Genomic DNA, 54,551 nt, shown 5'->3' on the forward strand with positions numbered 1-54,551 from the left:
GTTTCGGGCGCATTCAGGCGTTCAAAATCGACCACGCATTCGCGCAATCGACCGGGTGCTGCCTGCCCCGCTGTCAAGGCCGCGCGCCGCCGTACAAACGCCGTGACGCTGCCCGCCCAGGGCTGCGCAACCAGACGACGCACCACCGCGCGGCCCACCAGCCCGTTGGCGCCGGCCACCAGAACGGCCGGTCCGCTGGGTTGCTCCGGCGATTCGCCGCCGGCCGCGAAGCCTTGTCCGACAGGCATTTGCGAACTCGACATGATGTTCTCCATGAAGTTTGCACGGGCCCAGAAACACAGTGTACGGCGTCTGCCGAACCGGTTTTCGGCAGCGCCGCCTGCGCGCTTTCGGTGCGTTTTCGGCAAGAAGGACGCTTGCGGAAATGCAAACAAACCCCGTCGATATCAGGTGTTTCCCGGATACCCGCCCGCAAACCCAGGCGGGACAAGTGTCGGCTGCAAGCAACGGCCCGCAAACCCTTGCAGTTAGGGGATGTGCAACCCTTCGCAACGGTGATATAAAACGGGTCGCAGTACAACGCTGTCCAACAAACCTGAAGTGGGGAACTGACATGACGACCAAATCCGAACTCGTAGCCGCCATTGCGAAAGACGCTGAACTGAGCAACGCCGCCGCCGAGCGCGCGCTGAACTCCGCGCTGGAAAACATCAAGAAGACCGTCGCCAAGGGCGGCACCATCACGCTGGTTGGCTTCGGTTCGTTCTCGTCGGGCAAGCGTGCAGCACGCACGGGCCGCAACCCGCGCACCGGCGAAGCCATCAAGATCCCGGCAACCAAGACCGTGAAGTTCACGGCTGGCAAGGGCTTCAAGGACGCCGTGAACAAGAAGAAGTAAGAGTCTTCTGCCGAGCCCGGCATGCGTGCCGGGCCGGGAGACTTGCAAGGGACCCTACGGGGTCCCTTTTCTTTTGGTGCGTTTGATCTGGCGCAACGTCATGCGACCGGCCACACACCCACCAGATAACCGACCGAACCGACACGCGCGACAACCGTGCACGGATCGCCCTCGGCATCGAGCCATGCAGCCGCGCCCTGTGGTACATCGCCCGCGCCGATCGACAGCACGCCGTGCACGCAATACACCAGCCATTGCATGCCCGGATGCAATCGCGGCAGCGAACGGCGCTCGCCGGCTGCCAGGGTAATCGCCTCGGCGTGATGCGCCCAGGCGTCGCGCCGCGTCATCACGTTGAAATCCGACAGCGGCGCATCGAGCGTGGCATGCACGTCCGCTTCCCCGGGAAAGCGCACCGGCGCTTCACCAGGGGCCAGCATCACGGCTTCGAAGTCGGCACGATGCATCGTCAGACGGCCGCCCGCAATCACCGCAAGCGATCGGTCAATACCGGCAAAGCGCGAGAACGGCCCGGCCGCGTCCACCTGCGCGGTGCTCACGCGCCAGTCGAAATTGTCGAGCGTCGCTCCAGCCGGCGCGATGGCGATTTCAGTCGTGACGCCGCCGCCGTTCTTCCACGGCATGCGGCGCATTGCATCTGCAGGAATCAGCTTCATGAGCGACGCAACAGGTGATAGGCCAGACGCGCCGCCACGCGCACGGTGCGACGGTCCTGGTCGTATTCGGGATTGGTCTCGGCGATGTCCGCCACGCGCACCTTGCCGGTGGCGCAGACATGCTGCACGAGGGCTTCGAGCACCGGCAGCGTGATTCCGTAGGCCGCAGGTGCGGACACGCCCGGCGCAACGGCGGCCGCCAGCACATCCATGTCGATGGTCAGGTAGACGTGATCGGCATCGGCCAGCCATGCATCGAGGTCGGCCATGCGGGCATCGAGGTGCCGCTCCTGCACGTCGGTGTCTTCTACGTAGTGCGCGTGCAGTGCATCGGCGCGCTCGAACAGCGCGGGCGTGTTCGACAAGCGGCTCACACCGAGGCAGCAATACGTGAGGTCGACGCTGTGTGCGGCGCAGTCTTCTGCGATCTGGTCGAACGGCGTGCCGGAGTTGCCCGGGCGGCTTGTGCGCAGGTCGAAATGCGCATCGAAATTGACGACCGCGAGACGCCCCCTCCAGCCTTGTTTCTGCCAATGCTGACGCAGGCCCTGGTAGGTGCCGAACGCCACCTCGTGTCCCCCACCGAGCACGACCGGCCGCGCACCGGCATCGAGCAGCTTGCACACGGTGCCGCCAAGCGCGGCTTGCGCGCGTTCCAGATCGCCGTCTTCACACGTGACATCTCCCGCGTCGGCGAGCACCGACAGCCCATGCGCGGGAACATTGGCCAATGCACGGCGGATTTCGCGCGGGCCCTGCGCAGCACCGGCGCGGCCGTGGTTGCGCACCACGCCCGCGTCGCACGCAAACCCGACCAGCGCGGGCACGCCGGACAACGCGGATAACGTTGTCGCATCAGCCGCTTGCACGATCTGGAACAGGCGCGTGACGTCACCGCGTTCGCCGGTGTCGTCACGCCCCTGCCAGATGGAAGCATCGAACGTAGCAGCTTCGGTCATCGTCATGCGCGTGTCAGCACCGCTTGCAGGAACGAACGCGTGCGCGCTTCCTTGGGCTCGCCAAAGATGACCGACGGCGGCCCAGCTTCGACGATGCCGCCGCCGTCCATCACCACCACCACGTCGGCCACTTCGCGTGCGAAGCCCATCTCGTGCGTGACCACGAGCATCGTCATGCCTTCCTTGGCCAGCACCTTCATCACCTGCAGCACTTCGCCAACGAGTTCCGGGTCGAGCGCAGATGTCGGCTCGTCGAACAGCATCACCTTGGGCCGCATCGCCAGCGCACGGGCAATGGCCACGCGCTGCTTCTGTCCGCCTGAGAGGCTGGCAGGCATCGCGTCGGCCTTGTGCGCCAGGCCCACTTTCTGCAGCAGCTCGCGCGCTTCGGTCTCAGCTTCGTGCTTGGACTTGCCACTCAGCATGCGCGGACCAACGGTGACGTTGTGCAGTACCGAAAGATGCGGAAACAGGTTGAACGACTGGAACACCATGCCGACCTGCTGCCGCAGCTGGTTCAACTCGCCATCGGGCAGCAACTTGCCGTTGTCGATCAGGCGCTTGCCGCAGATGTCGATGGTGCCGCCTTCTGCGGTTTCCAGCCCGTTACAGCAACGCAGGAACGTGCTCTTGCCCGAGCCGCTAGGGCCGATGACGACCACCACCTGCGAGGCGTCGACGTCAAAGTCGATGCCCTTGAGCACGGTGTGATCGCCATACGATTTGGTGAGCCCGCGGATCTGGATCATGGGGACATCCAGCGCGGACTTGAGTGTTTGCGGGTTCGCATTCGTCATGTTCATTGCACCATGCCTCCCGCACGGATGTTGCGTTCAAGGCGATGCAGCAGATAGCTGGCGGCGCTCGTCAGCACTAGGTACACCAGCGCAATCGCCAGATACACCTCCAGCGAGCGATACGACACGCTGATGATCTTCTGCCCTTCGTGCATCAGGTCGTGGATCGTGAGCAGCGACACCAGCGCCGAGTTCTTGATCAGCGCGATGAACTCGTTGCCCAGCGGCGGGATCATCCGCACCACGGCCTGCGGCAGGATGATCGCGCGCATCGACTGCGCCGACGACATGCCGATCGAGCGTGCCGCCTCCATCTGCCCACGATCCACCGACTGGATCGCACCGCGCACGATTTCGGACACATAGGCGCCCGAATACACGCCCAGCCCCAGCACGCCGCACACGAATGCCGGCAGCAGGATGTCGAACTGCGGCAGCCCGAAAAACAGCAGGAAGAGCTGCACCAGCAGCGGCGTGCCACGGATGAACGTCACGTACACCGTGCAGATGCCGTAGATGAATCGGCGGCGCGGGTTCAGCCGCCCGATGCCGATCAGCAAGCCAAGCACGCAGCCGAGCACCAGCGCGGCGGCCGTCACCTCAACGGTCACGAGCGCACCGCGCAGAATGTCGTGCCAGCCGGCCCAGACAGGAGAAAAATCCAGTTCCATCAGTGTGTCCGTCGGTCGTTACTTGGCGGCGGCGCCAAACCACTTCTTGACGATCTGGTCATATGTGCCGTCGGCCTTGATCTTCTCCAGCGCGGCGTTCAACGCCTTGGTCAATTCCGGTTGATCGCGGCGCACGGCGATGCCGTATTCCTCCGTGGTCAGCGCGGGCTCAACCAGGCGCAGACCCGGACGCGCCTTCACGTAGTACGCGGCTGCGGGGCGGCCCGTGACAGCAGCATCGGCACGGCCGATCTCGACGAGGTTGAACATCTGCTCGTTCTTCTCGACTTCCACGCGTTCGACCTTCGGGTAGTTCTCGCGCAGGTAGTTGACCGACTTGGTGCCCACCTGCACGCTGACCTTCTTGCCGTTCAGATCCGCCGGCGTCTTGATGGCCGTGTTGCCTTGCTTGACCATCGCGACCAGGCCGCCGTGGTAGTACGGCACCGTGAAGTCGACCACCTTCTTGCGCTCTTCCGTGATGTAGATGCCGGAGATGGCCACGTCAAAGCGGCGCGAGATCAGGCCCGGGACGAGGCCCTTGAAGTCGATGTCGGTCCACTCGACCTGACGGCCCATGGTGCGGGCCAGCGCTTCGATCATGTCTACATCAAAGCCGGTGCGCTTGCCGTTTTCGACAAACTCCATCGGCGCGAAGGTGGCGTCGGTGGCCACGCGCAGTGGCTCGCCAGCAGCGTGCGCAGCAGTTACGAAAGACGCCGCAGCGGACAACGCCACGGCACAAGCCAGCATCGAATGCATGAAGTGACGACGATTCCCCATGAGTGGTCTCCTTGTGTGATGCTTGTGGGGTGAGAAAAAAGAATCGGAAAAATCAAAAATTCAAATGTCCTGCAGCCGCGCAGAAATGGACGCAGCCGCCGCAACGGTCATGTCGATCAGGCGCTGCTCCTTGCCGCGCACGCGCGTTGCCGGCGCCATCAACGTGATGGAGCCGAGTGCGTGGCCGGGCAGCCGGAACACCGGCACGCTCACGCCCCAGACGCCGGGATCGACCTCGCCTTCGGACAGCGCATAGCCCGCGGCGCGAATGTCAGCGAGTTCACTTTGCAGTTGCGCCTGGGTGTCGGTATCGACGGCCAGTAAGTCGGCGAGGATGGCGCGCGCGGCAGCAGGTGGCATGAACGCGAGCAATGACTTGGCAGAGGCGCCGGCCAGGAGGGGCACGCCGCGCCCCTTCTCGAATGAGCAGCGCAGCGATTGCTGGCTCTCGACCATCTCCAGGCAGACGGCCTGGTCCTTCACGGCCACGACCAGCCCCACCGATTCGCCCGACTCGGCCACGAGTTTGGCCATGCCGATGCGCGCTTCCTGCACAAGATGCGAAGCGTGGTCGAAACCGAGTGCGAGTTGCAGGCTGATCGGGCCCGGAGCATAGGTGCCGGCCGATTCCAGGACAAAGCCCCATCGCTTGAGCATCGCCACCTGGCGGTACAGCGTGCTCTGCGGCAGGCCGGTCAGTTCGACCAGCTCGCGCGCTGCAACCGGGCGGCCGTGGCGCGCGATGGTCGCGAGCACCATCAGCACGCGGTCCGAACCGCTCGTGGCGGCAGCGGATTGTGCTGGCGAAGGGGCCAAGCCCGGCTCGGTCATCGCGAAACTCCGTCGAGTGATGTTGCGACGGAGAATGCGACGATTTTCTCAATACATCAACGCAACATTCCCATCCACCGGGAATGAATCACGAATTCGGTGTTAACACCTAGGACGCGTCGGTCACATTCCAGACTTCTTCGTCCAGGCGCGCTTCCAGAAACGCGACAACGGCGTGGGCGGATGCCTCGCTGCGGCATGTCGCGAGCGCGGCGTACAGCGGTGCGGCCAGGCCGTTGAGAAAGTCGGTCGGCGCTTCCGGACCTTCGGCGAGATAGCGCTGCAAGGCCGAGAATGCCCCCGCCTGGCTCAGGCGCCAGTCGGCAATCGAGGCCTGCCGCACGTGGCGCGGTGCAAATGGCTTGGCAGGCGCAGGCTGGAGCGGCGGCTTGAGCATGGACACCGTCTTGATTGGCGCGCGGCTTGCGACATAACCCTCGGCGATCAGGCGCGCGAGGTCTTCGGCACGATCGTCAATGTCGGGGCCGGCACTGCTCAACTGCGCCAGGATGTCCGCCGCGCAGCGTTCGCCATTGACGAGCAGCAGGATCGCCCGCTGCCGATGCGTTAGGTGCCCACTGCGCGCCTGCAGCTCCTGCGTGCCGCGCTCCGTGCGCGACAGGATGTGGCTCAGATCCACCGTCCCCTCCCTTGTTTTTTATGCGTCTGTTCGATGAAGGGCCAGTCTAGAAAAACCCGGCGCGGCGCGGACCATTTGAATGCCGTATGGCGCGCGATACCGACTATCACGTGCGCGGCATTGCGTTCGCGCAGGCGACCGGCATGGCGATCGATCATCAAATCTGGATTGAAACCAGATCGACTCACAGGGCCTTTATCGTCTGCGATTGGAAATCTACAGTGCAGCGCTTCACAACCAACGGAGTCCACCATGCTTATCCGCCCCGCCTTGCTCGCCGCCGCCGTGCTGACGCTGCCCGCCCTCGCAATGGCACCCGCAGCCATTGCGTCAACCTCCGATGCTGATCTCATCCGCGCGAACCACGTCGCTGCGCCTGACACGCCGCAGGCTGCAGCCGCCGTGCTGGCCGCACGTCGCTACGCCACCTTCTGGCATACCGGCGATGCTCGCTATGCCACGCAGGCCCTGTCGCCCGCATTTGTCGACCGCACATTGCCCGCCGGGCGCGTGCAGGGCACGCAAGGCCCGCTCGATGCGTCCAAGGCGTTCCGCACCGCCGTGCCCGACATGCGCGTGGAAATCGAAGACATGGTCGTTGCCGGCGACCGCGTTTCGGTTCACCTGCGCTTTCGCGGACACTTCACCGGAGAGTTCGGCCGCACGCACGGGCAGAACCAGCCGATCGACTTCCAGGCCTTCGACCTGTATCGCATTGCCGACGGCAAGATCGCAGAAAACTGGCACCTGGAAGACAACCAGACGCTGCTGCGGCAGATGGGCCTTCAACCGTAATCCTCACGGCTTCATTAACGCCCATTAACAGCCCTGCTCGCCGCTCCCGCTATGCTTCGGCCCAGCTTGCAGACCGCCCGGCGGCTGCGCAAGCATGAGAAGAATCGAGCCAATCAACACACAAGAACATCTTCGGGAGAAGCACATGGGAAAGGGGTTTCAGGGCGCGTTGCGCACCTGGGCGGGCGCACTCGCCTGCACGGCGGTGCTAGGTGCGATGGGCGCGATGGGCGCTACGTCAGCCCACGCGCAACCGGCCAGCGATCCGCAGCAGGAAATGAAGCAAGCCTGGGCTGCAGCCAAGGCTGCCGCGAAGGTGGGCCCCACCTCGATCGAACTGCGTGACCAGGCCACGCTCAAGATCGGCAAGGATGAGGTCTTCATTCCGCAGCCGGCCGCCGGGCAGCTCATGCATGCCATGGGCAACAGCAACAACCCCGACATGCTGGGCCTCGTCATGCCCACCAGCGACGAAGACGAATGGATGGTCGTCGCCAAGTACGAGGCCTCGGGCTACATCAAGGACGATGACGCCCGGGACTGGAACGTCGACGATCTGTACAAATCGCTCAAGGAAGGCACCGCCGCCGCCAACGAAGAGCGCGAGAAGCGCGGCATCCCCGCACTGGAAATCCAGGGCTGGGTCGAGCGTCCGCACTATGACGCCGCCACGCACCGCCTCATTTGGTCGATGGCCGCGCGCTCCAAGGGCCAGCCGGCAGATGACCCCGGCGCGGTCAACTACAACACCTACGCACTGGGCCGCGACGGCTACATCAGCCTGAACCTGATCACCGGCCGCGACCATGTCGACGCCGATAAACCCGCCGTGCAGAAGCTGCTCGCCGATCTCGATTTCAAAGATGGCAAGCGGTACACCGACTTCAACGCGAAGACCGACAAGGTGGCCGAGTACGGGCTGGCAGCGCTGGTGGGTGGCATCGCCGCCAAGAAGCTGGGCCTGTTTGCCGTGATGGCTGCGTTCCTGGCCAAGTTTGCGAAGGTGGCGATCCTGGCGGTGGCAGGCTTTGGCGCGGCCATCGCGAAGTTCTTCAAGCGCAAGCCGAGCGCATAAGCCGTGGCCAAGCTGCTGATCCTGCTGTTTTCAGGGCTGAAGTTCGGCAAGCTGCTGACCACCGGCGGCACGATGCTGCTGTCGGTGGCCGCCTATGCCTTCGTGTTCGGCTGGCGTTATGCGGTGGGTTTCGTGGTGCTGCTGTTCATCCACGAGATGGGCCACTTCATGGCGGCACGCCAACGCGGGCTGGCCGTGGGGGCGCCCACCTTCATCCCGTTCGTGGGCGCATGGATCGACCTGAAAGAGCAGCCGATGGATGTCGAAACCGAAGCCCATATCGGCTTGGCTGGCCCCGTCGCCGGCACGGTCGGCGCGATGCTTTGCTACGGGCTTGCGCGCTACACCGACAGCCAGTTGCTGCTGGCGCTGGCCTACGCCGGCTGCTTCCTCAACCTGTTCAACCTGATCCCGCTCTCGCCGTTTGACGGTGGACGCATCACGGCGGTGCTGTCGCCGCGCATCTGGTTTCTGGGGGTGCCGGTGCTGGTGGCGCTGTTCGTGTGGCGGCCGAGTCCGATCCTGATCCTGATTGCGGTGCTGGCCGTGCCGCAGTTGATGAAGGCGTGGCGTTACGACCCGCATGCGCCCGAAAACCGCGCGTACTACAGCATCTCGAACGAATCGCGCCTGACCTACACGGTGTATTACATCGGCCTGGTCGTCTTTCTGGCGATGATGAGCCACGAGTTGCACGACATGCTCGGCAGCGTGCGCGCATAAAAAAACCTCCGCTTGTGCGGAGGTTCTTTCTTGGGTCACCGTGAGGCTTGTCTGGGCAAACGGCGCTTTCCGAGATGACGGCTGCGATGTCGAAGCGCTCCGCGCTCATATGGCAAAAACCTACCCAGGGCTTAGAACGTTCGGCGATAGCGCACACAGGAGACTGGTCCTCGCGCAAGGGCTCAATGCCAAAGCCGCCGCAAAAAAAGCAACTGAGGCTGCCAGCGAGATCGACCGTTTGCTTGAATCTGCACGACACGGAGGAATCTTAGGTTGACCACAATGAGCCAACGGAGTGCTCACAGGCACTGCATCTCACACGTTGCCGTTTCCTCGGTGTCGTCTTTGGCGGCACCTTCTACCTGTGTTGGCCTCGTTTTCGACACACAACATCTGGGACGCCTGGGCGGAATCGACGCCCTCTCTTGTTTCCTTGCTAGGTTGGTTGAAAGACAGTGTTCTCGCTACGTTTGCCTGCGCGCATCCGCAGTCCAAACAAGCGCCGTGTAAAGCAACATGATGCACCGGGCAATGCAGTACGCCCGGCAGTTGATGTACGGTACCCCAATAGCGGAATTGTCGGATCGTTGGCCGTTCATGCGCCGCCTTGAGGATAGGAACTTCCCGTCCATCCACCACGCTGACACCGTCACGATAGAAGGCCTCCACCGTTCGGAGGTAAGCCGAGGCAACGGTTTGTCCTGGCCTAAGGAATGTCTCCCAACCAAAACTTAGTTTTTCACGATCGTCCTGGCTGATGATGAAATCGGCGGCATGAGCAACTCCATTGCGCGCAGCGACATCTGGTGCCCCAAGCTTCTTCCGTTGAATGCGTATCCGGCCCCTCGCCCCTGAGTTGTAGTACCTAGGCAGCAACGCATTCATGATGCATGCGCCGGCCCAGTACAGATGCAACAGAGAGGCCACGATCTTTACTCGCACACCAAGTTCTCGGGCGCGCTGCTCGAGCGCGCGATAGTAAAGGCCGCCTTCGAGCAGGGCGAATGTGGTGTATTGGCTCAGTATCGGCGCAAGGATGCTCCATCGCCTATCGCGTACTGAAAGCTGACTGCAGCGCTTCGAAGACGCGTTCTCACGCTCATATCGTGACTGAATTTGATCATCGGAAAGCAGCCATTCGGCTGGAACGTCCCCTTCACCAGTTTCCGCCCCAGACTGCCCCAGAAGAACTTCCATTTCTCGGAGGGAGTAGCGCCGTGGGCGACGATAGTAGGCCAGCGACTTCCCGATTACGTTAGAAAGCGCAATCAGCCATAAGCTGTCTGCTGCCCGATTAACTAATACGACCCGGTAGGAACCAGCAAAGCGGGAGGCAGGAGGGATTCGCAAGACGAGATTTGCCCGAATCTCACGCATTCCGCGCCTCCTGGAAAAGCCGGCGACGCAACGCTCCTCGCAGTCCCCTTCCCCCCAACTCGGCCATCTGAGAGGTCTGTGTGGGGACGGATAGATCGATGTCGACGTCAAGTCGCCAGGCAAGCAGCTTGAATGCGGGCCATGCTAGTTGCCTCTGCATGCTCGAGCCGGCGGTCGCATACTCGACTGCGGCACGGATCGACGTTTGCGAAATTGCCTCGTTCAATAGACTGGCGAAGCGCGAAAATCCGGGCGCCGCGCGTATTTGCTGCTCTACCTGTAACGAGGCACCACAGTCTTCGAGGTTCGACAGAAGCGTGGGGGATAACGCAAGCTCGTGAGCCACGTGATACGTCGCCGAAATCGCAGCACAGTAGCGACGCTCAAGCTCAAGCCGCTGCATCATCCTCGAAGTGAACGACGCGCTTTCAAGGTCCCCTCGGCCCTTGCAGGAAAAGACTACGATTCGTGGGGCCGCTTCCCCGGCTAGAGTCACGACAACATCGAGAGTTGCAACATAGGGAACATCGCTGCCCGGAAATACCCCATGGGCAATTCCAGCCTCCTCAGCAAGTGTCAGCAATCCCGGAGCAGTGATCTTGCCGAATGAGCCGCCGCCCTCGGTGCCGGCCAGCGGATGCGGGTGCGCGAAAGGCCAAGCCGGGAACTGCTCTCGAACGTCGAGCGCACCAAGCCAATAGCAAAGCACACCGATCTGTCGCTCAACGCGAGTCAAGGCATGGAAAGGCCTGGTAGTGCCCGGAAGTGGGCCTACGGATTGATTTCCCCTTGGACTCGCGTTTTTTCGCCTCACTTCTATGAACGGCCGGTAAGCCTCCCCGTGTCCCTGCCCCATTCCCAACGCGATCATTTTCCGTAACTTCGCCCACGTCATAACCTTGCTCATGGCCTGAGTTCTCCAAAAGTCATTCGCAACGAACCGGCTCTCTTCAGTTAGTGGTAGGCGAGCGCCGTCCATGACAAATGAGCACGTGCCCATAAGGCAACGCGCCACTCGCAACTGCTGCGTTTTGAGAAAATCTCGGCAAAAAAAGGGCTTGACTTGGCTGAGGCCGGAGACAATACTGCGGATGTCCAGTCTCGCAGTAACGCCCTGCTCAAGAGCCAAGAAAGAAAGCCAGTCCTCCGAGATTGGCTTTTTTTTACATCAAAACCTCCTGCATCGAAGTGGAATAGGCAGGCCTTCAACCTGAAATAGGTTTGGAGGCATCCTCGGCGATTCGCCCAGCAACGCAAAAGAGCAAATCGGCTGCCGTAGCAGCCTACAGCCGCTGGGGCCGACGTGGCGGGCTGCCCAGGATTTCTTACGTTGGAAAAGCGAGTCTGATCTGGCGAGCCAGCAATTCGTTAAATCACAGCCAACGAAAAACATACTCTTTTGGAATTATTACGTCCAGAATTTGTTTGATTTCCTGTACTGGCTTATGACAATGATTTTTTTATATTATTTTTCATATTTAAGCAGCACCCCAATCAGCCGGCTTAGGTGAGACAATAAACTTAGTAGGCTGTCGATCTTCTCGCTCCAGCCACCTTACTCGAGTGGAAGAATCCGAATCTCACGATCAAAAGAAAAGGCCCTCTGCAAGCAGAGGGCCTTGATCTAATTGCGCTTTCCGGACTTTAGCGCCACAACACGTTCGAATTTTCCAAACTATTACGCCATTTTCCGAACTAATTTGTCACGCTACAGCGATTCGCCTTAGGCGAAGTTCTTGGCAACGAAGTCCCAGTTGACCAGGTTCCAGAACGCCTCGACGTACTTCGGACGGGCGTTGCGGTAGTCGATGTAGTAGGCGTGTTCCCACACGTCGCAGGTCAGCAGCGGCTTGGCGTCGGTCGTCAGCGGCGTGGCGGCGTTCGAGGTCGACACCAGATCCAGCGAGCCGTCGGCCTTCTTCACCAGCCAGGCCCAGCCCGAACCGAAGGTGCCGATGGCCGTCTTCGTGAACTCTTCCTTGAACTTGTCGAAGCTGCCCCACTTGGCGGTGATGGCGTCAGCCAGCGCGCCGGTCGGAGCGCCGCCGCCTTGCGGCTTCAGGCCGTTCCAGTAGAACGTGTGGTTCCAGACCTGTGCGGCGTTGTTGAACACACCGCCCGAGGACTTCTTGACGATGTCTTCGAGGCTCAGGTTCTCGAACTCGGTGCCCTTGATCAGGTTGTTCAGATTCGTGACGTAGGTCTGGTGGTGCTTGCCGTAGTGGAACTCCAGCGTTTCCTTGGAGATGTGCGGCGCCAGAGCGTCTTGGGCGTACGGCAGCGGGGGGAGCGTGTGTTCCATTGTTCTTGCCTTCTGTGGGTTGTACAGGTTGGGAGCGACGATTGTAGGAGACTTGCAAAACCGGCGCAAACCGCATGCCAAATAGTGGGAATACCCGCTAAACGCGTGCGGAATCGCGATCGTTGCCGCGATAAGGTCATGCGCTGGTCACAGTTCGAGCTTCGGTTGCACGCGGGCGATTTCGATGTCGGCCGTACCGTGCGCCAGCCGCGCCTCGATACGTGCCCGGGCATGCAGGGCGTTCGGATCACGGATGGCATGGCCTTTGGCATCGAGCAGCACCGCATAACCGCGCTCCAGCGTGCGCTGCGGCGCCAGCAGTTCCAGCCCGCTGTGCTGACGTGCCAGGCGCTCCTGCGCGCGAGCCAGCCTGTCTCGCATGACGCGTGCCAGCGTCGCTTCGGCTTGCTGCAGGCGCGTGCGCTCTCGCGTGGCGTCGGGGCGGGCTGCGGCCAGGCGCATCGTCAGCAGACGCTGCTGGTGTTCCGCGCGCTGCACGCGGCCTGTCAGGGCGAAGCGCAGGCGGCCTTCGAGATGAGCGAGCTGCGTGCGGCGTTCGCGCATCTGCGCCTGCGGGCTGCGCAGGCGGCGCGCGAGCCAATCGACAGTCTGCGCGCGGCGATCGAGTTGCCGGCGGAACTGTGCGGACAGCGCATCCCAGTCGCGGCCCACATCGCGCAGCATGCGAGCGCGATCGGGGCTGACGAGTTCGGCGGCCGCAGTCGGCGTGGGCGCCCGCACGTCGGCCACAAAGTCGACGATGGTCACATCCGTCTCATGCCCAACGCCCGCCACAATGGGAATTTTCGATGCGGCCACGGCGCGTGCCACCGGCTCTTCGTTGAAGGCCCAAAGATCTTCAATGCTGCCGCCGCCCCGGCACAAGATGACAACGTCGACCTCTGCCCGGGCATTGACCCGTTCCAGCATGGCCGCGATGCGCTCTGACGCCCCGGCGCCCTGCACCGGCACGGGATACACCACCACCTGCACGTGCGGCGCGCGCCGGCGCAGCGTGGTCAGCACGTCGCGCAAGGCCGCCGCCTGCAGCGACGTCACCACGCCAATCGCACGCGGATGCCGCGGCAGGGGCCGTTTGCGGCCGGCATCGAACAAGCCTTGCGCCTCCAGCGCGGCCTTCAGCCGCAGGAAAGCCTCGTACAGATTGCCCAAGCCGGCCCGACGGATGGCTTCGACGCTCAATTGCAGCTCGCCGCGCGCTTCGTACAGCGTGACCAGCGCGCGCACCTCGACGGCCTCGCCTTCGCGCGGGGTGAAATCGGCGTACTGGTTGCGGCCCTTGAACATCACGCAGCGGATCTGCGCGCCTGCGTCCTTGAGCGAAAAATACCAATGGCCGCTGGCCGCGCGCGTGAAGTTCGAAATCTCACCGCGCACCCATCCCAGCGGAAAGTTGCGTTCAAGCAGCCCCGCAATACGGCGGTTGACGTCGCTGACGGTCAGCACATCCTGCGAGCCCCGAGTCGGTGCAGACGCAGCGACTGGTGCGGCCGCCATCTCAGGTGTGGATGCGGGCGTGGGTGCGGTGGCATCCATCCAGAATGGGCGGCGGGAAGACGGCGGAGGGGTCATAAGTGGTGCAGGGAGCGCAAAACGATGAGGCTTCGGGGAGACTTCTACCTTGAATAGGGGAGGCAACCGACGCTGGGTGGGCTACCTGTCCACAGCATAACTTCCTTGTCAAGCTTGACAGCGGGCGGGTGACTCGCTCTCTGCATTTTGACGCAACCTGTTGATTCTTATGAAAAATCCACCCATGTCAAAATTTCAGCAGCGCAAGTAATTTCGTTCTGCGTCAAGCATTTAGCGGCGGCGCCCCAAGGATGTTCACAAAGTTATCCACAGCGGCGCTGGAAAACCACGATGTGACGCCTGGGCAGTGGATAAATCGGCCGTCGATTCTCACACGTTCGCGGCGGGTATCCCCATTTTTTCGCGCGAATGCCCGCTGCACAATTTTTAGGCGCCCCACCGAACGCCCTTTTGAATCAGTCACTTAAGGTGCTTGTCCGGGCAATGTCCACAACCCGTCCACAGGACTGTCCCGCGCCGGTGTGGATTTCCTTGCGCTTTTTCGAGGCACAGCCTCGTTCTTCTCCAAATCCGCGCCAAAACCCTGGCTGCCTCATTTTTAAGCACACCATTGGACTTCCTTTCAGATCAAGCACTTAGCGTGCTTGTTGAGGCAATGTCCACAACCCATCCACACAACTGTCCCGCAGCGATGTGGATTACTCGCCGTTTTACCGGGTCCGTGGGCGTTTGCTCACGGAGTGGCCACCGAATTGCCGCTTGCACATTTTTTAAGCACGACACCGAACTCCCTTTCGCATCAAGCACTTAGTTTGCTTGTTCGGGCAATGTCCACAACCCGTCCACAAGACTGTCCCGCGCGGCTGTGGATTGTGCGGTCAGCATCTTTCGTGACAGCGCGTTGACCATCGTCTGCGCCTGTCGCGATGCTGCGCCATCGTGTTGCCGTGGCAGGTCCGACGCGCTAGAGTGCTGCCTGTTTTTGCCGCAACGGACAGCGTTCGGGGACGCGGACGGCATAAGCAGCAAACCAGAACAGAATCACACTCCTTCTACAACGACAAAACGGGTTGTCCAGTGTTTTCCATCATTCAAGCCGCCGGCTGGCCGATCTGGCCGCTGTTGATCGCCTCGGTGCTCGCGCTCGCGCTCATCATCGAACGCTTCGTCGCCCTGCAACGCAAGAAGATCATTCCGCCCAAGGTGTATGACGAGGCGCTGGCCGTCGCGCATCAGCGCCGTGCCACGCCAGAAGTGGTGAACACGCTGGAACAGGGCTCGCCGCTGGGCCGGCTGCTGGCCGCAGCGCTGCGCCACGTGGTGCTGCATCCGAACACCACGCGCGATGCCGCCAAGGAAGTGGTGGAAGAAGCCGGCCAGAATGTTGCCCACCGCCTGGAGCGCTATCTGAACGCGCTCGGCACGATTGCCTCGGTGGCGCCCCTGATGGGCCTGTTCGGCACGGTGGTCGGCATGATCGAGATCTTCGGCAGCCAGACCGCCGCGGGCACGAACCCGCAGGCGCTGGCGCACGGCATCTCGGTCGCGCTGTACAACACCGCGCTGGGCCTCGTGGTGGCCATCCCGACACTGATCTTCTGGCGCTACTTCCGTGGCGTGGTGGATAACTACGTGGTCGAGCTGGAGCATCTCTCGACCACGTACCTTGACGCGATCCTGCCGCCGCGGCGCGGTTGATCCGGGCAACGCCCTACTGGAAACAGCCATGCGCTTCCGCCCGCGCCGTGCCCGCGAAGAGCCGGAGATCAACCTGATCCCGCTGATCGACGTGCTGCTCGTGATCCTCATTTTCCTGATGATCACGACCACGTATTCCCGCTACACCGAACTCAAGGTCAACCTGCCTACCGCCGAGGCTGAAAAAGCCACCGAGCGCCCGGGCCAGATCGTTGTGTCCGTCACGGCCAACGGCGTCTACTCTGTCGACAAGCAAGTGCTCGACACGCGCGACGTCACCAGCCTGGCCGACGCCCTGCGCAATGCCGCGGGCAAGACCGGGGGCCCGGAGCCCATCGTCATCGTCAACGCCGATGCGCAAGCCGCGCACCAGGCGGTGGTGAATGTCATGGAAGCCGCGCGGGTGGCCGGTCTGTCGCACCTGACCTTCGCCACGCAAACCGGCAACGCCCGCTGAGAGACCGTCTCTAAACCACAATCACACCGCATGCCCGTCGCCCAGCACCGCCTCGCCAGCTTCGTCACCCGCCAATGGCAGCAACGCGGCTGGTTTGCTTGGGTGATGTGGCCGCTGTCTTGGCTGTTTGGTGCGGTGAGCGCGCTGCGCCGGCTGCTGTTTCGCACCGGCGTGCTGCGCTCGGTGCGGCTGCCGATGCCGGTGGTGGTGATCGGCAACGTGACGGTGGGCGGGGCCGGCAAGACGCCCGCCGTGATTGCGTTGGCGTCGGCACTGGCTGAAGCCGGCCTGCGGCCGGGCATCGTCTCGCGCGGCTACGGTGCGCAACTGAAGCATCCGCGCCCTGTGCGCGAACACTCCCGCGCAGAAGACGTCGGCGATGAACCGCTCTTGATCGCGCGTGCCACCGATCTGCCAGTGTGGGTCTTTCCCGATCGCGTGCTGTGCGCGCAGACGCTGCTGGCCTCGCACCCGGGCTGCAACGTGATCGTCTGCGACGACGGCCTGCAGCACTATCGCTTGCGCCGCGATATCGAAATCATCGTGTTCGACACGCGCATGGGCGGCAACGGCTTCCTGCTGCCCGCCGGCCCGCTGCGCGAGCCGATGGCGCGCCGCCGTGACGCCACGCTCATCAACGACCCGAACTACCGCGCCACGCCCGACCGCCCGAACGTCTTTGGCATGCACCTCGAACTGCAGGACGCGTACAACCTGGCCGACCCGGCGCTGCGCCGCCCGCTCGCCCAGTTCGCACGCATCGAAGGCGGACAATTGCTTGCCGCGGCCGGCATCGGCAACCCCGAGCGGTTCTTCGCCTCGCTACGGGCCGCCGGCCTCAAGCCGAGCACGCTGCCGCTGCCCGATCACTACGATTTCGCCGACAGCCCCTTCACCGACAGCCACGCCGAGGTCATCCTGATCACCGAAAAGGATGCCGTAAAATGCGGCCATCTCGACGACCCGCGCATCTGGGTGGTGCCGACCACACCGGTGGTCGACCCGGCGCTGGTCGAACAGGTCTGCCAGCGCGTACGCGCCCTGGCCGATCGCGCAACGCTCAAGGCAAGCGCACAATAACGCCACCCCATCCGCTGTACCGGCGCGCCGCCCTACCGTTTGGGCGGCCGCCACGGAGCCTCTACCGCCATGGACAATCGCCTGCTGGAAATCCTCGTCTGCCCGTTGTGCAAGGGCACGCTGCAACACGACCGCACCAACAACGAACTGATCTGCCACGTCGACAAGCTGGCCTACCCGATCCGCGACGGCATCCCGGTCATGCTGGCCGATGAAGCGCGCCAGACTGTGGAAGGCACGCCGGTCGATCCGGCCTGATACGAGGGTCGCCGCCATGTCGCACGCGCCGTTCATCGCTGTCATTCCCGCGCGGCTGGCGTCCACGCGGCTGCCCAACAAACCGCTGGCCGACATCGACGGCAAGCCGATGGTGGTGCGCGTGGCTGAACGCGCGCATCAGTCGTCTGCCGCGCGCGTGGTGGTCGCCACCGATGCAGCGTCGGTCGCCGATGCCTGCATGCAGCATCACGTGGAAGCCGTGCTCACGCGCGCCGACCACGCCTCTGGCACCGACCGTCTGGCCGAAGTGGCCACCGTGCTGGGCCTGCCCGATGACGCCATCGTCGTCAATGTGCAAGGCGACGAACCGCTGATCGCACCGACGCTGATCGACAACGTGGCTGCGCACCTGCGCGACCACCCCGACTGCGCCATCGCCACCGCTGCCCACCCGATCCATGACCCGGCCGACGTGTTCAATCCGAATGTCGTCAAGGTCGTGCTCGACGCTGCTGAACGCGCACTGTTGTTCTCGCGCGCGCCGCTGCCCTGGGCGCGCGACACCTGGACGCCCGCGGTCATGGCGCGGTCCGTTGCTGAGCGCCCGCTGCCAGCCATGCCCGTGCTGCGCCATATCGGCATCTACGCGTACCGCGCCGGATTCCTGCGCCGCTTCCCGCAATTGGCCGCTGCCCCCATCGAACAAACCGAGCAGTTGGAGCAGCTACGCGCCATGTGGCACGGTGAGCGCATTGCCGTGCTGACCACGAATGACGCCCCCGCGGCCGGTGTCGACACCCCCGAAGACCTCGCCCGAGTGCGCACTGCCTGGGCCGAACTGCTGACCCAGGACGGCCCCTGAAGCCGCGATTTCTCTGAACTTTGCGCGTGGGGCTGCCAAAACCCCGGCCCCGCCATGGCATAATCGCGAGGACGACAAGCCGCATGACGGCGCCCACGCAGGCGCCACAGCGGCGACAGGGAGACAAATCGAGCCATGGGTGCCGCCGTCCGGCGGACGCCTGATTCCCCAGAGTCCGGTAAGGCTGGCGTCAACTTCGCCCGCTAGGCTGCCTGTTTGCGTCGATTGCGTCGCCATGGCTTGATCACCAGGCGTATTGGGAATCCGCCCTCTCGGACCGATTCCCAACGCGCTTCAAACAGCCTGACAGCGCGACAAGATTCGAAAACTTGAGGAACTCGTCACCATGCGGTTGATTCTGTTGGGCGCGCCCGGCGCCGGCAAAGGTACGCAAGCCAAATTCATCTGCGAAAAGTTCGGCATTCCGCAGATTTCCACCGGCGACATGCTGCGCGCGGCCGTCAAGGCCGGTACCCCGCTGGGTATCGAAGCGAAGAAGGTGATGGATGCCGGCGGCCTGGTGTCGGATGACATCATCATCGGCCTCGTAAAAGACCGCCTGCAGCAACCTGACTGCAAGAACGGCTACCTGTTCGACGGCTTCCCGCGCACCATTCCGCAAGCGGAAGCCATGAAAGATGCCGCCGTGGCAATCGACTACGTGCTGGAAATCGACGTACCGTTCGACGCCATCATCGAGCGCATGAGCGGTCGCCGGGTGCACGTGGCATCGGGCCGCACGTACCACATCAAGTACAACCCGCCCAAGACCGAAGGCGTGGACGACGAAACCGGCGAAGCGCTGATCCAGCGCGACGACGACAAGGAAGAGACCGTGCGCAAGCGCCTGGACGTGTACGAGAACCAGACGCGTCCGCTGGTGGACTACTACTCGCAGTGGGCGGCGAACGGCAATGGCGCCGCGAAGGTCGCGCCGCCGAAATACCGCAAGATCAGCGGCGTGGGCAACGTCGACGAGATTACCGCCCGCGTATTCGGCGCCCTGCAAGACTGAGCGCCTTCCCGCCCCGACCCGCTGACGAAAAGCGGCGCCTCCTGACGAGGCGCCTTTTTTTTTGCGCGATCACCAGTGGCTTCGCGATACCATATGACGCTGAACTTGACGCGAACGTAAACGTCAAGTAACTCGCAAACCACAACCAAGGAGACACGGCATGGAGATTCGCGATCAGGTATTCATCGTCACCGGCGGCGCGTCGGGACTGGGCGCAGGTACGGCGCGCACGTTGGCGGAGGCCGGCGGCAAGGTGGTGATTGCAGACCTGAACGAGGCCGCTGGCACCGCGCTGGCGCAGGAGCTGGGCGGCCGTTTCGTGCGCTGCGACGTCACGTCCGAAGCGGACGGACAAGCCGTTGTGGAGGCTGCCACATCGCTGGGCACGCTGCGCGGGCTGGTGAACTGCGCGGGCATTGCCACGGCGTCGCGTACGGTGGGCAAGACGGGGCCGCATCCGCTTGACCAGTTTGCACGCGTGATCAACATCAATCTGATCGGCACGTTCAACATGATCCGCCTGGCCGCAACCGCCATGGCCGGTAACACGCCAAACGCGGGGGGCGAGCGCGGCGTGATCATCAACACGGCATCGGTGGCAGCGTTTGACGGGCAGATTGGCCAAGCGGCCTACGCGGCGTCCAAGGGCGGCGTGGTGGCGATGACGCTGGCGATTGCACGCGACCTGTCGCGCGACGGCATCCGCGTGATGACGATTGCGCCGGGCATCTTCGAAACGCCGATGCTGCTGGGCATGCCGCAGGAAGTGCAGGACGCGCTGGGCAAGATGGTGCCGTTCCCGCCGCGCCTCGGTAAGCCGGCGGAGTATGCGCAGCTCGCTCGCGCGATCGTCGAGAACCCGATGCTCAATGGCGAAACCATCCGCCTGGATGGCGCCATCCGCATGCAGCCGAAATAAGCGCGGCGGTCAGGTCACGAGGTGGCTGGCAGCGCCATCCGGCGAATCATCTGCCACGCCGCCTCGGCCGCCGGCGAGAGCGAGCGATCCTGCCGACGCGCCAGCACAATGGCGCGCGTCTCCTTTGGCGACAGCGGCACCGCCACCAAGGGCGACGAAGACGGCAGCGGCAACGACAGCGACGGCACCACGCCCGCGCCGATACCCGCTTCCACCATGCCAAACACAGCGCTGCTGTGGCCCATCTCCTGCGCAACGTCAGGTTGAACGCCGTGGCGCAGGAAGATGCGGTCGATGAGCGGGCGGCTGCCCGAAGCGTGGTCGAGCAGGACGACCGCCGTGCGATGCAGATCTTTCCAGCGCACGCTGCTGCGTTGCGCGAATGGGTGATCCTTGCGACAGACGAGGCAGAACGGATCGATCAGCAGCGGCTCGGTCCATAGGCCTTCGGTATCGAGCGGTTCTACCACCACACCGAAATCTGCTCCACCTGTGCGGATCAATTGCAGCGTGTCGACCTGCACGGAGTCCCGCACGATCATGCGGATATCCGGATAGCGCACCGCGCACTCGGCCACGTAGACCGGCATCAATCGGGTCGACACCGTGGGGCTGGACGCCACCACCACGCGCCCGCGCCGCTGCTCGCCCACCTGGCGCGCCTGTTGCAACGTGTCGTCCAGGTCGGCGACGAGGCGGTCAAGCGCCGTCGCCAGCGAGCGCCCCACTTCCGTCAGCACGACTTCGCGGGTGGTGCGATCGAGCAGCTTCAGGCCTAGTTCGCCTTCCAGCTCCGAGATCGAGCGACTCACGGCCGGCTGCGTGAGGCCGATGGTGTCGCCCGCGCGACTGAAGCTGTGCGCACGTGCCACCGCAAGAAAGACGCGCAATTGGCGCAGGGTCACATTCATGCTGACTGCGTATGAATTGATTCGATCAATGCATTTGTATTCTAGATAGGGATGTTGTGCAATAGCGCCTATCCCGCCATCCAACCCGCGCCGCCACGTAACGGTGACTGCGCATGCACATGAAGATTCCGCTTTTGTCTCCGTTGTTGTCCCATATCGATGGGTTCATTCGCGCCATGCTGGTGATGGTCGCGCTCGCCCTCTTCTTCCCGGCGCTTGGCGCGAGCGACGGTCCGTTGCGGCTCGACATTGTCACCATCGTCGGCGTATCGCTGGTGTTCTTCCTGCACGGCGCGGCGCTCTCGCGCGAGAAGATCGTCGAAGGCGCGCGCAACTGGCGCCTGCATCTGTTCGTGCAAAGCTGCACATTCATCCTGTTTCCGCTGATCGGCGCGGTCATCCTGTTTGTGTGCAAAGCGTTCATTCCGGCAGAGCTGCTGCTGGGCGTGTTCTATCTGTGCGCGCTGCCGTCCACGGTGTCGTCGTCGGTGGCGATGACGGCCATGGCCAAGGGCAACGTGCCGGCCGCCATCTTCAACGCGACCATCTCGGGCCTGATCGGCATGATCGCCACGCCGCTGCTGATGAGCTTCGTGATCCAGGCCTCGGGCGCGGACCTGTCGGTCGGCAAGGCGCTGCTTGGCGTGGCCGAGCAACTGCTGCTGCCGTTCGTGCTGGGGCAGTTGCTGCGCCCGGTGCTCGGCGGCTTCATCAACAAACACAAGCCGATCATCAACAAGGTCGACCGCGCGGTCATCCTGCTGATCGTGTTCAACTCGTTTGCCGATTCGACGCACGCAGGCGTGTGGTCGAAGTATCCGTGGGAGACCATCGTGGCGGTGGCCGTCATGAGTGGTGCACTGTTGTTCGTCGTGCTGGGTGCGACGACGTGGCTGTCGCGGCGCGCGGGCTTCAACCTGGCCGACGAGATCACCGCCGTGTTCTGCGGCTCGAAGAAGAGCCTGGCGAACGGGGTGCCGATGGCGAAGATTCTGTTTGCCGGCAACCCCGCGCTCGGCCTCATCGTGCTGCCGCTGATGATCTATCACCAGTTGCAGTTGATCGTGTGCTCGACGCTGGCGCGCAGGTATGCAGATCGCGTTGCCCGCGCGGAGACTGGCGCCAGCGCCCCGGCCAGCCGCCCGGCTTGATCAGCGCAAGCCCATCAGACCCGGAAGTTCGGCTTCAGGCCAGTGGTAGGTGCGCACCCAAGCGTGCCCGCCATCGGCCGTCTCCAGCCAATCCCGGCTGACCGACACACCGCCCAGGGCTTCGTAGAAGCCGATCGCGGCAGTGTTCGCCTCGTACACCAGCAGATGCAACTGCGTGATGCCCTGAGCTGCGGCCCAGCGCGCCGCTTCGCCCATCAGGCGCTTGCCGACGCCATGGCCACGTGAAGCCGGCAACAAATGCAGGTTGTCGACGAGCGCGCCCCACGGCGTGCCGTCTTCACGCAGAGCGCAGAGAAAACCGATGGTCTCGCCGTCCAGATCGGCACACCACACGCACTGTCCGGCCGCGGGCGTAGTCAAGCGCTCACGCCACTTGGCGTGCATCTCTGCGTTGGCCACACCGTCGAGATACGCGTCGGACAGGATGCCGAGCCCGCGATACGCGCTCTGCCAGCTTTGCGTGTGGATGTCGGCGATGGTGCTGGCGTCAGACGCCCCGCCGTCGCGCAATACAACCGTTGTCATGCGTCAGACGCCCGGGTTGCGCGACAACGGCGGATTCTTGGCGAAGTACGCCCGAATGCCGCGCAGGATGGCGTCGGCAAGCTGGTTCTGGTGGCCCAGGTCGTTGAGCTTGGCTTCTTCTTCCGGATTGGAGATGAAGGCGGTCTCGACCAGGATGGATGGAATGTCCGGCGCCTTGAGCACCGCAAACCCCGCCTGCTCGACCTGCCCCTTGTGCAGCCGGTTGATGCCGCCGATCTGGTCCAGCACCGCCTTGCCGACCTTCATGCTGTCGGTGATTTGCGCGGTGGTCGACAAGTCCAGCAGCACGCGCGTGACCTGCGCGTCTTTCGAGCCGAGATTCGCCCCGCCGATCATGTCAGCCGCGTTTTCCTTGTTGGCGAGCCACTTGGCCTGCGCGCTCGAAGCGCCGCGATCGGACAGCACGAACACCGATGCCCCGCGCGCCTCCGGTGAAAGAAACGCATCGGCATGAATGGAGACGAACAGATCCGCCTGCACGCGGCGCGCCTTCTGCACGCGCACGCCCAGCGGGACGAAGTAGTCGGAATCGCGCGTCATCATGGCGCGCATGTTGGGCTGGGCGTCGATCTTGGCCTTGAGCATGCGGGCAATCGACAGCACCACATCTTTCTCGTGCGTGCCGGCACCGCCCGTGGCGCCCGGGTCTTCGCCGCCATGGCCGGGGTCGATAGCGACCGTCAGCAGCCGGCGCATGCGCGGGCCGTTCGACGGCGCGCGCGGCACGGGTTGCTCGGGAATGATCTCCAGTGGCGGCGTGTTCGGCGCGTTGGCAAGCGTCGACGGAGGATTCGTAGACGCTGCGGGTGGCGCCTTGCGCGGCGGCGTGCGGCTGGCAAGCGCCGGGGGGTGCGGCTCTTCGATCGGCGGCTTGGTTGGGCTGCCACCGCTGCTGCGGCGTGCCAGCGCGGCGATGGGGTCGTCGTCATCCGACGGCTCCGGCATCGGCGTGCCGCCTGACGCAGCAAAACGCTCCTGCTTGCCCTCGGTGGCCTGCACGAGCTGCATCAGCGGGTCGGGCGGGTTGGTCGGGTACAGATCGAACACGAGCCGGTTGCGATAGCCCGCAATCGGCAGCAGCGTGAACACCTGCGGGTTGACGCTTTCCTTCAGGTCAAACACCAGGCGCACGACGCTCGGCCGGTTCTGGCCTACGCGCACCTGGCGGATGTACGGATCGTTCGGCGCGATCTTGGCAACCAGCTCGCGCAACGTCGGGTTCAGGTCCAGCCCGTCGATGTCGACCATCAGGCGATCTGGGTCCTTGATGAGCTGATGCGTGGCCTTGAGCGCGACGTCGGATTCGATCGTCACGCGCGTGTAGTCCTCGGCGGGCCACACGCGCACGGCGACGATGTTGGCGCCGCGCGCAATCTGCGGGCCCACCAGGCTCAGGATGACCGTGCCTGCGCCGGCCTTCGCCATGCGCGTGAGCCATTGGCGGCGGGCCTGGCTCGGCAGGTTGGGATCATCCGGTTGGTCGGTCGGCAGATGCTTGATCAGCATGGGAACAGGTGTTGCAACGACTGTAGAAGTTGAAGGCCGGTCTGCGTGCGTGCGCTCAGACGTGCAAGGCGCGGTGCATGCTCAACGCCGTCATCGTAGGTTTCGTGCACAACGTCGACCGATAAAGCGATGTGCAGATCGGGCGTGCCGAGCAGCGCCTGGGCTTTCTCGGGCCACTCGACCAGGCACAGCGCAGGTTCAGCAAAGCAATCGCGGAACCCGGCATCAGTCCATTCTTCGGGATCGGCAAAGCGGTACAGGTCGAAGTGATAGACCTTTTGCGTGCCCGTAGTTCCGGCAACGTCGTACGGCTCGACCAGCGTATAGGTGGGGCTGCGCACGCGCCCGGTGTGTCCGAGGCCGCGCAGGATGGCGCGCGAGAGCGTCGTCTTGCCCGCGCCCAGATCGCCCGAGAGTTGCACCTGCACGGGCCGCGGACCGAGTGCCAGCACGGCCTGCGCGAGCGCCGCGCCAAAAGCCAACGTGGCCGCTTCATCGACAAGCGAAAGCGTGCGCTCGGCGAGCGGAGGGGTCAGACCAGAAGGCGCGTCAGCAGGGAGCACGGTGGGCATTGCGTACAATTTGGGCATGTCCGCCACCCCCACGTCATCATCCGAAACGAACCTGGATGCACGCTTGCCAGCCGATGAGGCCGGCATGCACGCGCTTGTGGCGCAGATCCGCTCCTGGGGTGCCGAACTCGGTTTCGATGCGGTCCGCATCGCCGATGTCGACCTGTCGCACGCTGAAGAAGGGCTCCAGACGTGGCTTGCGCAGGGGTTTCACGGTGACATGGATTATATGGCGAACCATGGCATGCTCCGCGCACGCCCGGCCGAACTTGTTGCCGGAACGGTACGCGCCATCGTCGGGCGGATGCCGTATCTGCCACATCTGGCCGATCCGCGAACGGCCGGCAGCGACTGGCGCACCATCGAGTGGGACCGCCTGCGCCGCCCCGAAGACGCCACCATCTCGCTCTACGCACGTGGCCGCGACTATCACAAGGTGCTGCGCCAACGCCTGCAGAAGCTCGCAGAAAAGATTGCCGACGCCGTGGGGCCGTACGGTTTCCGCGTGTTCACCGATTCGGCGCCAGTGCTCGAAGTCGCATTGGCAACGAACGGCGGCATGGGCTGGCGCGGCAAACACACGCTGCTGCTGGACCGCGATGCGGGCTCGATGTTCTTCCTCGGGGAAATCCTCGTCGACCTGCCGTTTCCCGTTGATCCGCCCGTGGAGCCCCACTGCGGCAACTGCACGCGCTGCATCGACGTGTGCCCTACGCAGGCCATCGTCGCGCCATACACGGTGGACGCGCGCCGTTGCATCTCGTACCTGACCATCGAGCACAAGGGCAGCATCCCGGTCGAGCTGCGCCCGGCGATGGGCAACCGCGTGTACGGCTGCGACGACTGCCAGCTCATCTGCCCGTGGAACAAATTTGCCGTGCCGGCCAACCTGCCTGATTTCGACGTACGCAACGGATTGGACGCGGCCACACTGGCTGAACTCTTCCACTGGACCGACACCGAGTTCAACCAGCGTCTGGAAGGCAGCCCGATCCGCCGCATCGGCCACGAGCGCTGGCTGCGCAACATAGCCGTGGCGATCGGTAACGCGCTGCGCGCTCCCCTGCCGGATACCACGCGTGCGCAACTGATTGCCGCCTTGCAAGCACGCGCTGATGACGCATCGGAACTCGTGCGTGAACACGTGGCCTGGGCGCGGGCACAGACGACGTGAGCGCTCGCTCGGGTTAGGCACGCCAACACAGCAGGACTGTGATGTGCCTTTAATCTGCCTTTCCAAGTTGTCACGCGGATTGGTTTAAAAATCCAACAAAACGCGCGTGGCACAAAACCGCGAATACCTGCTTAACGCTCACGCCAGCGGGGCCTTATACCTCCTAGTACGCAAACGCTTGCGCATCAGGGCAGACACCAATTGTTTGCAAATAAAATATCGGGAAAATGGCGGCTTAATCTCAAACCGCCCATTTCGATGTTTTCCGCTCTTGTTCATCTCCGTTGCGCATTGCAGGCTGCTCGTGCCCGTTCATCCAGGATGGCACGCGCGTGGCGCGGCGGCGTCATGGGCGCGATGCTCTGCGCCGCGTGCGCGAGCCCGGCATGGGCAACGGTGAACGTCGAAGGTGTGCCGTTCGACGACGCCGCACGTGTGGCCGGCCGCGAACTGCTGCTCAATGGCACGGGCCTGCGTTCAGTGTTTGTCATCAAGGGCTATGTCGCAGGCTTGTACCTGCCCGAGCGCGCGAAGAACGCGGCGGTCATCCTCGGCATGAAGGGGCCGAAGCGCCTGCAGATCCACCCGCTGCGTGATGTGGGCGCCGATACGTTCATCCGCGCGCTGAACGACGGCATCCACCGCAACCAAACAGAAATTCAAATGCTGAGGCTGGCCGACCGTCTGACGCAGTTGGAAGACGCAATGCGCCAGATCGGCTCCACCAAGCGCGGCGACACCATCAACTTCGACTACGCGCCCGATGCCGGCACCACCATCAGCATCAACGGCGTGACACGCGCCAAGGCCATCCCCGGCGAAGATTTCTACCAAGCCGTGCTCAGCATCTTCATCGGCAACAGCCCGGTCGACCGCGATCTGAAAAGCGGGCTGCTCGGGACCTGACAATCTGACGATTGGCTTTTCAGGGTTTCCCCGGTTGCGGCGTCGTTGGCGTTTGCAGTTGTGCTATTCAGCAGTTTCCCCGCAAGAACGCAGAACGCACACCAAGCCACAAGGAGGATGACGATGACCAAGGGATCTCTGATCGCCAGCCTGATCGCAGCCGCTGGAACGCTGTTGTGCGGGCCGGCGCTGGCCGATAACTACCCAGCCAAGCCGCTCAAGCTGATCATTCCGTTTCCGCCGGGCGGCACCACGGACATCGTGGGGCGAGGTGTGGCCGATCAGCTTGCCAAAGTGCTGGGCCAGGCCGTGGTGGTGGAAAACAAGGGCGGCGGCGGCGGTTCGATCGGCGCCGATGCCATCGCCAAGGCCGTGCCGGATGGCTACACGATCGGCATCGCCACGGTCTCTACGCATGCCGTCAACCCGGCGTGCAACCCGAAGCTTTCGTACGACCCGCTCAAGGATTTCAAGCCGATCACCAACCTGGCTACCGTGGCCAACGTGATTGCGGTCAACCCGACCTTTCCGGCCAAGAACTACAAGGAATTTGTCGCGGCGCTGACGGCGAACCCCGGCAAATATTCGTTCGCGACATCAGGCACTTGCGGCATCGGCCACATGCTGGGCGAAGAGTTCAAGGTGTTGACCAAGACACAGATGGTCCATGTGCCGTATCGCGGTGCAGGGCCGGCATTGAACGACGTGCTGGCCAACCAGGTGCCGATCATGGTCGACAACCTGCCCTCGTCCATGCAGTTCATCAAGGGCGGCAAGCTGCGACCGATCGTGGTGGCTTGGAACAAGCGCATCGATAGCCTGCCGGACGTGCCTACGTTTGCTGAAGTCGGCCTGAAGGATGCGAACGACCCGGCGTGGTACGGACTCGTGGCGCCGGCCGGCACGCCGGACGACATCATCCGCAAGCTCAACGAAGCTTCGGTCAAGGCGCTGAAAGACCCGGGCCTGGTCGATCGATTCCGCGGTGCCGGTGCCGAGCCTGTCGGCAATACGCCGCAGCAATACACGGCCGAGATCAAACGCGAATTCGACAAGATGCGCACGTTGGTCAAGCAGCAGAACATCAAGCTGGATCAGTAACGCTGCCCGCCTTGGGGCCTGTGCTAGATTCGCAGGATTGTTTTTCAGCGCCGGCCCCTGCCATGCCATCCCCTTTTGACGCCGTTCTCGAAGCGCCCTTCGGCAAGCTGGGCGTGCGCGTGGGCAGCGGCGCCCTGCGTGAACTCGTTTACCTGCCCGACAGCACGCCCATCGTCGATTCATCGGACGCGTTGATTGCCAAGCTGGCCGGTCAGCTCGACGCGTACTACAGCGACCCACGCACGACGTTCGACATCCCGCTCGCACGCACCGGCACGGATTTCCAGCACCGCGTATGGCAGGCCATCAGCGCCATCCCGTGCGGCAGCGTCATCACCTACGGCACCATCGCGCAACAGATTGGCAGCGTGCCGCGCGCGGTCGGGCAGGCGTGCGGTGACAACTGGTTCCCGATCCTCATCCCCTGCCACCGCGTGGTAAGCGCGTCCGGCATCGGCGGGTTTTCGCACCACACGGATGGCTACCTGCTGAACGTCAAGCACTGGCTGCTACGCCACGAAGGCGTGATGCTGATATGAGAAAAGCTGCACAGAAAGACGCCGAAGCGCCGGCCCTGCCGCCGCAAAGCGCAGATGCCATCCAGCGTTTTTGCGACGCGCTGTGGCTGGAGGATGGCCTCGCCCGCAATACGCTCGATGCGTACCGGCGCGACCTCACGCTCTATGCGCACTGGCTTGCCGAACGCAGCAAATCCATCGCGGAAACCGAAGACGGCGACCTGGCCGACTACTTTGCCGCGCGCCATGCCGAGAGCCGCGCATCGTCGGCCAACCGGCGCCGCACCGTGTTCAAGCGCTTCTTCCAGTGGGCACTGCGCGAGCACGTGGTGAGCACCGATCCGTCGCGCCTGTTGCCCACCGCCAAGCAGCCGCCGCGTTTTCCGAAGACGCTTTCCGAAACGCAAGTCGAGGCGCTGATCAACGCACCGGATGTCGACACGCCGCTCGGCCTGCGCGATCGCGCGATGATCGAACTGATGTATGCCAGCGGGCTGCGCGTGTCGGAAATCGTCGCGCTGAAAACGGTGGAAGTCGGCCTGAACGAGGGCGTGGTGCGCGTGGTTGGCGGCAAGGGCGGCAAGGATCGTCTGGTGCCGTTTGGCGCCGAAGCGGGCGACTGGCTGCGGCGTTATCTGCGCGATGGCCGCACCGCGCTGCTCGGCGAGCGCACGGCTGACGCGCTGTTCGTGACCGCACGCGGCGAAGGCATGACACGCCAGGCGTTCTGGTATCTCATCAAACGCTACGCGCTGCTCGCCGACATTCACGCACCGCTGTCGCCGCACACGTTGCGGCACGCGTTTGCCACGCACCTGCTCAACCACGGCGCAGACTTGCGCGTGGTGCAGATGCTGCTCGGCCACGCGGATATTTCCACCACGCAGATCTACACCCACGTCGCGCGCGAGCGGCTGCGCACGCTGCACGCCCAGCACCATCCGCGCGGATAGCGACCGTTCCTCCCTGCCCCGTATGAGCAAGTCCAAGCACGTTTCCGAGACGCCCGCTACGCAGTTCCTCAAGGCACATGGCGTCGCTTTCACCGAACACACCTACGACTACGTCGACAAGGGCGGCACAACCGAGTCTTCGCGCCAGCTTGGCGTGGATGAGCACGCCGTCGTCAAAACGCTGGTCATGGAAGACGAGCATGCCAAGCCGCTGATTGTGCTGATGCACGGCGATTGCTCGGTCTCGACCAAGAACCTCGCGCGACAGACCGGCCGCAAGAGCGTGCAACCGTGCAAGCCCGAGGTCGCACAGCGGCATAGCGGCTACCTCGTTGGCGGCACGTCGCCGTTTGGTGTGCGCAAGGCGATGCCGGTGTATGTGGAGGCGAGCGTGCTGGAGCTGGAGCGCATCTATATCAACGGTGGGCGGCGCGGCTTTCTCGTGAGCCTCGTGCCCGGCGTGCTGACCACCTTGCTGAACGCGCAGCCCGTCAATTGTGCAAACCCCGATTGAAACGAACACGGTGGCTGGGGCACGCTTGCGCCCACGCTACAATCGCGCAGCCTGATTTCTCACATTTCATATGTCACCAGTCGTCGCAACCGTCCTTTTTGCCGTGGCCGCCTACCTGATCGGCTCGATTTCGTTTGCCGTGGTGGTCAGCCGCGCGATGGGTCTGGCGGACCCTCGCACCTACGGCTCGGGCAACCCCGGCGCCACCAACGTGCTGCGCTCGGGCAACAAGAAGGCGGCCATCCTCACGCTGCTCGGTGATGCGGCAAAGGGCTGGCTGGCGGTGTGGCTGGCGCTATTCCTGGCGCCGCGCTTTGGCGTGGACGAGACCGGCATCGCGCTGGTGGTGATCGCCGTGTTCCTGGGCCACCTGTATCCGGTGTTCCACCGCTTTGCGGGCGGCAAGGGCGTGGCCACGGCGGCGGGCATCCTGCTGGCGCTGAACGTGTGGCTGGGGCTGGCCACGCTGGCGACGTGGCTCATCATCGCCGTGTTCTTCCGTTATTCGTCGTTGGCGGCGCTGGTGTCGGCGGTGTTTGCGCCGTTCTTCTACGTGCTGATGAACGGCTTCGACTGGATTGCCGGGGCGGTTGCGCTGATGGCGGTGCTGCTGATCGCGCGCCACCGCGCCAATATCGCCAAGCTGCTGGCCGGCAAGGAAAGCCGCATCGGCGAGAAGAAAAAAGCCGCCTAATTGCGCAGCTCGGCGCGCACCGAATGCGCGCGCCGATGTTCCCCCGGTGGCCGGCCCGTGTGCCGCCGGATCAACCGCCGGAAGGCGGACATGTCCTGATAGCCGCACTGCTCGGCAATCGTCGTCAGGCTCAGCGTGCTGACTTCGAGCAGGTGGCACGCGCGCTCCACGCGCAGCCGGTGCAGCAATTGCAGCGGCGACATCCCCACCGTTTTCGTGAAATGCCGAAGCAGCGTCCGCTCGCTGGTCGAGGCGACGGTGGCGAGTTTCCCCAGATCAAACGGTTCGTGCAGATGCTGTTGCAGGTAACGGCGCGCGCGCAGCACGACGCTGTCTCGGATGGCCGGTTTGCTGCGCAGCCAGATGCCGATGGCCTCGCCGCGTGAGGGGTGATCGAGCGCCGTATTGCCCAGCGTGCGCGCAAGCCGCGCATCAGCCAGCCGCGCGACCACGCGGTGCATGAGCGCCACGCCATGCTCCATCGCCCGGGCGGTGATGACGTTGCCGCTGCTGACGATGGCCTGCGCCGGCGCGGCTTTCAGATGCGGAAAGTAGCCCTGCACCCAACCTGCGATGAGCCATGTCACCGTCAGCCGTTGGCCTGCGGGCAGCACGTCAGCCAGCATCGCCACACCTGTGAAGGGCGAGGCCACCAGCCGCCCCGCATCCAGATAACGGCGGATGGTGGCGCGCTCCACTTCGAGCAGGGCCAGACGCTGCTCCAGCGTGCCGATGTGGTCGAAATGCAGCGGGGGGACGATCAACGCAACACCGAGATGCGTGTCGTCTTCCGGTAGTGCGTCACAAGGGCACGCGAGCGTTTCTGCCGCGGCCTGCCAACGCGCCGGGTCCCGCGCGATGAGCCGCCAGCCGAACACCGGCGCCTTGGCGGCATTGGCCCGCTTGCCGCCTTGCATGGAAGCCAGCGCATTGGCCACGCCAAGCGTATCGGCGGCGGTCGCCAGCATGGAAAAAGCAACGTCCGGAAAGGTCAGCAGGTCGATTTTTGGCATGCACGAGTATAGGCGGCAGGGTCGTCTGCATGGCGATATTGACCCTAATTCTGGCGGGAATACCTCTTCCGAATAGGAATCGCCCGATTGACGATGCAACGGTGGCTGCGCACAGACGCAACCGCCCATAACAACACCGACATCAGGAGACAACGCACGATGCAGCGATTCATGCAGGGATTCGCACCGCGCGCCACGCTTGCCACGGCCGCGCTTGCGGCGCTGGCCGGCTGCGCCAGCACAGACAGCGGCTGGACCACGCCTTCGGACACCGGCCTTTCGGCCGAAATCAGCCGCACCCGCTTCGGCATTCCGCACGTCGGCGCCAACGACTACGCCAGCCTCGGCTTCGGCATGGCCTACGCCTATGCGCAGGACAACGTGTGCCTGCTCGCCGATCAGGTCGTCACCGTCAACGGCGAGCGCTCGAAGACGTTCGGGCCGGACGGCACGGTCGTGGTGTCGTTCAAGCCGGTGCCCAACACGCAAGCCGACGCCTTCTTCAAGAGTGCGTTTGACGAAGCCGGCCTGCGCGCGGGCTACGCACGGATGTCGCCTGAAGCGCGCGAGCTGCTGCGCGGCTACATCGCGGGCTACAACCGCTATCTGAAAGACACGCCAGCCGCCAACCGCCCGGGAGCCTGCCGCAATGCCGACTGGGTGCGCCCCCTCACGATGGCCGACATGATGCTGATGGGCGAAGAAAAAGCCATCCAGGCCAGCGCGGGCGCCATGCTGGCGAGCATCGTCGCGGCGCAGCCGCCGGGCGGCGCGCCTGCGTCGGCCGTCATTGCACCGCATGCCGTCGACACCGCGGCACTTGACCGCGACCTGCAACTGCGCGACATGCCGATCGGCTCCAACGGCTGGGCCTTCGGCAAGGCCGCCACGGACAACGGCCGCGGTGTGCTGCTCGGCAACCCGCACTTTCCCTGGACGAGCACCAACCGCTTCTACCAGATCCACCTGACCGTGCCCGGCAAGCTGGATGTGATGGGCGCGTCGATTGCCGCGTTCCCCGTCGTCAGCATCGGCTTCAACAAAGACGTGGCATGGACGCACACCGTTTCCACCGGTCGCCGCTTCACGCTGTTCGAGCTGAAGCTCGCCGAGGGCGATCCGACCACCTACCTGATCGACGGCAAGCCGCACAAGATGACCACACGCACGGTGGCCTTTGACGTGAAGCTGCCGGATGGCCGCATCGAACATCGCACCCACACTTTCTACAACACGGTGTACGGCCCCGTGCTGTCGATGCCTGCGGGCGGCATGCCATGGACCACGCAGAAGGCCTACACGCTGCGTGACGCTAATCGCAACAACACGCGCTCCATCGATACGTGGCTGCATATCGCGCAGGCCAAGGACGTGGCGGGCATCCGGCAGGCCATCAGCAATCTCGGCATTCCGTGGGTGAACACGATTGCCACCGACCGCAACGGCCGTGCGCTGTTTGCCGACGTGTCGACCACGCCGGATGTGTCGGCCGAAGCGCTCAAGCGTTGCGCGCCGTCTCCGCTGGCCGACAAGCTCTTCAAGGGCGTGGGATTGGTGCTGCTCGACGGCTCACGCAGCGCGTGCAACTGGCAGGTCGACCCGACATCGCCCGTGCCGGGCCTGGTGGCGCCCGCGCGCATGCCGGTGCTCGAGCGCGATGATTACGTCGCCAACAGCAACGACAGCTCGTGGTTGAGCAACCCAGCGCAGAAACTGACGGGCTTCTCACCGGTGATGGGTTCGACCGACGTGCCGCAACGCCTGCGCACCCGCATCGGCCTCATCGAGATCGAGCGTCGCCTGAACGGGACCGACGGCCTGCCCGGCAACCAGGTCAACCTGCCAAACTTGCAGGCGATGATCTTCCGCGACGCCAACCTCGCCGGCCACCTCGTGCGCAACGATCTGCTGGCCGCCTGCAAAGCCACGGCAAACCTCGACACAGTTGTGCGCGACGGCTGCGCTGCCCTTGCGGAATGGAACCTCACGGACAACGTCGACGCCCGCGCTGCGCACCTGTTCCGCGAGTTCTGGATGCGCGCCAAGGACATCCCGCATGTCTATGCGGTCGACTTCAACCCCGCTGATCCGATCCACACACCGCGCAACCTGCGCATGAGCGATGCAACCGTGCGCACGGCCGTGTTCAAAGCGCTGAAGGATGCCGTGAGCGCCGTCCGTACCGCCGGTTTTGCGCTGGACGCACCCCTGGGCACTGTCCAGGCAGCACATGCGCCAGGCGGCGACATCGCCCTGCACGGCGGTGAGGAGTACGAAGGTGTCCTCAACAAGCTGCAAAGCACGCCGATCGGGCCGAAGGGCTTGCAGGTGTATTACGGCACAAGCTACATCCAGACCGTCACGTTCGACGATCAGGGCCCGGTGGCCGATGCGCTTCTGACCTACGGGGAATCCAGCGATCCGGCTTCGCCGCATGCGTTCGACCAGATGCGCGAATTCTCTGCCAAGCGCTGGAACCGGCTGCCGTTCTCGGAAGCCGCCATTGCCGCCGATCCGGCATTGAAGGTGACCAAGCTGTCGCAGTGAAGTTTTGCCACCGCTAATGCAAACGCCCCGCTCGTGCGGGGCGTTTTGCTTGGGAGCGCGACGGGCTCAGTCGCGGAAGTTGTTGAAATCCAGCGGCGTGTCGCTCACGTCCTTGCGCAGCATGGCAATCACGCTTTGCAGGTCATCCCGCTTGGCGCCGGTCACACGCACCGCGTCGCCCTGAATGCTCGCCTGCACCTTGATCTTGCTGTCCTTGATGGTCTTGACGATCTTCTTGGCGAGGTCACCCGAGACGCCCTTCTTGATCTTGACGACCTGCTTCATCTTGTCGCCGCCAATCTTCTGTTTGTCTTGATAGTCGAGAAAGCGCACGTCGACGTTGCGCTTGGCGAGCTTGTTCATCAGCACATCGTTCACCTGGCCGATCTTGAAATCGTCATCGGCAAACAAGGTCAGTTCCTGATCCTTGTGCTCGACCCGGGAGTCCGAGCCCTTGAAGTCGAATCGCGTCGAAATCTCTTTGTTGGCCTGTTCCACGGCGTTCTTCACTTCCACCATGTTGGCTTCGCATACCACGTCAAACGACGGCATCGTGTTCTCCTTGCAGACTTGAATTCGGGTTGCTGCGGCGCCTCGCTGCGGGTGCCGCGTGCGCCCTGGCTTCTATAATCTTGGCTTTCCCAGCAGATTTGGCGCCATGGCGTTGCTCGACACGCATTATCCCCTAGGCCAGCACAACACGTTCCGTTTTGAGGCCACCGCCCGCTACGCCGCGCACGTGCGCACGCCGGAAGACATTCCCGCCGCGCTGGCCAACCCGCGCGTGCAGGGCCTGCCTGTGCTGGTGCTGGGTGGCGGCAGCAATGTCGTTCTCACGCGCGATTTCGAAGGTCTCGTGCTGCTGATGGAGATTCCCGGCATCGCCGCCGGCCAAAGCACGGTCGACGGCCGCGAAGTCCACACCGTCACCGCAGGCGGCGGCGAATCGTGGCACGGCCTGGTTGCTCACACGGTCTCACATGGCTTGCCTGGGCTGGAAAACCTCGCGCTGATTCCCGGTACGGTGGGTGCGGCGCCCATCCAGAACATCGGCGCGTACGGCGTCGAGATCAAGGACCGCTTCCAATCCCTGCGCGCCTACGACCGCCACGCCGGCGAGTTCGTCACCCTGATCGCCGCCGATTGCGCCTTCGGCTACCGCGACAGCCTCTTCAAGCGCACCGGCGCCGATCGCTACATCATCACCGAGGTCACGTTCGCCCTGCCACTCGACTGGCAGCCCGATACGCACTACGCCGAACTTGCACGCGAGTTGGCCGTGCAGAACATCGCCAGCCCGACGGCGCAGGACATCTTCGATGCGGTGGTCACCATCCGCCGCCGCAAGCTGCCCGATCCGGCCGAGATCGGCAACGCGGGCAGCTTTTTCAAGAACCCCATCGTCGATGCCGCCACGCGCGATGCGCTGGCCACGCGCTTCCCGAATCTGGTCGGGTATGCGCAGCCGGACGGCACCTACAAGCTCGCCGCCGGCTGGCTGATCGATCAGTGCGGCTTCAAGGGCCGGCAGAGCGGCGCGGTGGGCGTGTATGAAAAGCAGGCGCTGGTGCTGGTGCACCGTGGCGGCGGTAGTGCGGTCCAGTTGATGACGTTGGCGCGTGAGATCCAGGACGCAGTGCATGCGCGCTTTGGCGTACGCATCGAACCCGAACCCGTGGTCGTGTAAACAGCCCGGCGGAGGGGCTTCTTGAGCACCCTGCGCCACATCCAACGCGTCTGGATCCAGGCAGCCCTCGCCCGACGTACCCGCGGCCGACCCAATGGCCTAAAATGGCTGGTTTGACCCTACGACCACCCTTTTCGCGTTCCATTTCATGACCACCGAAACCTTTGACGGCGTCCGCCTGACCACCAAGGCCAATGTGTACTTTGACGGAAAGTGCGTCAGCCACAGCTTTACCCTGCCCGACGGCACCAAGAAGTCCGTGGGCGTGGTGCTGCCGGCCACGCTGACCTTCGGCACGGCCGCCGCCGAGATCATGGAATGCGTGGGCGGTTCGTGCGAATACAAGCTCGACGGCACCGATGAGTGGAAGACGTCCGCCGCCGGCGAAAGCTTTCAGGTTCCGGCCAACTCGAAGTTCGACATTCGCGTGACCGAGAGCTACCACTACATCTGCCATTACGCCTAAGCGCACCTGAGCGCCAGCAGCGATCATCAGAAGAGAAAGAGTATGGAAACCATCCTGCAACACGTTCCCGTCGGCCAGAAGGTCGGCATTGCCTTCTCGGGCGGTCTCGACACCAGCGCGGCGCTGCGCTGGATGAAGAACAAGGGCGCGCTGCCCTACGCCTATACCGCCAACCTGGGCCAGCCCGACGAGGAAGACTACGATGCCATTCCGCGCAAGGCCATGGAGTACGGTGCAGAGAAGGCCCGCCTGATCGAGTGCCGCCCGCAACTGGCCAATGAAGGGATTGCCGCCATCCAGGCCGGCGCCTTCCACATCAGCACCGGCGGCATCACGTATTTCAACACCACGCCGCTGGGCCGCGCCGTGACCGGCACCATGCTGGTCGCCGCGATGAAGGAAGACGACGTCAACATCTGGGGCGACGGCTCGACCTTCAAGGGCAACGACATCGAGCGCTTCTACCGCTACGGCCTGCTGACCAACCCGGCGCTGAAGATCTACAAGCCGTGGCTGGACCAGGCCTTCATCGATGAGCTGGGCGGCCGCGCCGAAATGTCGGCCTTCATGACGAAGGAAGGTTTCGGCTACAAGATGAGCGCCGAAAAGGCGTACTCGACGGACAGCAACATGCTGGGCGCCACGCACGAGGCCAAGGATCTGGAGCACCTGAACAGCGGCATCCGCATCGTCAACCCGATCATGGGCGTGGCATTCTGGAAGCCCGAAGTCGAGGTCAAGGCGGAAGAAGTGTCGGTCACCTTCGACGAAGGCCGTCCGGTCGCCGTCAACGGCCGCGAAATCGCCGACCCGGTGGAGATGTTCCTGGAGCTGAACCGTATCGGCGGCCGCCACGGCTTGGGCATGAGCGACCAGATCGAAAACCGCATCATCGAAGCCAAGAGCCGCGGCATCTACGAAGCCCCGGGCATGGCGCTGCTGCACATCGCCTACGAGCGCCTGGTGACCGGCATCCACAACGAAGACACCATCGAGCAATACCGCATCAACGGCCTGCGCCTGGGCCGTCTGCTGTACCAGGGCCGCTGGTTCGATCCGCAAGCGATCATGCTGCGCGAAACCGCCCAGCGCTGGGTAGCCCGCGCCGTGACCGGCACCGTGACGCTGGAGCTGCGTCGCGGCAACGACTACTCGATCCTGAACACCGAGTCGCCCAACCTCACCTACGCACCTGAGCGCCTGTCGATGGAGAAGGTCGAAGACGCACCGTTCAGCCCGGCCGACCGCATCGGCCAACTGACCATGCGCAACCTGGACCTGATGGACACGCGCGACAAGCTGTCGATCTACTCGAAGGCTGGCCTGCTGTCGCTGGGTACCGCCAATGCACTGCCTCAGCTCGACGGCGGCAAGAAGTAACTACCTGCCGCGTCAAAGCAAAAAGGCCGCTCCGACGCAATCGGAGCGGCCTTTTTCTATGGCGTCAGACTCGGGCTCAGTAGCGCCCGCAGAGCAGGTATTCCATCAGCGCCTTCTGCACGTGCAGGCGGTTTTCCGCCTCGTCCCACACCACGCTCTGCTTGCCGTCGATGACGGCTGCCTCGACCTCCTCGCCGCGGTGCGCGGGCAGGCAGTGCATGAACAGCGCATCGGGTTGCGCGCGCTGCATCATCGCCTCGGTCACCATCCAGTCGCCGAAGGCCTTCTTGCGCGCTTCGTTCTCGGCTTCGTAGCCCATGCTGGTCCACACGTCGGTGGTCACTAGGTGGGCGCCTTCACAGGCCTCCAGCGGGCTTTCGAACACGTGCACGAACGGGCGGCTGGAATCGGCCACCATGGCCGGATCGAGCTGGTAGCCCTTTGGTGCAGAAAAATGGAAGCGGAAGCCGAGAATCTCAGCCGCCTGGATCCACGTGTAGGCCATATTGTTGGCATCGCCCACCCACGTGACGGTCTTGCTCTTGATGGGGCCCCGCTGCTCGATGAAGGTGAAAATGTCGGCCAGCACCTGGCACGGGTGATATTCGTTGGTCAGCCCGTTGATGACCGGCACGCGAGAATGCGCGGCAAACCGTTCGATGATCTCCTGCCCGAAGGTGCGGATCATGATGATGTCGGTCATGCGGGAGATGACCTGCGCCGCGTCTTCGATTGGCTCACCGCGCCCCAGTTGGGAATCGCGCGTGTTCAGGAAGACCGCGTGGCCGCCGAGCTGGTGAATGCCGGCTTCGAACGACAGGCGCGTACGCGTGGAATTCTTCTCGAAGATCATGGCCAGCGTGCGGTCGTGCAGCGGGTGCCACGTCTCGTAGTTCTTGAACTTGGCCTTGAGGATCGCGGAACGGTCCAGCAGGTATTCGTACTCTTCCAGCGAAAAGTCCTTGAACTGCAGGTAGTGCTTGATCGAGCTTGGTGGGTTCATAAAACAACGAAGGCGGCCTGCAGATGACGCTCCGGGAACATCCCGTGACACGTCGCCCTAGCCGCCTTGCCTGTTGAAGATTCAGTCCATCATACGGGATCGCCACCCATTTGGCGAGTTTCGCGCCTGCGCGGGCGGCTACCATAAAGGCCCGGGTGAAAGGCCGATGAAAGTCTTATATAAGATATAATACTGGCTGCCTCGGATGCCCCAACCGTCCGCAAACCGGCACAACGAGCCGGCCCGTCCGGTTCATGAATCGGCAACCAGGCAGGCGCATCATCCGCACCACAAGTGCACCCCGCTCGAACGTTGCGGCACCCGCACGGTCGAAGTCGTTTGCAAATTTCCACAGCCCCACGCAGTCCATGGCAGCCAACCCTCGCCAATTCTTTATCCAGGGCGTCACCCGCGACGGAAAGACCTTCCGCCCGAGCGACTGGGCCGATCGGCTGTGCGGTGTGATGGCGCAGTTCCGCCCCGCCGGTGATAGCGGAGACCCCCGCTTCACCTACTCCCCCTATGTGCGCCCGGTCATGTCGGGTGGCATCCGCAGCGTGTTCGTCGACGAGCGCCTGCGCGACATCGAACCCAAGGCACTGGATTTCGTGCTGAACTTCGCGCACGACAACAATCTGCAGCTCGTGGAAGCCTGCATCCTGCCGGAAGGCGGCACACCCGCGAAAGCCTGATCCCGTAAAGAACGGCACCCCACTCAGCGCCTCGCACATTGGGCGCACAGAATGCAAAAAGCCCGTCCGAAGACGGGCTTTTTTATCGTCGGGGCGCGACGTTGCGTGTCGCGCCATGCCGGCTAGGCCGGCATCACCCGAACTTAGGCAGCCATTGCCTTGATGGCAGCGGACAGACGCGACTTGGCGCGCGCAGCCTTGTTCTTGTGGACGATCTTCTTGTCAGCGATGCTATCGATCGTGCTTTGGGCCGTCTTGAATGCAGCAGCGGCAGCAGTCTTGTCGCCAGCGGCCACAGCCTTGCGGACGCCCTTGATTGCGGTACGCAGACGCGAGCGCAGAGCCGAGTTGTGAGCGTTCTGAACGACGGCTTGGCGTGCGCGCTTGCGTGCTTGTGCGGTGTTTGCCATGGAAAAATCCCTGAAGAAACGGTAGCAAGCGCCCCGGGAGACACGGAAGGCCGAAGCGCGCAAATTGGTGAAAGACGGCAATTATACGCAGACTTCCGCGCCCAACGCAAACCCTGTTGTGAAATCGCCCGGATAACGGCAGTTTGCGGCTTTTGCGCCACTTTTGGGCGCATGACAAGCCGGTCCCTATAATACGGCCGCAATTGTGCCCTCCGGTCACGTCAGTCACGCCGGGCGCGAACCCCGCATGGCGCCGTCGGTCAGACCGCCATCGCCGTGTTTGCCTCCCAGACGGCGCCCAACCAAGCATTCATCTTGAATCTCCTCAAAACACTCGCCACGATCAGCGGCCTGACGATGCTCTCGCGCATCACGGGGCTCATTCGCGAGACGCTGATCGCCCGTGCCTTTGGTGCTTCGGTGTACACCGATGCCTTCAACGTCGCCTTCCGCATCCCGAACCTGCTACGCCGGCTTTCGGCCGAGGGCGCGTTCTCGCAAGCGTTCGTGCCGATCCTGGGCGAATTCAAGAATCGCCAAGGGGAAACCGAAACACGCGCATTGGTCGACTCGGTGGCCACGGTGATGACGTGGTTCCTGGTGGTCATCTCGGCGCTGGGCGTGATCGGCGCGCCGTTGATCGTCACCGCTGTGGCAACGGGCTTCAAGGCGCACGAGAACCAAGCCTATATCTCGGCGATCTTCATGACGCGCGTGATGTTTCCGTACATCGGGCTCGTGTCGTTGGTGGCGCTGGCATCAGGCATTCTCAATACGTGGCGACAGTTTGCGGTGCCCGCTTTCACTCCGGTGCTCCTGAACCTGTCGTTCATCGTGGCAGCGGTGTTTGTGGCGCCGTACCTCGAAACCCCGATCTACGCACAGGCCTATGCGGTGATGGTGGGCGGCATCCTGCAGCTGGCCATTCAGGTCCCGTCATTGCGACGCGTGGGCATGCTGCCACGCGTGTCATTCAATGTGCGACAAGCGTGGCACCACCCGGGCGTGCGGCGCGTGCTTAAGCAGATGCTGCCGGCCACGCTGTCGGTGTCGGTCGCGCAGATCAGCCTGATCATCAACACCAACATCGCATCGCGCCTACCGACGGGCAGCGTGTCGTGGCTGAACTACGCCGACCGGCTGATGGAATTCCCGACCGCACTGCTGGGTGTGGCACTCGGGACGATCCTGCTGCCAAGCCTGTCCAAAGCAAGTGCGGACAACAACCGTGAAGAGTATTCGTCGCTGCTCGACTGGGGCCTGCGGCTGACCGTGCTGCTGGCGGTGCCTTCGGCAGTGGGGCTGTTCGTGTTTGGCGCGCCGCTCACGGCCACGCTGTTCCACTACGGCAAGTTCACCGGCATGGACGTCGAGATGACGCGCCAGGCGCTGACGTCGTACGGCGTGGGGCTGATCGGGCTGATCGTCATCAAGATCCTGGCGCCGGGCTTCTACGCACGGCAGGACATCCGCACGCCGGTGAAGATTGCGCTGGTGGTGCTGGTGGCGACGCAGTTGTCCAACTATGTGTTCGTACCGATGTTCGGACACGCGGGGCTGGCGCTGTCGATCAGCTTTGGCGCGACCATCAATGCGGCGCTGCTGTTCTTCGGCCTGCGCCGTCGCGGCTATTACCACCCGCTGCCGGGCTGGGGTCTATTCATCGCGCAGGTGATGTCGGCCGTACTGCTGCTGGCGGGCGTGCTGCTGTGGCTTGCACACAATTTTGATTGGGTGGGATTGGGTGCCAAGCCGCTCGTACGCATCGCGCTGCTGGGGGCAAGCCTGGTCCTGTGCGCGGTGGTCTATTTCGGTACACTGTGGCTCACCGGATTGAAGTTTTCCACGTTCCGAAAAAAGGCCATCTGATGACCACTAAAGTCCTCGATTATTTTTCGGCCCTGGTCGCGGACGACGACAGCATCCCACTCACAGAAACCGCCCTGTCAATTGCGCAGGACGCGTATCCGGATCTGGACCTGCAGGCAGAGCTGGCCGCCATCGACGTACTCGTCGCGCGGATCAAAAACCGCATCGCCGACGGCACGCCGGCCATCCAGCGCCTACGCCTGCTCAACCAGTTTTTCTATCGCGAGCTGGGCTTCGGGCCCAATGCAAACGATTACTACGATCCCGAGAACTCCTATCTGAATACCGTGCTGCAAAGCCGGCGCGGCATTCCGATCTCGTTGGCGGTGCTGCTGATGGAGATCGGCCAGCAGATTGGCCTGCCGCTCAAGGGCGTGTCTTTTCCGAACCACTTCCTGGTGCGCATGAGCATTCCGGCAGGCGAGGTCGTGCTAGATCCGCTGACGGGACAGACGTTGTCGAAAGAAGAATTGCAGGACATGCTCGACCCGTACCTGGAGAAGGAAGGCATCGAAGACCCGAACACGGTGCCGCTCGGGGTGTTCCTGCAGGTGGCCACGCACCGCGAGATCATCGCGCGCATGCTGCGCAATCTGAAGGCGATCTATCTGCAGGAATCGCGCTGGCAGCGCCTGCTGGCGGTGCAGCAGCGCTTGGTGATTCTGCTGCCCGATTCGATCGAGGAAGTGCGCGACCGAGGGTTGGCCTACGCCAATCTTGAGTGCTTCCGGCCCGCGCTGGAAGACCTGGAAGCCTACGTGGACGCGCGGCCAGATGCAGCCGACACGGCCAAGCTCAAGGAGCGCATGCCAACGCTACGCGCCATGAGCAAGCACTTGAATTGACGTCTACTTCGGGGCCACAGCGCCCCGACGGCGCCTGAGAAGCTTCCATAGCCCGCCCAATGCCAGCGGCACAATCGCAGCACCCAGGCCGATAAGCACGATCGTGTTCAGGTGCTCGCGGATGATGGGCACGTTGCCGAACAGGTCGCCGGTCAGCACCAATAAGCCGACCCACAGCACGGCGCCGATCATGTTGAACAGCTGGAATTTGGCGAACGTCATCTTCGACACGCCGGCCACGAACGGCGCGAACGTACGCACCACCGGAATGAAACGTGCCATTACCAGCATTTTGCCGCCATGGCGCTCGTAGAAGGCGTGTGTCCTGAGCAGCGCTTGGTGATCAAGGAAGCGGATGTGGCCGTCGAATACCTTGGGCCCGATCCACGAACCGACGAAGTAGTTGACGGTGTTGCCCGTTACCGCGGCAGTGACCAGCAGCACGATGAGCAGCCAAGCGTCCATCTGGCCCGTGGCGCACATTGCGCCGGCAATGAAGAGCAGCGTGTCGCCCGGCAGGAATGGCAGCACCACCAAGCCGGTCTCGGCAAAGACGATGGCGAACAGCAGCACGTAGACCCACGCGCCGTACTGCTGAATGAGCAGTCCCAACGATTTGTCGACATGCAGAACGATGTCGAGCAGTTGCATCACGATATCCAAACCAACCCCCGATTGAGCAGCGGGGAATGATACCGGATGTCAATTAATTTTCCCCTTGCGCTTGCCGGGCTTGCGTCGGTGCGCCGCACAGGGCGTGACATTTATAATGCCGCGATGACTTCCGCCTCGACTTCCCGCCGCCCCATCCGCCCGCTTCCCGACCAGCTGATCAGCCAGATCGCGGCCGGCGAGGTGGTCGAACGGCCAGCGTCCGTGGTCAAGGAGTTGCTGGAAAACGCGCTGGATGCCGGCGCCACGCAGCTGCAGATCAAGCTGGAGGAAGGTGGCGTGCGGCGCATTGCCATCACCGACAACGGCGGCGGCATTCCGGCGGGCGAACTGCCCGTCGCACTGATGCGGCATGCGACCAGCAAGATCGGCTCGCTGGAAGAGCTGGAATCGGTGGCGACGCTGGGGTTCCGGGGGGAGGCGCTGGCCTCGATTGCCTCGGTAGCGGAACTGACGCTCACGTCGCGCACAGCGAACGACGCTCACGCCACGCAAATCATTGCGCAAACCGGGCGGGCGCAGCCCGCCTCGGGCGGCATCGGCACCACCGTCGATGTGCAGCATCTGTACTTCAATACGCCGGCACGCCGCAAATTCCTGAAGACGGAGCAGACCGAGCTGGGCCACTGCATGGAGGTGATCCGCCGCACCGCGCTCGCGCGGCCGGATGTGGCCATCTCCGTGCATCACAACGGCAAGCCGCTGGAGCATTGGAACGCCACGCAGGCCGACGCGCGCACCGCCGCCGTGCTCGGCACCGAATTCGCCCGTGCGCGATTGCCCTTCGACGAGGAAGCCGGCGAGCTGCGCCTCTTCGGCTTTGCAGGCCTGCCGACCGCGTCGCGCGGCCGGGCCGATCATCAGTTCTTCTACGTCAACGGACGCTTCGTGCGCGACCGCCTGCTCACGCACGCCGTGCGCAGCGCTTACGAAGATGTGCTCCACGGCGATCGCTTTCCCGCCTACGTGCTGTGCCTGGAGTTGCCGCCCGAGGCTGTGGACGTGAACGTGCATCCGTCCAAGATCGAGGTGCGCTTTCGCGACAGCCGCGCGGTGCATCAGTTCGTCTATCACGCGGTGCAACGCGCGCTGTCTCGCCACGCCGGCGAACAAGGCGACAGCCTGCGCACCGATATCGCCGAGGCGCCCGAGGTTGCGGGGGTCATGACGGCACCTTCGCCGGCTGACAACACCACGCGCTGGATCAACCAGATGGCCGCGCGGCAGACGTCGCTCGGCATTGCGCAGCCGCGTGCGGAATATCTGTCGATGATGCGCGGCGATAGCGCGCCCATGCCATCGAGCCGCCCCGCCTGGATGACCGATGTGCCAAGCGCCGCGACGTTGTTCGACGGCGGCACCGCGACTGCGCAAGCACCTGCTGCCGTTGCGGAGCCGGCCGCTGCGCAGCACGCCGACGACGATGCGCACCCGCTCGGCTTTGCCGTGGCCCAGTTGCACGGCATCTACGTGCTGGCGCAGAACACGCGCGGCATGGTGCTCGTCGACATGCATGCCGCGCACGAACGCATCCTCTACGAACAGCTCAAGGCCGCGCTGGAAACCAAGCGCGTCGAAGTGCAGCCGCTTCTGATTCCGGTCACGTTTGCCGCAAGCCCGGTGGAGATCGGCACCGCAGAGGAATTTCGCGACACGCTCACGCTGCTCGGCTTCGATATCTCTGCCGTGTCGCCCACCACGCTGGCTGTGCGATCGGTGCCGACGCTGCTGCAGAAGGCCGACGCGCAAGCGCTCGCCCGCGACGTGCTGCGCGATCTGCACGCCTACGGCGGCTCGCGCGTGCTGGCTGAACGCCAGAATGAGCTGCTCGCCACGCTGGCGTGCCACTCCGCCGTGCGCGCCAACCGCCGCCTGAACCTGGACGAGATGAACGCGCTGCTGCGCCAGATGGAAGCCACCGAACGCGCCGACCAGTGCAACCACGGTCGCCCGACATGGATCCAGCTCACCGTGGCTGACCTGGATCGACTCTTCCTGCGCGGCCAGTAAATTCCGATGACTGCGTCTGCTGCAAGCGCCCCGCGCGCCATTTGCCTGCTCGGGCCGACAGCGTCCGGCAAAACCGCCGCCGCATTGAAGCTGGCCGAGCGCTGGCCGGTCGAGATCATCAGTATGGATTCGGCGCTGGTGTATCGCGGCATGGACATCGGCACCGCCAAGCCCAGCGCCGAAGAACAGGCCATCGCGCCGCATCACCTGATCGACATCATCGATCCGCTTGATGCGTATTCCGCCGCGCAGTTTGCCAATGATGCGAACGCGCTGATCGATGCCATCCGCGCGCGCGGCAAGCTGCCGCTGATCGTCGGCGGCACGATGCTGTATTACAAGGCGCTCACGCAAGGCCTCTCCGATTTGCCCGGCGCCGACCCTGCCATCCGCGCGGAGATCGATGCCGAAGCCGCCCGCGATGGCTGGCCAGCGCTGCACGCCAAACTGGCGCAGGTCGATCCGGTGACGGCCGCGCGATTGCACGCGACGGATGCGCAGCGCATCCAGCGCGCGCTGGAGCTGTATCGGCTGACAGGCCAGCCGATGTCCGCCCTGCTCGCACGCGAGGTCGGCGCGAATGCGTTCCAGCAGCATGACGCAGCCGCGCCGTATCTGACGATCGCGCTGGAACCGTCCGACCGCCTCGTGCTGCATGCGCGTATCGCGCAGCGCTTTGATGCGATGCTCGCCGGCGGCCTGCTCGACGAGGTGGAGCGCTTGCGCCGCCGTGGCGATCTTTCGCCCACGCTACCGTCTATCCGCTGCGTTGGGTATCGCCAAGCGTGGGCGTACCTCGACGGCGAAATCGACATGACCGGCCTGCGCGAACAAGGCATCGCTGCAACACGCCAGCTCTGCAAGCGCCAGATCACGTGGCTGCGCAGCACGCCCGAGCGGCACGCGGTCGACTGCCTCGCACCCGATTACGTCGACCAGGTTGCGCGCCTAGTCCAAACCTCACTGGAACCGAAATCGCAATGACCGCCACCACAGCGACCCGTTTCACGCTGCGCCCTGCCACGCCGGACGACTGCGCCTCGCTCGTTCGCCTGATCTCCGCGCTGGCCGAGTACGAAAAGCTCACGCACCTCGTGCAGACCACGCCAGAAGCGCTGGCGACGATGTTGTTCGGGCCGCGCCCGTATTGCGAGGCGGTGCTGGCGGAGGTCGACGGCCGGGCCGTGGGCTTTGCGCTGTTCTTCCACAACTTCTCGACCTTCCTGTGCAAGCCGGGCCTGTATCTGGAAGACCTGTTCGTGGAGCCCGAGTACCGCGGCCTGGGCATCGGCAAGGCACTCCTGATCCACCTGGCGCGTCTGGCGCAAGAGCGGGACTGCGGGCGTTTCGAATGGAGCGTGCTCGACTGGAATGCGCCGTCCATCGCCTTCTACGAAGCCATGGGCGCGGATGTACTGCCCGAGTGGCGCATCTGCCGCGCCACCGGCGATGCGTTGACGAAGTTGGCCGCCACCACCATGCCCGCCAGCCTAGCCGCGCAAGCCTGAATTTAACCGCAAGCTCCGGAGTGCCACGTACCCTCCCGTGAGCGTAGGCTTGGCATATCGAATCTCCGAAAGGAGCGCATATGCCGCCTTCCACCGCCGCCGCGCATGTCAGCGCGGGGCACTGCCCCAATCTTGATGGCATCGACTGGCATGCCGTTGAGGACGCTCTCAACGAGGTCGGCAGCGCCGTGTTGCCCGGCCTGCTCACGCATGACGCGTGCGACGCGCTGACCGCGCTGTACTCGCAGGATCGCCTGTACCGCTCGCGCGTGGTGATGGAGCGCCACGGCTTTGGGCGCGGTGAGTACCAGTATTTTGCCTATCCGCTGCCCGACCTGATTGCGCAGTTGCGCACATCGCTCTACCCGCCGCTGGCGAACATCGCCAACCGCTGGAACCAAGCCATGGACATCGACGTACGCTATCCAGCCAAGCACGCCGATTTCCTGCGGCGCTGCCACGAGGCCGGCCAGTTGCGCCCCACGCCGCTGATCCTGCGATACGGCCCCGGCGACTACAACTGCCTGCATCAGGACCTCTACGGCGAGCACGTCTTTCCGCTGCAGGTGGCCATCCTGCTGTCTGAACCCGGCGTCGATTTCACCGGCGGCGAATTCGTCACGACGGAGCAGCGCCCACGGATGCAGTCTCGGCCCGAGGTCGTGCCACTGCGTAAAGGCGATGGCGTGATCTTTGCAGTGCACCATCGCCCCGTACAAGGTACGCGCGGCACGTACCGCGTGAACATGCGCCACGGTGTGAGCCGCCTGCGCTCTGGCCAGCGGCATACTGTGGGGATCATCTTCCACGACGCGCTATAGCCAGCTCACCATGACGACCGGGGACCTGTTTGCCGACCATGCACCCGCCGAAGACGCGCGCATCGCGCTCGGCGAGGCGGCCTTTGTTTTCCGTGGCTTAGCGCTGGCAGAAGCACCGGCCCTGCTGGCGGCGGTGGACGCCATCGAGCAGCGGGCAGCGTTTCGTCACATGGTCACGCCGGGCGGCTTCGAGATGTCGGTCGCGCTCACCAACAGCGGCACGCTGGGCTGGACCTCAGACCGCCGCGGCTACCGCTATGCCACGCACGACCCGCTTACGGGAGCCGCGTGGCCGCCACTGCCCGATGTGTTCCTACGCTTGGCGCGTAACGCCGCCGCTGAAGCCGGCTTCCCCGGCTTCACGCCAGACGCCTGCCTCATCAACCGCTATGTGCCTGGTGCCCGCATGTCGCTCCATCAAGACAAGGACGAACAGGATTACGGCGCGCCCATCGTCTCCGTGTCGCTTGGCATGCCGGCCGTCTTCCTGTTTGGCGGACATCGCCGCGCAGACAAGGCGCAGCGCATTCCCCTTTTTCACGGCGATGTCGTCGTCTGGGGTGGCCCGGACCGCCTGCGCTATCACGGCGTAGCGCCGCTCAAAGACCACCCGCACGCACTGCTGGGCAGCCAGCGCATCAACCTCACGTTCCGCAAGGCCGGCTGACCGGCAAACCAGCGCATGACCATTGCCGCAGACCTGTCCGAAAACGCCTACCGGCAAGCCGAAACATTTCTGGCGACGCTGGACGATGACTGGGCTCGCCATATCGCTGCGATCGGACCGTGCCGCCACGCCGCCAAGCCTGCGCGCGAACCTTATGAAGCGCTGATGCGCGCGATCGCCTACCAGCAGCTGCACGCCAAGGCCGGTGACGCCATCCTCGGACGTTTCCTCGCGCTGTATCCGGCCGCCGCTTTTCCCGCACCGCAGCAGGTGCTCGCGACAGACGAGGCAGCGCTGCGCACCTGCGGTTTCTCCGGGACCAAACTGGCGACCATTCGCGGCATTGCACAAGCCGCGCTCGATGGCGTCGTCCCCACGCGCGAACAGGCGTTGTCCATGCCGGACGAAGCGCTCATCGACCGGCTGGTAACACTGCGCGGAGTTGGCCGCTGGACGGTCGAAATGCTGCTGATCTACACGCTGGAGCGCTCGGACATCCTGCCCGCAGATGATTTCGGCGTACGCGACGGTTATCGCCGCCTGAAGCGGCTCGACACCACGCCCACACGCAAGCAGATGGAAACACTCGGGCTTGCGTGGAGCCCGTATCGCACCGTCGCGGCCTGGTATCTATGGCGGGTGCCCGTCAATGTTTCAGGCGCGTGAATTCGGCAAGTCTTGCGCTAGATCACGCCCCAACGACATATCGCTTGCGCGACATATGTCACGCCGGGATCATGCGAAAACCTTGAATTCCCGTGCGACGTTCGCTTTACTGGAAAACGTTCGCGCGCCATCTGCGCCGCCTTTATTGGTCGAGTCATCGTGGAACAGCCCCAAAACGTCGACGCGCAACGTAAATCCGAAGAACTGCGGAGCTTCCTGTTTCTGACGGTCGTCATGGTGCCGGTTCTTTCGGTCATTATCGTCGCCGGATATGGCTTTATCGTCTGGGCAACCCAATTGCTGAGCGGTCCGCCAACGCATTGATATACGCCCGGGGGGGTTCCGAGGGCGAGTCGGGTTGTATGTTCGCGCAGCACTGATTAGAAAAAGGCGTGCATCGCCAAAACAGCGTCATGCGAAACACAAGAAAAATAGATATCCCCGTTCGGCCGGCGCCGCTTGATGACGACGAGTGGCATATCGCGGGCGTCCTGGTCCAGACGCGGCCAACCCATATTGCATCCGTCAGCAAGTCCATCGAAGCCATCGCCGGCAGCGAAATCCATGCGGCCAGCGACAACGGCAAGCTCGTGGTCACGCTTGAGGCGCCCAGCTCGCGGGCCATCGCAGCCCACCTGACGTTCATTCAACAGATCGACGGTGTGCTGAACACCGCCCTGATCTATCAGCACAACGAAATGGCCGACGCCATGAATGAGGAAATGGACGATGAAAGTCTCTCGCCGCGCGTTCATTAAGCAGACCGCTGCCGCCGCCACCGCTTCGGTAGCTGGCGTCACGCTTCCTGCTGGCGCCGCCAACCTCGTCACCGACAAAGAGCTGACGCAGCTCAAGTGGTCGAAGGCGCCTTGCCGATTCTGCGGCACGGGCTGCGGTGTTGAAGTCGCCGTCAAGGACAACCGCGTGGTGGCCACGCAGGGCGACCCGAAGGCCGAGGTCAATCGGGGCCTGAACTGCGTCAAGGGGTACTTCCTCTCGAAGATCATGTACGGCAAGGACCGGCTGACCCAGCCGCTGCTGCGCATGAAGAATGGCAAGTACGACAAGAACGGCGATTTCACGCCCGTGAGCTGGGACCGTGCGTTCGACGAGATGGCGGTGCAATTCAAGCGCGTCATCAAGGAAAAGGGCCCGACCGCTGTCGGCATGTTCGGCTCGGGCCAGTGGACGATCTTTGAGGGCTACGCTGCCGTCAAGCTGATGAAGGCGGGCTTCCGCTCGAACAACCTCGACCCCAACGCACGCCATTGCATGGCCTCGGCCGTGGCCGGCTTCATGCGCACCTTCGGCATGGACGAGCCGATGGGCTGCTACGACGACTTCGAAGTCGCCGACGCGTTCGTGCTGTGGGGCTCGAACATGGCCGAGATGCACCCGATCTTGTGGTCGCGTGTGACAGACCGACGCCTGTCGGCGCCCAAGACGAAGGTCGCGGTGCTCTCGACGTTCACGCATCGCTCGTTCGATCTGGCCGATATTCCGATCGTCTTCACGCCGCAGGCCGACCTCGCGATGCTCAACTACATCGCGAACTACATCATCACCAACAAGAAGGTCAACACAGACTTCGTCAACAAGCACACCGTCTTCAAGCAAGGGGTAACCGACATCGGCTACGGCCTGCGGCCCGACAACCCGCTGCAGAAGGCCGCCAAGAACGCCGACAAGGTGGGCGACTCCAAGCCGATCTCGTTCGACGAGTTCGCCAAGTTTGTCTCGACGTACGATCTGGACTACACCACCAAGCTGGCGAACCCGGACAAGAGCAAGGAGAAGGAATTCAAGCAGCAGCTCCAGAAGCTTGCCGAGCTGTATGCCGATCCGAAGATCAAGGTCGTGTCGTTCTGGACCATGGGTTTCAACCAGCACACCCGCGGCACCTGGGCGAACAACATGATCTACAACCTGCATCTGCTGACAGGGAAGATCGCCACGCCGGGCAACAGCCCGTTCTCGCTGACGGGCCAGCCTTCGGCCTGCGGCACCGCGCGCGAGGTGGGCACGTTCTCGCACCGCTTGCCGGCCGACATGGTGGTGACCAACCCGAAGCACCGCGAAGAGGCCGAACACATCTGGAAGTTGCCGGCTGGCACGATCCCGGAAAAGCCGGGCTATCACGCCGTGCTGCAGAACCGCATGCTGAAAGACGGCAAGCTCAATGCTTACTGGGTGCAGGTCAACAACAACATCCAGGCCGGCGCCAACCTTGAACAGGAAGGCTATCCGGGCTACCGCAATCCGGCGAACTTTATCGTTGTCTCGGACGTGTACCCGACCGTCACCGCGCTGGCCGCCGACCTGATCCTCCCGAGCGCGATGTGGGTGGAGAAGGAAGGCGCCTACGGCAACGCCGAGCGCCGCACGCAGTTCTGGCATCAGCTCGTGGATGCGCCGGGTGAGGCGCGTTCCGACCTGTGGCAGTTGGTCGAGTTTTCCAAGCGTTTCAAGGTGGAGGAAGTCTGGCCGGAAGACCTCATCGCCAAGAAGCCGGAGCTGCGCGGCAAGACGCTCTACGACGTGCTCTACCGCAACGGCAACGTCGACAAGTTCCCCCTCAAGGACGTCGACCCGGAATACAACAATGCCGAAGCCAAGGCGTTCGGCTTCTACCTCCAGAAGGGCCTGTTCGAAGAGTATGCAAGCTTCGGGCGCGGCCACGGCCACGACCTGGCACCGTTCGACGACTATCACAAGGCGCGCGGATTGCGCTGGCCGGTGGTCAACGGCAAGGAAACGCGCTGGCGCTACAAAGAAGGCAGCGATCCCTACGTCAAGGCTGGCACCGGCTATCAGTTCTATGGCAACCCCGACGGCAAGGCGGTGATCTTCGCCCTGCCCTATGAGGCACCGCCGGAAGTGCCGGACAAGGAATACCCGTTCTGGTTGTCGACTGGCCGCGTGCTGGAGCACTGGCACTCGGGTTCGATGACGCGCCGGGTGCCCGAGCTGTATCGCGCCTTCCCGAATGCAGTCTGCTTCATGCATCCGGAAGATGCGAAGGCGCTCGGGCTACGACGTGGTGTCGAAGTCGAGGTGATCTCGCGGCGCGGCAAGATGCGCACCCGCATTGAAACGCGCGGCCGCAATCAGCCGCCGAAGGGTCTGGTATTCGTGCCCTGGTTCGATGCGAGCCAGCTCATCAACAAGGTCACACTGGATGCAACCTGCCCGATCTCGCTGCAGACGGATTTCAAGAAATGCGCCGTCAAGATCGTGAAGGTCTGACGAGCCCAGGCAGACGACACACGCGCAACCGGAAAACGTCATGAAGCTCAGCCGACTCCTGGGACTGCCAGCCGCCATCTGTGCGCTGCTGCTGGCAACCCTTGCCAACTTGCCCGCGCAGGCCCAAGGCGTTGTCGACGCCATGCGCGGCCCCACGCCGATCGCCGCCGAATCGACACCGCCGATCCTGTATCCGACCGAAAACAAGGACGTGCGCCGCGAGCGCAACTACACCGGGCAACCGCCAACGATTCCGCACAAGATCGACGGCACGTACATGTATCAGATCAACAAGGACCACAACGGTTGTCTGTCTTGCCATGCGCGTACGAAGGCCGAAGAGATGCGTGCGATCGCAATCAGCCCCACGCACTACGTTGACCGCGATGGCCATCAACTGGCCGACGTTTCGCCGCGCCGCTTCTTCTGCACGCAATGCCACGTGCCGCAGGCCGACGCCAAGCCGCTTATCACCAATACGTTTGTCGATGTCGATGAACTGCTCAAACGCAAGCCTGATGGCAAGAGCGTTGGCAAGAACTGAGGCGGTGCAGCCATGTTCGACCTGATCAAGCGCTACTGGCGCACCATCAACCGGCCCAGCGCGTATTTCAGCCTGGGCTTTCTGACGTTGGGCGGCTTTGTTGCCGGCGTGGTGTTCTGGGGCGCATTCAACACCGCGATGGAGGTGACCAACACCGAGGCGTTCTGTACGGGTTGCCACGAAATGCACGACAACGTGTACCAGGAGCTGCAGAGCACGATCCATTACACCAACCGCAGCGGTGTACGCGCGATCTGCTCCAACTGTCACGTTCCGCACGCCTGGACGAACAAGATTGCACGGAAGATGCAGGCATCCAAGGAAGTGTGGGGCAAGATCTTCGGCACCATCGACACGCGCGAGAAATTCGAAGCGCATCGGCTCGAGCTGGCCCAGCATGAATGGGATCGGCTCAAGGCCAACGATTCATTGGAATGCCGCAACTGCCACAACTACGAATCGATGGACTTCACGCGACAAAGCCCGCGCGCGTCGGCCATGCACTCCCAATATCTGGGCAGCAAAGAGAAAACCTGTATCGACTGCCACAAGGGTATTGCGCACCATCTGCCCGACATGTCGAAGATGAAGACCGAGTAAAGCACGTGAACGTGCTGCCGGAGCTAGACCCCGTTTGACTCAGCCCCCCACTGCCGTGCTTGTTGCCAGCCAATTGACGTTCTCGCGCGCCGGCCGTCGGATCTTCCGCGAGCTGGACCTCTCGGTGTCGGCGGGCGAGCTGGTGCAGGTAACGGGGGCGAACGGCAGCGGCAAGACGACGTTGCTGCGCGTGCTCTGTGGCCTGCTGGCACCGGCAAGCGGCTCGCTCACGTGGCATGGTGCGCCCGTGCGCAGCGGCGATCCTGCCTTCCTCAATGCGCTTTGCTACGTTGGCCACACCAACGGCATCGATCCAGATCTCACTGTGACGGAGAGCCTGCGTCTGGCCATGCAACTGGCCGGATTGCGCGATTCGGCAGCGGAGCCGTTTGGCATCGGGCTCGCACTGGAAGCGCTCGAACTCGGCAAGCTTGCCGACACGCCTGTGCGCAAGCTCTCGCAAGGCCAGCGTCGGCGGGTGGCACTGGCGCGCTTGCTGCTCGCGCGGCGCGAGCTGTGGCTGCTCGACGAGCCGATCGCTTCGCTCGACGACCATGCGGTAGGCCTCTTCACTGCGCAGCTCGATGCGCACCTGCGCGCCGGCGGCATGGCGATCATGGCCACGCACCACCTGCTGTCGCGCCCGCAAGGGGTGAATCGCGTGCTCAGGCTTGGAGGCGCCGCATGAAGCCGATGCTGATGGCCATCCTGCGACACGACCTTGCGCTCTCATGGCGGCGGCGCGGCAACCTCGTCGGTGGCGTGGTGTTCTACGTCATTGCGGCGAGCCTGTTTCCCCTGGCCATCGGCCCCGACCCGCAGCAATTGCGCATGCTTGCACCGGGCATCCTTTGGGTCGCGGCGCTGCTGGCATCGATGCTCTCGCTCTCTCGGTTATTTGCGCAGGAACACGCCGATGGCAGCCTCGATCAACTGCTGTTGTCGCCACACCCGCTTGCCCTGATTGTGCTGACGAAGATTGCCGCACACTGGCTCGCGAGCGGCTTGCCGTTGCTGCTGCTGACGCCGATCCTGGCCCAGCAGT

61 protein-coding genes (2 of these 61 running past the window's edge) are annotated in these 54,551 nt (G+C 63.6%); 39 read left to right on the forward strand and 22 right to left on the reverse strand.

The genetic code is table 11. The annotated features are described in order from the left end of the window. Positions 1 to 263: the 5' portion of an oxidoreductase gene (locus ACTJK6_RS15520; RefSeq protein WP_414560994.1), read on the reverse strand. The gene continues 490 nt to the left of window position 1, outside the view; the window shows 263 of its 753 coding nt (coding positions 1–263); its start codon is at positions 261 to 263; the stop codon falls past the left edge of the window. Positions 264 to 574: 311 nt separating this feature from the next. Here ACTJK6_RS15520 and ACTJK6_RS15525 point away from each other — a divergent pair, with 311 nt between their 5' ends. After that, positions 575 to 859, forward strand: a complete 285-nt coding sequence (locus ACTJK6_RS15525) for an HU family DNA-binding protein (protein ID WP_003272088.1) — start codon at positions 575 to 577, stop codon at positions 857 to 859. Positions 860 to 957: 98 nt separating this feature from the next. Here the strand turns inward: ACTJK6_RS15525 and ACTJK6_RS15530 are convergent, their stop codons facing one another. The 8 genes from ACTJK6_RS15530 to ACTJK6_RS15565 form a co-directional block, all read right to left on the reverse strand. Then, positions 958 to 1,536 carry a HutD/Ves family protein gene (locus tag ACTJK6_RS15530; protein WP_440817116.1) on the reverse strand — a complete coding sequence of 193 codons (579 nt, stop codon included), beginning with the start codon at positions 1,534 to 1,536 and terminating at the stop codon, positions 958 to 960. Continuing rightward, positions 1,533 to 2,501, reverse strand: a complete 969-nt coding sequence (gene hutG / locus ACTJK6_RS15535) for a formimidoylglutamase (protein ID WP_440839514.1) — start codon at positions 2,499 to 2,501, stop codon at positions 1,533 to 1,535. Before hutG ends, ACTJK6_RS15530 begins: the two co-directional genes overlap by 4 nt. Next, the gene (locus ACTJK6_RS15540) at positions 2,498 to 3,298 is read right to left on the reverse strand and encodes an amino acid ABC transporter ATP-binding protein (RefSeq protein ID WP_316878698.1); all 801 of its coding nucleotides are present in this window, start codon (positions 3,296 to 3,298) and stop codon (positions 2,498 to 2,500) included. Before ACTJK6_RS15540 ends, hutG begins: the two co-directional genes overlap by 4 nt. After that, entirely contained in the window at positions 3,295 to 3,963 is a 669-nt protein-coding gene (locus tag ACTJK6_RS15545) for an amino acid ABC transporter permease (RefSeq protein ID WP_012762742.1), read from the reverse strand. Before ACTJK6_RS15545 ends, ACTJK6_RS15540 begins: the two co-directional genes overlap by 4 nt. Positions 3,964 to 3,981: 18 nt before the next feature. Continuing rightward, positions 3,982 to 4,746 (reverse strand): glutamine ABC transporter substrate-binding protein, encoded by a 765-nt coding sequence (locus ACTJK6_RS15550; protein ID WP_260802064.1) that lies wholly within the window; start codon positions 4,744 to 4,746, stop codon positions 3,982 to 3,984. Between the two features lie 60 nt (positions 4,747 to 4,806). Next, complete coding sequence (locus ACTJK6_RS15555; protein WP_440817110.1) at positions 4,807 to 5,577, reverse strand: IclR family transcriptional regulator; 771 nt, start codon at positions 5,575 to 5,577, stop codon at positions 4,807 to 4,809. Positions 5,578 to 5,686: 109 nt separating this feature from the next. Then, complete coding sequence (locus ACTJK6_RS15560) at positions 5,687 to 6,217, reverse strand: hypothetical protein (RefSeq protein WP_440817108.1); 531 nt, start codon at positions 6,215 to 6,217, stop codon at positions 5,687 to 5,689. Continuing rightward, positions 6,208 to 6,375, reverse strand: coding sequence for a hypothetical protein (locus tag ACTJK6_RS15565; RefSeq protein WP_232040856.1), 168 nt, complete (start codon positions 6,373 to 6,375; stop codon positions 6,208 to 6,210). The genes ACTJK6_RS15560 and ACTJK6_RS15565 overlap by 10 nt, the downstream gene beginning before the upstream one ends. Before the next feature lie 94 nt (positions 6,376 to 6,469). Between ACTJK6_RS15565 and ACTJK6_RS15570 the strand changes: the two genes are divergently transcribed. The 3 genes from ACTJK6_RS15570 (at position 6,470) to ACTJK6_RS15580 (ending at position 8,810) form a co-directional block, all read left to right on the forward strand. Next, positions 6,470 to 7,012 carry an ester cyclase gene (locus tag ACTJK6_RS15570; protein ID WP_260802067.1) on the forward strand — a complete coding sequence of 181 codons (543 nt, stop codon included), beginning with the start codon at positions 6,470 to 6,472 and terminating at the stop codon, positions 7,010 to 7,012. A 145-nt stretch (positions 7,013 to 7,157) separates the two neighbouring features. After that, positions 7,158 to 8,087 carry a DUF2167 domain-containing protein gene (locus ACTJK6_RS15575; RefSeq protein WP_322017647.1) on the forward strand — a complete coding sequence of 310 codons (930 nt, stop codon included), beginning with the start codon at positions 7,158 to 7,160 and terminating at the stop codon, positions 8,085 to 8,087. A 3-nt stretch (positions 8,088 to 8,090) separates the two neighbouring features. After that, positions 8,091 to 8,810 carry a site-2 protease family protein gene (locus ACTJK6_RS15580; protein WP_009241367.1) on the forward strand — a complete coding sequence of 240 codons (720 nt, stop codon included), beginning with the start codon at positions 8,091 to 8,093 and terminating at the stop codon, positions 8,808 to 8,810. 315 nt (positions 8,811 to 9,125) lie between these two features. On the opposite strand, the gene ACTJK6_RS15585 is transcribed toward ACTJK6_RS15580, so the two are convergent. The 4 genes from ACTJK6_RS15585 to xseA form a co-directional block, all read right to left on the reverse strand. Beyond that, positions 9,126 to 10,187: a hypothetical protein gene (locus ACTJK6_RS15585; RefSeq protein ID WP_440839515.1), complete on the reverse strand. Its 1,062-nt coding sequence runs from the start codon at positions 10,185 to 10,187 to the stop codon at positions 9,126 to 9,128. Then, a complete protein-coding gene (locus tag ACTJK6_RS15590; RefSeq protein WP_440839516.1) occupies positions 10,180 to 10,923 on the reverse strand; it encodes a hypothetical protein in 744 nt (247 codons plus the stop codon). Before ACTJK6_RS15590 ends, ACTJK6_RS15585 begins: the two co-directional genes overlap by 8 nt. A 987-nt stretch (positions 10,924 to 11,910) precedes the next feature. After that, a complete protein-coding gene (sodB, locus tag ACTJK6_RS15595) occupies positions 11,911 to 12,489 on the reverse strand; it encodes a superoxide dismutase [Fe] (protein WP_433865149.1) in 579 nt (192 codons plus the stop codon). A 147-nt stretch (positions 12,490 to 12,636) separates the two neighbouring features. Beyond that, a complete protein-coding gene (gene xseA, locus ACTJK6_RS15600; RefSeq protein ID WP_440839517.1) occupies positions 12,637 to 14,046 on the reverse strand; it encodes an exodeoxyribonuclease VII large subunit in 1,410 nt (469 codons plus the stop codon). 1,074 nt (positions 14,047 to 15,120) lie between these two features. Between xseA and ACTJK6_RS15605 the strand changes: the two genes are divergently transcribed. The 7 genes from ACTJK6_RS15605 (at position 15,121) to ACTJK6_RS15635 (ending at position 20,293) form a co-directional block, all read left to right on the forward strand. Then, positions 15,121 to 15,741 (forward strand): MotA/TolQ/ExbB proton channel family protein, encoded by a 621-nt coding sequence (locus tag ACTJK6_RS15605; RefSeq protein ID WP_045202714.1) that lies wholly within the window; start codon positions 15,121 to 15,123, stop codon positions 15,739 to 15,741. A 28-nt stretch (positions 15,742 to 15,769) separates the two neighbouring features. Continuing rightward, entirely contained in the window at positions 15,770 to 16,198 is a 429-nt protein-coding gene (locus tag ACTJK6_RS15610) for an ExbD/TolR family protein (RefSeq protein ID WP_232040860.1), read from the forward strand. A gap of 30 nt (positions 16,199 to 16,228) precedes the next feature. Continuing rightward, positions 16,229 to 17,278: a tetraacyldisaccharide 4'-kinase gene (gene lpxK, locus ACTJK6_RS15615; protein ID WP_316878691.1), complete on the forward strand. Its 1,050-nt coding sequence runs from the start codon at positions 16,229 to 16,231 to the stop codon at positions 17,276 to 17,278. Between the two features lie 69 nt (positions 17,279 to 17,347). Next, positions 17,348 to 17,536 (forward strand): Trm112 family protein, encoded by a 189-nt coding sequence (locus ACTJK6_RS15620; RefSeq protein WP_316878690.1) that lies wholly within the window; start codon positions 17,348 to 17,350, stop codon positions 17,534 to 17,536. Positions 17,537 to 17,552: 16 nt separating this feature from the next. Beyond that, positions 17,553 to 18,359 carry a 3-deoxy-manno-octulosonate cytidylyltransferase gene (gene kdsB, locus ACTJK6_RS15625; RefSeq protein ID WP_232040862.1) on the forward strand — a complete coding sequence of 269 codons (807 nt, stop codon included), beginning with the start codon at positions 17,553 to 17,555 and terminating at the stop codon, positions 18,357 to 18,359. A 346-nt stretch (positions 18,360 to 18,705) separates the two neighbouring features. Continuing rightward, on the forward strand, positions 18,706 to 19,374 hold the full coding sequence (gene adk / locus ACTJK6_RS15630; protein WP_024974894.1) for an adenylate kinase: 669 nt from the start codon (positions 18,706 to 18,708) through the stop codon (positions 19,372 to 19,374). A gap of 160 nt (positions 19,375 to 19,534) precedes the next feature. Beyond that, positions 19,535 to 20,293 (forward strand): 3-hydroxyacyl-CoA dehydrogenase, encoded by a 759-nt coding sequence (locus ACTJK6_RS15635; protein ID WP_260771420.1) that lies wholly within the window; start codon positions 19,535 to 19,537, stop codon positions 20,291 to 20,293. A gap of 14 nt (positions 20,294 to 20,307) precedes the next feature. On the opposite strand, the gene ACTJK6_RS15640 is transcribed toward ACTJK6_RS15635, so the two are convergent. Further along, the gene (locus tag ACTJK6_RS15640) at positions 20,308 to 21,204 is read right to left on the reverse strand and encodes a LysR family transcriptional regulator (protein ID WP_232040865.1); all 897 of its coding nucleotides are present in this window, start codon (positions 21,202 to 21,204) and stop codon (positions 20,308 to 20,310) included. Between the two features lie 119 nt (positions 21,205 to 21,323). Between ACTJK6_RS15640 and ACTJK6_RS15645 the strand changes: the two genes are divergently transcribed. Further along, on the forward strand, positions 21,324 to 22,355 hold the full coding sequence (locus ACTJK6_RS15645; RefSeq protein WP_260802073.1) for a bile acid:sodium symporter family protein: 1,032 nt from the start codon (positions 21,324 to 21,326) through the stop codon (positions 22,353 to 22,355). On the opposite strand, the gene ACTJK6_RS15650 is transcribed toward ACTJK6_RS15645, so the two are convergent. From ACTJK6_RS15650 to tsaE, 3 genes are read right to left on the reverse strand one after another with little or no spacing between them, the layout of a single operon-like run. Then, complete coding sequence (locus ACTJK6_RS15650; RefSeq protein ID WP_440839518.1) at positions 22,356 to 22,901, reverse strand: N-acetyltransferase family protein; 546 nt, start codon at positions 22,899 to 22,901, stop codon at positions 22,356 to 22,358. It lies immediately after the preceding gene. A 3-nt stretch (positions 22,902 to 22,904) separates the two neighbouring features. Then, positions 22,905 to 24,428, reverse strand: a complete 1,524-nt coding sequence (locus ACTJK6_RS15655) for an N-acetylmuramoyl-L-alanine amidase (protein WP_440839519.1) — start codon at positions 24,426 to 24,428, stop codon at positions 22,905 to 22,907. Then, on the reverse strand, positions 24,422 to 25,000 hold the full coding sequence (gene tsaE / locus ACTJK6_RS15660) for a tRNA (adenosine(37)-N6)-threonylcarbamoyltransferase complex ATPase subunit type 1 TsaE (protein WP_316870220.1): 579 nt from the start codon (positions 24,998 to 25,000) through the stop codon (positions 24,422 to 24,424). The genes ACTJK6_RS15655 and tsaE overlap by 7 nt, the downstream gene beginning before the upstream one ends. Positions 25,001 to 25,016: 16 nt before the next feature. Here tsaE and queG point away from each other — a divergent pair, with 16 nt between their 5' ends. From queG to plsY, 7 genes are all read left to right on the forward strand, one after another. Next, positions 25,017 to 26,174: a tRNA epoxyqueuosine(34) reductase QueG gene (queG, locus tag ACTJK6_RS15665; RefSeq protein ID WP_440839520.1), complete on the forward strand. Its 1,158-nt coding sequence runs from the start codon at positions 25,017 to 25,019 to the stop codon at positions 26,172 to 26,174. A 258-nt stretch (positions 26,175 to 26,432) separates the two neighbouring features. Then, on the forward strand, positions 26,433 to 27,080 hold the full coding sequence (locus tag ACTJK6_RS15670; protein WP_440817085.1) for a chalcone isomerase family protein: 648 nt from the start codon (positions 26,433 to 26,435) through the stop codon (positions 27,078 to 27,080). 123 nt (positions 27,081 to 27,203) lie between these two features. Further along, positions 27,204 to 28,181, forward strand: coding sequence for a tripartite tricarboxylate transporter substrate binding protein BugE (locus ACTJK6_RS15675; RefSeq protein WP_232040871.1), 978 nt, complete (start codon positions 27,204 to 27,206; stop codon positions 28,179 to 28,181). Between the two features lie 62 nt (positions 28,182 to 28,243). After that, positions 28,244 to 28,720 (forward strand): methylated-DNA--[protein]-cysteine S-methyltransferase, encoded by a 477-nt coding sequence (locus tag ACTJK6_RS15680; RefSeq protein ID WP_440817082.1) that lies wholly within the window; start codon positions 28,244 to 28,246, stop codon positions 28,718 to 28,720. Beyond that, on the forward strand, positions 28,717 to 29,652 hold the full coding sequence (gene xerD, locus ACTJK6_RS15685; protein ID WP_232040873.1) for a site-specific tyrosine recombinase XerD: 936 nt from the start codon (positions 28,717 to 28,719) through the stop codon (positions 29,650 to 29,652). Before ACTJK6_RS15680 ends, xerD begins: the two co-directional genes overlap by 4 nt. 22 nt (positions 29,653 to 29,674) lie before the next feature. Next, positions 29,675 to 30,166: a Cys-tRNA(Pro) deacylase gene (gene ybaK, locus ACTJK6_RS15690; protein WP_440817080.1), complete on the forward strand. Its 492-nt coding sequence runs from the start codon at positions 29,675 to 29,677 to the stop codon at positions 30,164 to 30,166. A 70-nt stretch (positions 30,167 to 30,236) separates the two neighbouring features. Further along, the gene (gene plsY, locus ACTJK6_RS15695) at positions 30,237 to 30,860 is read left to right on the forward strand and encodes a glycerol-3-phosphate 1-O-acyltransferase PlsY (RefSeq protein WP_232040875.1); all 624 of its coding nucleotides are present in this window, start codon (positions 30,237 to 30,239) and stop codon (positions 30,858 to 30,860) included. Here plsY and ACTJK6_RS15700 read toward each other — a convergent pair. Continuing rightward, positions 30,857 to 31,873, reverse strand: coding sequence for a GlxA family transcriptional regulator (locus ACTJK6_RS15700; protein WP_440817078.1), 1,017 nt, complete (start codon positions 31,871 to 31,873; stop codon positions 30,857 to 30,859). The two genes, plsY and ACTJK6_RS15700, sit on opposite strands and share 4 nt — an antisense overlap. A gap of 159 nt (positions 31,874 to 32,032) precedes the next feature. On the opposite strand from ACTJK6_RS15700, the gene ACTJK6_RS15705 reads away from it, so the two are divergent. Next, positions 32,033 to 34,420, forward strand: coding sequence for an acylase (locus tag ACTJK6_RS15705; RefSeq protein ID WP_440839521.1), 2,388 nt, complete (start codon positions 32,033 to 32,035; stop codon positions 34,418 to 34,420). 66 nt (positions 34,421 to 34,486) lie between these two features. On the opposite strand, the gene ACTJK6_RS15710 is transcribed toward ACTJK6_RS15705, so the two are convergent. Further along, positions 34,487 to 34,972, reverse strand: a complete 486-nt coding sequence (locus ACTJK6_RS15710; protein ID WP_440817073.1) for a YajQ family cyclic di-GMP-binding protein — start codon at positions 34,970 to 34,972, stop codon at positions 34,487 to 34,489. Between the two features lie 106 nt (positions 34,973 to 35,078). Here ACTJK6_RS15710 and murB point away from each other — a divergent pair, with 106 nt between their 5' ends. The 3 genes from murB (at position 35,079) to argG (ending at position 37,953) form a co-directional block, all read left to right on the forward strand. Next, complete coding sequence (gene murB, locus ACTJK6_RS15715; protein WP_440817071.1) at positions 35,079 to 36,107, forward strand: UDP-N-acetylmuramate dehydrogenase; 1,029 nt, start codon at positions 35,079 to 35,081, stop codon at positions 36,105 to 36,107. A gap of 148 nt (positions 36,108 to 36,255) precedes the next feature. Next, positions 36,256 to 36,573 carry a pyrimidine/purine nucleoside phosphorylase gene (locus tag ACTJK6_RS15720; protein WP_232040879.1) on the forward strand — a complete coding sequence of 106 codons (318 nt, stop codon included), beginning with the start codon at positions 36,256 to 36,258 and terminating at the stop codon, positions 36,571 to 36,573. Between the two features lie 42 nt (positions 36,574 to 36,615). Next, positions 36,616 to 37,953 (forward strand): argininosuccinate synthase, encoded by a 1,338-nt coding sequence (gene argG, locus ACTJK6_RS15725; protein ID WP_024974876.1) that lies wholly within the window; start codon positions 36,616 to 36,618, stop codon positions 37,951 to 37,953. Between the two features lie 76 nt (positions 37,954 to 38,029). Here argG and argF read toward each other — a convergent pair whose 3' ends face one another. After that, entirely contained in the window at positions 38,030 to 38,956 is a 927-nt protein-coding gene (gene argF / locus ACTJK6_RS15730) for an ornithine carbamoyltransferase (protein ID WP_260802086.1), read from the reverse strand. A 368-nt stretch (positions 38,957 to 39,324) separates the two neighbouring features. Between argF and ACTJK6_RS15735 the strand changes: the two genes are divergently transcribed. Next, positions 39,325 to 39,648 carry a DUF3579 domain-containing protein gene (locus ACTJK6_RS15735; RefSeq protein ID WP_232040882.1) on the forward strand — a complete coding sequence of 108 codons (324 nt, stop codon included), beginning with the start codon at positions 39,325 to 39,327 and terminating at the stop codon, positions 39,646 to 39,648. 143 nt (positions 39,649 to 39,791) lie between these two features. On the opposite strand, the gene rpsT is transcribed toward ACTJK6_RS15735, so the two are convergent. Continuing rightward, positions 39,792 to 40,058, reverse strand: a complete 267-nt coding sequence (rpsT, locus tag ACTJK6_RS15740) for a 30S ribosomal protein S20 (protein ID WP_004631753.1) — start codon at positions 40,056 to 40,058, stop codon at positions 39,792 to 39,794. Positions 40,059 to 40,373: 315 nt separating this feature from the next. Here rpsT and murJ point away from each other — a divergent pair, with 315 nt between their 5' ends. Both murJ and ACTJK6_RS15750 read left to right on the forward strand, forming a co-directional pair. Further along, positions 40,374 to 41,927, forward strand: a complete 1,554-nt coding sequence (gene murJ, locus ACTJK6_RS15745; protein WP_316870116.1) for a murein biosynthesis integral membrane protein MurJ — start codon at positions 40,374 to 40,376, stop codon at positions 41,925 to 41,927. Beyond that, positions 41,927 to 42,772, forward strand: coding sequence for a SirB1 family protein (locus ACTJK6_RS15750; protein ID WP_232040884.1), 846 nt, complete (start codon positions 41,927 to 41,929; stop codon positions 42,770 to 42,772). The genes murJ and ACTJK6_RS15750 overlap by 1 nt, the downstream gene beginning before the upstream one ends. Before the next feature lie 3 nt (positions 42,773 to 42,775). Here ACTJK6_RS15750 and ACTJK6_RS15755 read toward each other — a convergent pair whose 3' ends face one another. After that, a complete protein-coding gene (locus ACTJK6_RS15755) occupies positions 42,776 to 43,435 on the reverse strand; it encodes a VTT domain-containing protein (RefSeq protein WP_232040885.1) in 660 nt (219 codons plus the stop codon). Between the two features lie 114 nt (positions 43,436 to 43,549). Here ACTJK6_RS15755 and mutL point away from each other — a divergent pair, with 114 nt between their 5' ends. The 13 genes from mutL to ccmB form a co-directional block, all read left to right on the forward strand. Continuing rightward, positions 43,550 to 45,454: a DNA mismatch repair endonuclease MutL gene (gene mutL, locus ACTJK6_RS15760; RefSeq protein ID WP_440839522.1), complete on the forward strand. Its 1,905-nt coding sequence runs from the start codon at positions 43,550 to 43,552 to the stop codon at positions 45,452 to 45,454. 6 nt (positions 45,455 to 45,460) lie between these two features. Then, the gene (miaA, locus tag ACTJK6_RS15765; protein ID WP_440839523.1) at positions 45,461 to 46,438 is read left to right on the forward strand and encodes a tRNA (adenosine(37)-N6)-dimethylallyltransferase MiaA; all 978 of its coding nucleotides are present in this window, start codon (positions 45,461 to 45,463) and stop codon (positions 46,436 to 46,438) included. Then, complete coding sequence (locus tag ACTJK6_RS15770) at positions 46,435 to 46,962, forward strand: GNAT family N-acetyltransferase (RefSeq protein ID WP_206274223.1); 528 nt, start codon at positions 46,435 to 46,437, stop codon at positions 46,960 to 46,962. Before miaA ends, ACTJK6_RS15770 begins: the two co-directional genes overlap by 4 nt. Positions 46,963 to 47,042: 80 nt before the next feature. Continuing rightward, positions 47,043 to 47,783 (forward strand): 2OG-Fe(II) oxygenase, encoded by a 741-nt coding sequence (locus ACTJK6_RS15775; protein WP_440839525.1) that lies wholly within the window; start codon positions 47,043 to 47,045, stop codon positions 47,781 to 47,783. Positions 47,784 to 47,793: 10 nt separating this feature from the next. Next, a complete protein-coding gene (gene alkB, locus ACTJK6_RS15780) occupies positions 47,794 to 48,450 on the forward strand; it encodes a DNA oxidative demethylase AlkB (RefSeq protein WP_232040890.1) in 657 nt (218 codons plus the stop codon). Between the two features lie 15 nt (positions 48,451 to 48,465). Then, positions 48,466 to 49,116 (forward strand): DNA-3-methyladenine glycosylase family protein, encoded by a 651-nt coding sequence (locus ACTJK6_RS15785; RefSeq protein WP_316870122.1) that lies wholly within the window; start codon positions 48,466 to 48,468, stop codon positions 49,114 to 49,116. A 159-nt stretch (positions 49,117 to 49,275) separates the two neighbouring features. Then, a complete protein-coding gene (gene napE / locus ACTJK6_RS15790) occupies positions 49,276 to 49,440 on the forward strand; it encodes a periplasmic nitrate reductase, NapE protein (protein WP_082075987.1) in 165 nt (54 codons plus the stop codon). Between the two features lie 89 nt (positions 49,441 to 49,529). Further along, the gene (locus ACTJK6_RS15795) at positions 49,530 to 49,874 is read left to right on the forward strand and encodes a chaperone NapD (protein WP_092972571.1); all 345 of its coding nucleotides are present in this window, start codon (positions 49,530 to 49,532) and stop codon (positions 49,872 to 49,874) included. Continuing rightward, positions 49,846 to 52,362: a periplasmic nitrate reductase subunit alpha gene (gene napA / locus ACTJK6_RS15800; RefSeq protein WP_414561023.1), complete on the forward strand. Its 2,517-nt coding sequence runs from the start codon at positions 49,846 to 49,848 to the stop codon at positions 52,360 to 52,362. The genes ACTJK6_RS15795 and napA overlap by 29 nt, the downstream gene beginning before the upstream one ends. A gap of 40 nt (positions 52,363 to 52,402) precedes the next feature. After that, on the forward strand, positions 52,403 to 52,906 hold the full coding sequence (locus ACTJK6_RS15805; protein ID WP_232040893.1) for a nitrate reductase cytochrome c-type subunit: 504 nt from the start codon (positions 52,403 to 52,405) through the stop codon (positions 52,904 to 52,906). 12 nt (positions 52,907 to 52,918) lie between these two features. After that, positions 52,919 to 53,506: a cytochrome c3 family protein gene (locus ACTJK6_RS15810; protein ID WP_232040894.1), complete on the forward strand. Its 588-nt coding sequence runs from the start codon at positions 52,919 to 52,921 to the stop codon at positions 53,504 to 53,506. Between the two features lie 55 nt (positions 53,507 to 53,561). Next, positions 53,562 to 54,194 carry a cytochrome c biogenesis heme-transporting ATPase CcmA gene (ccmA, locus tag ACTJK6_RS15815; RefSeq protein ID WP_440839627.1) on the forward strand — a complete coding sequence of 211 codons (633 nt, stop codon included), beginning with the start codon at positions 53,562 to 53,564 and terminating at the stop codon, positions 54,192 to 54,194. Beyond that, positions 54,191 to 54,551: the 5' portion of a heme exporter protein CcmB gene (ccmB, locus tag ACTJK6_RS15820; RefSeq protein ID WP_260802095.1), read on the forward strand. Its footprint extends 308 nt past the window's final position; only the first 361 of its 669 coding nucleotides appear in the window; the start codon lies at positions 54,191 to 54,193; its stop codon lies beyond the right edge, outside the window. Before ccmA ends, ccmB begins: the two co-directional genes overlap by 4 nt.

The organism is Ralstonia sp. 22086, from assembly GCF_052045975.1.
GTDB classification, from domain to species: Bacteria; Pseudomonadota; Gammaproteobacteria; order Burkholderiales; family Burkholderiaceae; genus Ralstonia; species Ralstonia wenshanensis.

Coding starts and splice junctions, on each gene's coding strand:
- ACTJK6_RS15750 (WP_232040884.1), top strand. CDS start 41,927: ATGACCACTAAAGTCCTCGATTATTTTTCGGCCCTGGTCGCGGACGAC.
- argF (WP_260802086.1), bottom strand. CDS start 38,956: ATGAACCCACCAAGCTCGATCAAGCACTACCTGCAGTTCAAGGACTTT.
- ACTJK6_RS15720 (WP_232040879.1), top strand. CDS start 36,256: ATGACCACCGAAACCTTTGACGGCGTCCGCCTGACCACCAAGGCCAAT.
- ACTJK6_RS15710 (WP_440817073.1), bottom strand. CDS start 34,972: ATGCCGTCGTTTGACGTGGTATGCGAAGCCAACATGGTGGAAGTGAAG.
- ACTJK6_RS15775 (WP_440839525.1), top strand. CDS start 47,043: ATGCCGCCTTCCACCGCCGCCGCGCATGTCAGCGCGGGGCACTGCCCC.
- queG (WP_440839520.1), top strand. CDS start 25,017: ATGTCCGCCACCCCCACGTCATCATCCGAAACGAACCTGGATGCACGC.
- ACTJK6_RS15640 (WP_232040865.1), bottom strand. CDS start 21,204: ATGAATGTGACCCTGCGCCAATTGCGCGTCTTTCTTGCGGTGGCACGT.
- ACTJK6_RS15705 (WP_440839521.1), top strand. CDS start 32,033: ATGCAGCGATTCATGCAGGGATTCGCACCGCGCGCCACGCTTGCCACG.
- ACTJK6_RS15675 (WP_232040871.1), top strand. CDS start 27,204: ATGACCAAGGGATCTCTGATCGCCAGCCTGATCGCAGCCGCTGGAACG.
- ACTJK6_RS15540 (WP_316878698.1), bottom strand. CDS start 3,298: ATGAACATGACGAATGCGAACCCGCAAACACTCAAGTCCGCGCTGGAT.
- ACTJK6_RS15530 (WP_440817116.1), bottom strand. CDS start 1,536: ATGAAGCTGATTCCTGCAGATGCAATGCGCCGCATGCCGTGGAAGAAC.
- tsaE (WP_316870220.1), bottom strand. CDS start 25,000: ATGCCCACCGTGCTCCCTGCTGACGCGCCTTCTGGTCTGACCCCTCCG.
- ACTJK6_RS15550 (WP_260802064.1), bottom strand. CDS start 4,746: ATGGGGAATCGTCGTCACTTCATGCATTCGATGCTGGCTTGTGCCGTG.
- ACTJK6_RS15795 (WP_092972571.1), top strand. CDS start 49,530: ATGCGAAACACAAGAAAAATAGATATCCCCGTTCGGCCGGCGCCGCTT.
- miaA (WP_440839523.1), top strand. CDS start 45,461: ATGACTGCGTCTGCTGCAAGCGCCCCGCGCGCCATTTGCCTGCTCGGG.
- adk (WP_024974894.1), top strand. CDS start 18,706: ATGCGGTTGATTCTGTTGGGCGCGCCCGGCGCCGGCAAAGGTACGCAA.
- ACTJK6_RS15735 (WP_232040882.1), top strand. CDS start 39,325: ATGGCAGCCAACCCTCGCCAATTCTTTATCCAGGGCGTCACCCGCGAC.
- ACTJK6_RS15700 (WP_440817078.1), bottom strand. CDS start 31,873: ATGCCAAAAATCGACCTGCTGACCTTTCCGGACGTTGCTTTTTCCATG.
- hutG (WP_440839514.1), bottom strand. CDS start 2,501: ATGACGATGACCGAAGCTGCTACGTTCGATGCTTCCATCTGGCAGGGG.
- ACTJK6_RS15645 (WP_260802073.1), top strand. CDS start 21,324: ATGAAGATTCCGCTTTTGTCTCCGTTGTTGTCCCATATCGATGGGTTC.
- napA (WP_414561023.1), top strand. CDS start 49,846: ATGAAAGTCTCTCGCCGCGCGTTCATTAAGCAGACCGCTGCCGCCGCC.
- ACTJK6_RS15545 (WP_012762742.1), bottom strand. CDS start 3,963: ATGGAACTGGATTTTTCTCCTGTCTGGGCCGGCTGGCACGACATTCTG.
- xseA (WP_440839517.1), bottom strand. CDS start 14,046: ATGGATGCCACCGCACCCACGCCCGCATCCACACCTGAGATGGCGGCC.
- ACTJK6_RS15610 (WP_232040860.1), top strand. CDS start 15,770: ATGCGCTTCCGCCCGCGCCGTGCCCGCGAAGAGCCGGAGATCAACCTG.
- argG (WP_024974876.1), top strand. CDS start 36,616: ATGGAAACCATCCTGCAACACGTTCCCGTCGGCCAGAAGGTCGGCATT.
- ACTJK6_RS15785 (WP_316870122.1), top strand. CDS start 48,466: ATGACCATTGCCGCAGACCTGTCCGAAAACGCCTACCGGCAAGCCGAA.
- ACTJK6_RS15650 (WP_440839518.1), bottom strand. CDS start 22,901: ATGACAACGGTTGTATTGCGCGACGGCGGGGCGTCTGACGCCAGCACC.
- ACTJK6_RS15555 (WP_440817110.1), bottom strand. CDS start 5,577: ATGACCGAGCCGGGCTTGGCCCCTTCGCCAGCACAATCCGCTGCCGCC.
- lpxK (WP_316878691.1), top strand. CDS start 16,229: ATGCCCGTCGCCCAGCACCGCCTCGCCAGCTTCGTCACCCGCCAATGG.
- ACTJK6_RS15805 (WP_232040893.1), top strand. CDS start 52,403: ATGAAGCTCAGCCGACTCCTGGGACTGCCAGCCGCCATCTGTGCGCTG.
- ACTJK6_RS15575 (WP_322017647.1), top strand. CDS start 7,158: ATGGGAAAGGGGTTTCAGGGCGCGTTGCGCACCTGGGCGGGCGCACTC.
- ACTJK6_RS15655 (WP_440839519.1), bottom strand. CDS start 24,428: ATGCTGATCAAGCATCTGCCGACCGACCAACCGGATGATCCCAACCTG.
- sodB (WP_433865149.1), bottom strand. CDS start 12,489: ATGGAACACACGCTCCCCCCGCTGCCGTACGCCCAAGACGCTCTGGCG.
- mutL (WP_440839522.1), top strand. CDS start 43,550: ATGACTTCCGCCTCGACTTCCCGCCGCCCCATCCGCCCGCTTCCCGAC.
- ACTJK6_RS15635 (WP_260771420.1), top strand. CDS start 19,535: ATGGAGATTCGCGATCAGGTATTCATCGTCACCGGCGGCGCGTCGGGA.
- ACTJK6_RS15525 (WP_003272088.1), top strand. CDS start 575: ATGACGACCAAATCCGAACTCGTAGCCGCCATTGCGAAAGACGCTGAA.
- ACTJK6_RS15585 (WP_440839515.1), bottom strand. CDS start 10,187: ATGCGTGAGATTCGGGCAAATCTCGTCTTGCGAATCCCTCCTGCCTCC.
- plsY (WP_232040875.1), top strand. CDS start 30,237: ATGTCACCAGTCGTCGCAACCGTCCTTTTTGCCGTGGCCGCCTACCTG.
- alkB (WP_232040890.1), top strand. CDS start 47,794: ATGACGACCGGGGACCTGTTTGCCGACCATGCACCCGCCGAAGACGCG.
- ACTJK6_RS15670 (WP_440817085.1), top strand. CDS start 26,433: ATGTTTTCCGCTCTTGTTCATCTCCGTTGCGCATTGCAGGCTGCTCGT.
- xerD (WP_232040873.1), top strand. CDS start 28,717: ATGAGAAAAGCTGCACAGAAAGACGCCGAAGCGCCGGCCCTGCCGCCG.
- rpsT (WP_004631753.1), bottom strand. CDS start 40,058: ATGGCAAACACCGCACAAGCACGCAAGCGCGCACGCCAAGCCGTCGTT.
- ACTJK6_RS15680 (WP_440817082.1), top strand. CDS start 28,244: ATGCCATCCCCTTTTGACGCCGTTCTCGAAGCGCCCTTCGGCAAGCTG.
- ACTJK6_RS15770 (WP_206274223.1), top strand. CDS start 46,435: ATGACCGCCACCACAGCGACCCGTTTCACGCTGCGCCCTGCCACGCCG.
- ACTJK6_RS15565 (WP_232040856.1), bottom strand. CDS start 6,375: ATGATCGATCGCCATGCCGGTCGCCTGCGCGAACGCAATGCCGCGCAC.
- murB (WP_440817071.1), top strand. CDS start 35,079: ATGGCGTTGCTCGACACGCATTATCCCCTAGGCCAGCACAACACGTTC.
- ACTJK6_RS15570 (WP_260802067.1), top strand. CDS start 6,470: ATGCTTATCCGCCCCGCCTTGCTCGCCGCCGCCGTGCTGACGCTGCCC.
- ACTJK6_RS15810 (WP_232040894.1), top strand. CDS start 52,919: ATGTTCGACCTGATCAAGCGCTACTGGCGCACCATCAACCGGCCCAGC.
- kdsB (WP_232040862.1), top strand. CDS start 17,553: ATGTCGCACGCGCCGTTCATCGCTGTCATTCCCGCGCGGCTGGCGTCC.
- ybaK (WP_440817080.1), top strand. CDS start 29,675: ATGAGCAAGTCCAAGCACGTTTCCGAGACGCCCGCTACGCAGTTCCTC.
- ACTJK6_RS15620 (WP_316878690.1), top strand. CDS start 17,348: ATGGACAATCGCCTGCTGGAAATCCTCGTCTGCCCGTTGTGCAAGGGC.